Raw genomic sequence first — 48,100 nt, forward strand, 5'->3', positions numbered from 1 at the left:
AGGCGATGCCGTTCCTGGAAGCGATACGCCAGCTCGGCAACGACCTGCCGCGCAACAACGCCGTCTACGTGCATCTGACGCTGATGCCCTACATCCCGACGGCCGGCGAGCTGAAGACCAAGCCGACCCAGCATTCGGTCAAGGAACTGCGCGGCATCGGCATCGCGCCCGACATCCTGCTGGTCCGTGCCGACCGCGCCATTCCCAAGGAAGAGCGCAGAAAACTGTCGCTGTTTTGCAATGTGCGCGAAAGTGCCGTGATCCAGGCGCTCGACGTGCCGCATATCTACGATGTGCCGATGGCATACCATAGGGAAGGGCTCGACTCGGAAGTGCTGGCCGCCTTCGGCATCGATCCGGCGCCGAAGCCGCGCATGGAGCCCTGGCAGGCGGTGTCCAACCGCATCCACAACCCGGAAGGCGAAGTGACCATCGCCGTGGTCGGCAAATATACCGGCCTCAAGGATGCCTACAAATCGCTGATCGAGGCGCTCTCGCATGGCGGCCTGGCCAACCACGTCAAGGTCAAGCTCGACTGGATCGAATCGGAGATCTTCGAAAAGGAGGATCCGACGCCATGGCTGGAAAAGGTGCATGGCATCCTGGTTCCCGGCGGCTTTGGCGAGCGCGGTGCCGAAGGCAAGATCCTGGCGGCGAAGTTCGCGCGCGAGCGCAAGGTGCCGTATTTCGGCATCTGCTTCGGCATGCAGATGGCTTGCATCGAGGCCGCGCGGTCGCTGGCCGGCGTCGAGCATGCGTCTTCGACCGAGTTTGGTCCGACCGAGGAACCGGTCGTCGGCCTGATGACCGAATGGCTGAAAGGCAACATGCTGGAGAAGCGCCGCGAAACCGGCGATCTCGGCGGCACGATGCGGCTCGGCGCCTATCAAGCCGAACTCGCCAAGGGCTCCAAGATCGCCGAGATTTACGGCGACACACAGATTTTCGAGCGCCATCGCCACCGCTACGAGGTCAATGTCGACTACAAGGAGCGGCTCGAAGATTGCGGCCTGGTGTTTGCCGGCATGTCGCCCGACGGCGTGCTGCCGGAGACGGTCGAGTATCCAGACCACCCCTGGTTCATCGGCGTGCAATATCATCCGGAACTGAAAAGCCGGCCGCTCGACCCGCATCCGCTGTTCGCCAGTTTCATCGAGGCGGCGGTGGAGCAGAGCCGGTTGGTGTAGCGATCAGGTCGGGCGGCAATGCAGACCTATGTCGCGCTGCTTTACAGCATCATCCTGGGCGAGGGCCGCCGGGTCGTCATGGCCGACCTCAAGGCTATGGCCGAAGAGCTCGGGCTGAACAACCCGCGCACGCTGGTGTCGACGGGCAATCTGGTCTTCGAGGCACCGGCAACTGATATCGCCGACCTCGAACGGTGGTTGGAGGCAGCCTTTGAAAAAACCTTCGGCCGCCATGTCGATATCCTCGTGCGCGGTGCCCAGGACTGGCTGAAGCTTGCCGCCGGCAATCCGTTCCCGGCCGATTCGGCTAAAGCAGGCGATCAGGTGGCCGTACGGGTGATGCGCAAGCCTGCGCCCGTGGAGGCCGTGAAGGGGCTCCAAGCCTATGCCGGCGAGGATGAAAAAGTGACTTCGGTCGGCGGCGACATCTGGGTCGTATTTTCACGCGAGAGGACAAGCTCGCGGCTGCTCGCGGCAATGAATCACAAGCGCATGGGCACGGGCACGTCGCGCAACTGGAACACAGTGCGCAGATTGGCCGAGATGCTCGGGTAGTTCGGGGCGGCTTTGCGCCGCCCCGAATGACGCCCGTCAGGCTTTCGCGGTCCTGGCGCCGGCGCCTAAAGCGGCGGTGCGTAGCACGTAGTAGATGATGCCGGCGATCGCCACGCCGAAGAACCAGCCATAGACGCCCCACCAGGACGGCAGCCAGTTGGTGAAGTTGGGCAGGATCGACGAGAAGATGGCGCCGATGCCGGCGGCGATGAATGCATTGACGTGCCAGCCGCCCTGGAAACGGAACTCGCCGTCTTCGCGGTAAAGCGCCTCAACGTCGATCTCACCCTTCCGGATCAGGTAGTAGTCGACCATCATCACCCCGAAGATCGGCCCCATCGTCGCGCCGATGATGTTGACGAAGGAAGCGGCACTGCCTTCCCATGGCGCGAAGGGATAGAGCAGCAGGGCAATGACGGCCGCGATATAGCCGCCCTTCTTGAAGTCGATCTGCCTGGGGAAGACGTTGGAGAAGTCGAAGGCCGGCGAGACGAAATTGGCGACCACGTTGATGCCCAGGGTCGCAACCGCAAAGGTCAGGGCTGCGAGCGCCGCCAGGAACCAGCTGTCGAATTTCGCCGAGATCTGGTCGGGATGCAGCAGCACCTCGCCATAGACGTCAAAGGCGGCAATGGTGGTGACGCCGGCGACCAGCGAGAACAGGATGAGGTTGATCGGCAGGCCCCAGATGTTGCCCTTGCGCAGCGATGCCTTGTCCGGCGCGTAACGGGCGAAATCGCAGAAGTTGAGATAGAGCGCCGAGAAATAGGTGACCCAGATTGCTGCCACCGCAAACAGCGAAGTCCACGAGCCGGGCGTGCCGGGCACGCCCGCGTCCTTCGTCTTGTCCAGCAACACGTCCATCGGGATGTCGCTGGTGAAGGCAAATCTCCCGGATTTGACGCAGAGATAGATCGCCAGGATCAGCATCATCACCCACACTGCGGGGCCGGCCCAGTCCTGGAAGCGGCGCACCGTTTCCATGCCGTTCTGGATGATCAGCAGTTGCAGCCCCCAGATGACCACGAAGCAGATCACCTCCAGGCCGGTATGGCCGAGGAAATGCGTGCTGGCGTTGAAATCGGCGAACCACTGCGTGCGGATCAGCAGCGCCACGATCGCGCCCGAGGCGGCGGCCGTCTGCGCGCCGTACCAGAAGCAGGCGACGATGGCGCGCACCAGTGCCGGTATGTTGGCGCCCCAGATGCCGAAAGAGGCGCGGGCAAGCACGGGGTAGGGCACGCCCGTCTTCACGCCGGCATAGCCGACCATGTTCATCAGCACATAGATGATCAGCGATCCGATGCCTATGGCGATGATGAAATTGACGAAGCCGCCGCAAAACAGGAACAGACTGGCGGCAAGATAGTAGCCCCAAAGGCTGTGGACGTCCGATGTCCAGACGTTGAAGATCGAGAATGGTCCCCAGTTTCGCACTTTGGCCGGAGCCAGATCCTCGTTGTACAGATCAGGTGAAGCACCCTGTATCGTCATGGCAATGTTCCCCTTTTGCAGCACGCGCCCTCACGCGTTGGCCGCGTGCAGGTTAAGCCTGCCGCAGGGGAACCGACAAGCAACCTATTTGCCGGCTTTGGCCTTAAAGATATTCAATGAGAACTGCGATTATCGATGCAAGGCGATGGTGGGTCATCGCTGAACCCGGCACGGATGATTCGAAGTTCGACACCAGGATTTCAATCTGAAGCGGTGGCTGCCGACACCTTCGGTAGGGGGCCATCTAAGCGATGGCCATCACCTGCTTGTGGTCCGCGACTTCGGCGAGCAGCCAATCCTGAAACAGGCCGGTGCCTGGTTTGTTGCCGATGCTGCGACGCTGATGCAGGTAAATGCCGGCCGGATAGGTGTGACGGACATGGAACGGCGCGACCAGTTTGCCTTGCTGTAGAAAATCTTGCGCCATGATCGTGTCCGCAAGCGCTATTCCGGCGCCATTGATCGCTTCGCGCATGATCAGGGTGCAATCATCCAGTGTCGTGCTGGATTTTGGCGTCGTTTCCAGAACGCCTTCCTGCTCCAGCCAACGCTTCCATCTCATGGTTTCGCATTCATGGATCAGATGATGATTGACCAGATCGGCCGGCGATCGCAGCGGCACAGGCCCCTCCAAAAGCGAAGGCGCACAGACGGGGGTCAAAAGCAGCGGGATCAGCAGCGTCAAAGCCGGGCCGGCCTTGTAGACGAACTCGTCGATAATGGCCAAATCGAAGTTGGCGCGCTTGCCTGAAGTGGAGATCTCCAGATCCACCGACGGATGCAATCGGCGAAAGTTCGGCAACCGGTCCGCCAGCCAAAGGTTCAGAACGGTGGGCACGCACAAGACCCGGACCCGTTGGATCTTGCCGTGGCGCGACCCCTCGGACAGGCTGACGTCATCGGTGGCGCGCCAGATGGCTTCGAACGCCTCCGAGAGGCTGCGCGCATAGTAGGAGCCCCTGATGGTTGGCGTTATCTGGCGAAAACCGCGTTCGAACAGGTCCTGGCCAAGATTTCGTTCAAGCGCGCGGATGTGGCGGCTGACAGCCGAGGGTGTCAGATGCAGTTCTTCCGCCGCGTCCTTTACGCTGCCGAGGCGAGCGGCGGCCTCGAAAGCGCGCATGCCATTGAGTGAGGGAAGGGCCATTGGCCGATCATGAATTGTCAGTTGAGTTTTTGTCAATCGACATGGGCAGAATTCGCGTTTGATCGCCTGCCCCGTTAGGGGATACCCAGAAGACAAGAGCAATTAAGTCGTCTCAAGAAAGCGACTGTTTGGGGACCGGCATTATACCACGAACGGCGGAGACCGGCTTGACCAGTCTCCACCGGGGCGAGCGAAGCGTTGCTCGCTACCGGCTGGTGTTGCCGCAATTGGAGAGAGCGCCAGCCTATGCCTCAATCGCCAGCGCCGGTTTTCGAGACCGCGCACGAGATTTCCGCCGAAGCCTCTGTCGTCGTGATTTTGCAAACTGCCCACACGGGCTTTGGCCCGCGGGCAGTCGCCATGGATGCCGAGATGAGCGGGATTCTCTCTCGCGCCTGCTCCGACCCGGCCGCCTTGGCCGAATCCGGCACCTGCATCGATCTTATTGCTCCTCAGGCCGTATCGACCAAGCGCGTGGTCGTCCTGGCCTTGGGCAAAGCTGAAACGGTAACCGCCCTGTCGTTGGCACGCGCCGGCGGTCTGCTTGCCGCGCATCTGGAGGGCAAGGGAGAATGCGCGGCCACGCTGGTCCTGGACCCCATCGCCGGCGTTGACCTGCCCGGAGCCGAAATCCTGGCGCGTGTCGCGCTCGGCATGCGGCTACGCCGCTATCGTTTCGACATGCGCAACCGGCGGCAAGGAGCAGGAGCGGATCGAACCTTGCGGGTGAAATTGGTCGGGGCCGGCGGCCCGGATCTGACCGCGGCGCTGGCGCGGATCAATGCCATCGCCGACGGCGTGGAATATGCACGCACCCTGGTCAACCTGCCGCCGAACCATCTCCATCCCGACAATTTCCACGATCATCTGGAGCCGCTGCGTGAAGCCGGCATCGACATCGAAATGCTCGATGCCGCGCAACTGAAGGAGCTCGGCATGAACGCGCTTCTTGCTGTTGGATCGGGCTCGGCGCGCCCGCCCCGGGTCGCTGTCCTGCGTTACCGGGGCAAGGGTGCGCCCGCTCAACCACTCGCTTTCGTCGGCAAGGGCGTCTGCTTCGATTCGGGAGGCCTCTGCATCAAGGGCGGAGCGCAAATGTTCGACATGAAAGCCGACATGGGCGGAGCGGCCGCTGTGGTCGGCCTGCTGATCGCGCTCGCCCGGCAAGGCAGCCCGGTACATGTTGTCGGTGTTCTCGGCATCGCCGAGAACATGCCATCCGGCACCGCGCTCAAACCGCGCGACATCATCACGACGGCGTCCGGACAGACCGTGGAAGTGTTCGACACGGATGCGGAAGGACGCCTGCTTCTGGCCGACTGCCTCCACTATGCAGCCACGCGCTTCAACCCTTCGGTGATCGTCGATCTGGCGACGCTGACCTATTCGGTGACGCGTGGCCTGGGGTCGATATTCGCCGGCCTGTTCAGCACCGACGATGCCATCGCGTCACAGATGATCGCGGCCGGAGAAGCGGTCGGCGAACGGTTCTGGCGGCTGCCGCTCGACCGGGCCTATGATGAGGGTCTGCAATCGCCGTTCGCGGACCTGCGGCATCATGCCAAGGACATGGAAGACGGCGACGCTCCCTATGCGGCGGCCTTCCTGCGTCACTTCACTGAAGACCGCCCCTGGGTGCATCTCGACATCGCCAGCAAGGAACTGACCGACACCGATCGGCCTCTGGGCAGGCAAGGCGCCACGGCATTTGGCGTGCAGATGCTGGAAGAGTGGGTGCAGGTCAGCCGAAACATGAGTTAGGCGCCCGCAGTCACGGACAAATACAAGATGCCTTCAACCGCACTGGGAACTGGGATGTCATCTGAGATCATCGGCATGGAAGGACGGGCCGCTTTCGGGGCCCACGAGACCTGGTATCGGGTCAGTGGCGAACTCGGTGGCGAAAAGGCGCCGGTGGTGATCCTGCATGGCGGCCCGGGCGTCGCCCACAATTATGTCGATGCCTACAAGCTTCTTGCGCGCAGGGATCGCGCCATCATTCATTATGACCAGTTGGGCTGCGGCAATTCCACCTTACTGCCTGAGAAGGGCGCCGATTTCTGGACACCTGGGCTGTTCATCGACGAGCTTGAAAACCTGGTCGACCATCTCGGCATTCGGGCGGGCTTCCACGTGCTCGGCCAGAGCTGGGGCGGCATGCTGGGCGCCGAATATGCCGTGACGCGGCCGAAGGGTCTGAAATCGCTGACCATTGCCAACTCACCGGCGTCCATGAAACTGTGGGTCGAAGAGGCCAACCGGTTGCGTGCGGATCTGCCCGCCGATGTGCAGGAGACTCTGACCCGGCACGAGCAGGCCGGCACGACGGACGATGCGGCGTACCAGGCGGCGACGATGGTGTTCTACGAGCGGCATGTCTGCCGGGTCGTGCCTTTCCCGCCCGAAGTCACGGAAAGTTTCGCCCAGGTCGTGCGCAATCCGACCGTCTATAATCTGATGAATGGGCCGAACGAGTTCCATGTCATCGGAACGCTGAAGAACTGGAGCATCGTCGAGCGCCTGCCGGCCATCGATGTTCCCACACTGATCATCTCCGGACGTCACGACGAGGCCACGCCCGCGACCGTGCAGCCCTACAAGGACGGCATCAAGGGGTCTCGCTGGGAGATATTCGAGCATTCCAGCCACATGCCGCATGTCGAAGAGCAAGATGCGTGCATGCGGGTGGTGGGAGACTTCCTGGACCACAACGATAACTGAAAAAAAGGGGAATGAAGACATGAAGAAACTGCTTCTGGCGGCAACAGCCGCGGCATTGCTGGCCGGTACATGGCTGGCCCCGGCACAGGCCGAATATCTCAAGGAGCACCGAGGCGGCACCATCCGCCTGCTGGCCCGCTCCGCGGCCGGAACGCTCGATCCGCACATCAATTACACGGACCAGGGCTGGCAGATGTACCAGCCGATCTATGACGGCCTGGTGGCCTTCCGCAAGGCCGAGGGCATGGACGGCTTCACCATCGTTCCCGATCTGGCCGAGGCCCTGCCGCAGGTCAGCAATGACGGTAAGACCTTCACCTTCAAGCTGCGCAAGGGCATCAAGTTCTCCAGCGGCCAGGATCTTGGCGTGAAGGACGTCGTCGCTTCCTTCCAGCGCATCTTCAAGGTTTCCGGACCCACCTCCGGCACGTTCTATGCTGGCATCGTCGGCGCGGACAAATGCCTGGCCGACACCAAGAGCTGCACGCTGGAAGGCGGCGTTGTCGGCGACGAAGCGGCCGGCACCATCACCATCAACATCACCAAGCCGGATGCCGAGCTGCTCTACAAGCTTGCCTTGCCGCATGCCGTGGTCCTGCCGGCGGACACGCCCGCCGAAGACATGGGTTCCAAGCCCATTCCCAGCACCGGCGCGTACATGATCTCCGCCTTCGACCCCAATAAGGGCATGACGGTTTCCCGCAACCCCAATTTCAAGCAGTGGAGCGAAGAAGCCCAGCCGGACGGCTATCCGGATGTCGTCCAATATGATTTCGGCCTGTCCGAAGAGGCAGCCGTCACCGCGATCCAGAACGGCGAAGCGGACTGGATGTTCGACGCTCTGCCGAGCGACCGCCTCGGCGAACTCGGCAGCAAATCCATGGACCAGTTGCACATCTCGCCGCTTTCGGCGTGGTGGTACGCGCCGCTGAACAACCGTCTCGCGCCCTTCGACAATGAAAAAGCGCGCCAGGCCGTTGCCTATGCGATCGACCGCAACACGCTGGTCAAGCTGTTCGGTGGCAAGGTGTTGGCCTCGCCGGTCTGCCAGGTCCTGCCGCCGGACTTCCCCGGCCATGAAGACTATTGCCCCTTCACCAAGAATCCGGGCGCCAAATGGTCGGCCGGAGACCTCGACAAGGCAAAGCAGCTCGTCGAGGACTCCGGCACCAAGGGCCAGAAGGTGACGATCATCGTCGAGGACACCGCCATTTCGCGGTCCATCGGCGTCTATCTGCAGAGCGTGCTGACCAGCATCGGCTATGTCGCCGACGTCAAGCCGATCTCGTCGAACATCCAGTTTACCTACATCCAGAACACCAACAACAAGGTGCAGATGTCCGTCACCCAGTGGTACAAGGACTATCCTGCGGCCTCGGATTTCCTGAACATCCTGTTCAGCTGCGCCTCCTTCCGTGAAGGCTCGGACGCCTCGATCAACATCGCCGGCTTCTGCGACAAGGAAATCGACGCCAAGATGCAAAAAGCATTGGACCTCGGCGTCACCGACCAGAAAGCCGCCGAGAAAATGTGGGCTGAAATCGACAGGCAAGTCACCGACAAGGCACCCGCCGTTGGCCTCTTCACGCCGAAGCGGCTTGACTTTGTCAGCAAACGTCTCGGCAATTTCAAGTTCAACCGGCAGTTCAACTGGATGATCACCCAATCCTGGGTACAGTAATGGCCTGGGTGCAGTAACGAACCGCGGAGGGGCACGTCCGTGTCGAACGTAGCTGTCGCCGCGCCGCGCAAGACGCGAGGGCCCTGGGCCGTCGCGTTTGCGAAGCTGGCAAGGGACAGGGCTGCCATGGCGTCGCTGGCCGTGTTCCTCCTCATCGTGCTTGCCTGCCTCAGTGCGCCTCTTTATGCAAAATGGGCAGGCGTGGACCCCTTCGCCTCGACGCTCGACGCCGTCATCCAGATCGACGGTGCCGACGTTCCAGTGATGGAACAATCGACGGAAGGGCTCGGGCTTGGCTACACACCGCTCGGCCCGACCTGGCGGCTGGGCAATTATTTCCTCGGCGCCGACAGCCAGGGGCGCGATGTCATGGCCAGGATGCTCTATGGCGGGCTGAGCTCGTTGCTGATCTCCGGAGCAGCCACCATCTTCACCCTGATCCTGGGCACGGCGGCGGGATTGATCGCCGGCTATTTCGGCGGCGTCACCGACACGGTGCTATCGCGGTTCCTCGACATACTGTGGGCGTTCCCGATCTATCTGCTGGCGATTTCGCTCTCCATCGTCACCATCGCGCATGGCATCACGATCGGACCGATCCAGATCGAGTCCGGCAGTCTGTGGCTGCCTGTCATCATCATCGGCATCGTCTACGTGCCCTATGTGGCCCGCCCAATCCGCGGGCAGGTTCTGGCACTGCGTAAAAGCGAGTTCGTGCTGGCCGCGATCAATCTGGGCGTGCCGGGATGGCGCATCCTGTGGCGCGACATCCTGCCCAACGTTACCACCACGCTCATCGTCTTCGTGCCGCTGATGATGGCGCTGAACATGCTTACGGAATCGGCGCTTTCCTTCCTTTCGATCGGCGTGCAGCCGCCGGCCGCGAGCTGGGGCACCATCATCCAGGACGGACAGGCGCTGCTTTACACCAGGCCATTGGTGGCGCTGGTGCCGGGGCTGGCGATCGCGGTTTCCGTCATGGCGCTCAATGTCTTCGGCGACGGCCTGCGCGACGCGCTCGATCCGCGCTCCAAGGTTCGGCTGGGGCGCGACTGATGATCTACGCCATCCTGCGCCGTTTCGGCCAGATGCTGTTCGTGATGTTCGGCATCTCGGTCATCGTCTTCCTGATTTTCTTCGCAACGCCGGGCGCCGACCCGGCGGCGCGCATCGCCGGCCGCAATGCATCGCCCGAAGTGCTGGAGGCGGTACGCCACAGCTTCGGCTTCGACCGGCCGCTCTACGTGCAATATGTGACGATGATGGAGAAGATCTTCGTCACCGGCGACCTGACCTCCTTCGTCAATCGTGGCTGGAAGGTGGTGCCGGCGGTCATGGATTCCATCCCGGTCACACTCTCGCTGGTGTTCGGAGCGGCGATCCTGTGGGTGGTCGTCTCCATCATCATCGGCATCGCCGCCGCCGCCACGCGCGGCAGCTGGCTGGACAAGCTGCTGATGGCGCTGGGGCTGCTCGGTATTTCGATGCCGGTGTACTGGCTGGGCGAAGTGATGAACCTGATCACCCAGAGCCGCTACCACGACAGCTGGGCGTTCTCCTGGGTGCCACCGCTCGGCTACAAGAATTTCTCCGACGATCCGAAGGGCTGGTTTCTGACCCTGGTCATTCCCTGGATCACACTGTCCATTCTCTATATCGGCATTTACGGGCGCGTGCTGCGCGCGGCAATCATCGAATCGCTGCAGGAAGACTATATCCGCACGGCCCGGGCCAAGGGGCTGTCGGAAACCCGCATCCTGCTGCGCCATGCCTTGCGCACGTCGCTCATCGCCTTCGTCACTCTGTTCGGCCTGGATTTCGGCGCGCTGGTGGGAGGCTCGGCCTTGCTGACAGAGGTGGTGTTCGGGCTGCACGGCATCGGCAAGCTCACTTATGACGCTCTGCAGAATCTCGATCTGCCGATGATCATGGCGACGGTGATGTATGCGTCCATGTTCGTGGTTATCGCCAATGCGGTCGTAGATTTCGTCTACATCCTTCTCGATCCGCGCCTGAGGACATCATGATACTGTCGGTGCGCGACCTCAGAGTTTCCTTCCGCACAAATGATGGCCTGGTGCGGGCCATCGATGGCGTTTCCTTCGACCTCGAGGAGAGCGAGATCCTCGGTGTCGTCGGTGAGTCCGGTTCCGGCAAGACCGTGTCGCTGCTGGCCGTCATGGGTCTCATCACCGATCCCAACGCCACCATCGAAGGGTCGATCCGCTACAAGGGCCGCGAACTCGTGGGACTGCCCGCACGCGAACTCAGGCGGCTGCGCGGCAACGAGATCGCGATGATCTTCCAGGATCCGATGACCGCATTGACGCCTGTCTACACGATCGGCTGGCAGATCGCCGAACAGATCCGCGCGCATCGCAACATCAGCAAGTCCAAGGCGATGGAGCGCGTCGAGGAACTGCTGGCCGAGGTGAATTTTCCGAACCCGCACGAGGCGATGTCGCGCTACCCGCACCAACTGTCCGGAGGCATGCGTCAACGGGCGGTGATCGCAATGGCTTTGTCCTGCAATCCGGCGCTGCTGGTGGCTGACGAACCGACCACGGCGCTCGACGTCACCGTACAGGCCGGTATTCTCGATCTGGTGCGCAAGCTGCGCGCGACGCACAAGTCGGCGGTCGTCTTCATCACGCATGACATGGGCGTGGTCTCCGAACTCGCCGACCGGGTCATGGTCATGTATGCCGGCCGCGTGGTGGAGCGCGGCAGTCGCGCGGAGCTGTTTTCCGATCCGCGACACCCCTATACGCGCGCGCTGCTGGGTTCGATCCCGCCGCTGACCGGCGAAAAACCACGGCGCCTGCCGGCCATTCCCGGTTCGCCGCCATCATTGCTGCGACTGCCGCAGGGCTGTGCGTTCGGTCCGCGGTGTCCAGTTCACTACGAACCCTGCGAGGCCGGCAAGCCCGATCTCGGGAGCGGCACCCATGCCGCGGCATGCTTCAGGGTGGCACAGGCATGAGCGGACCGATGATCGACAAGAACCGCCCAATCCTCGAGACGCGTTCGCTGGGCAGGCGCTTTTCCATCGGCAGCCGCTTTTCTGCCGAGGGCAAGCGAACCGTCCATGCGGTCGACAATGTTTCCCTGACCGTGTGGCGCGGCGAGACGGTTGGGCTGGTCGGCGAATCCGGATGCGGCAAGTCCACGCTGGCGCGCTGTCTGGTGAGGCTCTACGACATATCGGACGGCGAGCTTCTGTTCGAAGGCAACGACATCACCTCGAAGTCGCTGTCTGAACTCAGGCCGCTGCGGCGGCGCCTGCAAATGGTTTTCCAGGATCCGTCGGCATCGCTCAATCCGCGCCGGCGCGTCGGCGACCTGGTGGCCGAGCCGCTGCGCATCCATGGCAGGCTCTCGTCGAGCGAGATCACCAAACGCGTGGCGGAACTGTTCGACCTTGTCGGCTTGCTGCCGGATCACGTCATGCGGTTTCCGCACGAATTTTCCGGCGGACAACGCCAGCGCGTCGGCATCGCGCGGGCTATTGCATTGAATCCGGACCTTGTGGTCCTGGACGAACCCGTCTCTGCGCTCGACGTGTCGGTGCAGGCGCAAATCGTCAACCTGCTCGCCGATCTGCAGGAGAAGCTCAACCTCACTTACATCTTCATCGCCCACGACCTGTCTGTGGTACGTCAGGTTTCAACCCGCATCGCGGTCATGTATCTCGGCTCGATCGTCGAAGAAGGGCCGGCGGAAGAAGTGTTTGCAGCACCAGCCCATCCCTATAGCCAGGCGCTGATCTCGGCGGTTCCCGTCGTGGAGACGACGCCCGGTGGGACGCGCAAGCGCATCATCCTCACCGGCGACGTACCGAGCCCGCTGAACCCTCCAACCGGCTGCCGTTTCCATCCCCGATGCCCGATCGCGGCGGAGCGCTGCCGTTCGGAGCGGCCGCAGTTACGGGAATACCGGCCCGGTCGCAAAGTCGCCTGCCACTTCCCCACGATGTAGGCGACACTCACCACCGCACGGGTGATCGCCTTCGCCTGACAGATTTCTAAAAAATTCCATTTTTGCCTGGAACCAACCGGCTATTGGCGCGTTTGGTGGGGTTCGATCGAGCGCATTGCGGTCGACCGGGAGGAAACGATGGATCAATTGCATTTCTTTTCGCCCGTGCGGATTTCGCGCGGGCAGGGACACCCTTTGGAAGAAATCGATAGTGTTGCCGAAGCCATGATGTTCTTGCGGAAATGGCCGACGGGACGGCGCGGTCCGGTTTATCAGTGCGCGCTGAATTGTTGCTCGGCCGCCTTGTCGGGCCAGATGTCGGCCGAGGAAGCAAGGAAAGCGTTCACCGGCTTTGCCCGCATCACGCGTCTTCTCGATGACGACATGGCGTTGCCGGTGCCCGGCGAAAGCAAGGCAAGCATACACGCGTTGCGGCGATAGGCTGTTGTCCTGACGGTCCCCACAAGGTCCCGCGCTGCAGCGGGCCGGGCTCTCGTTGTGCAATGCGCTCGGATGGCGCGTCGAAAGTTCGTCCTGTATGGCACACTTCACAGCGGACGGTCGTCGATCATGCTTACTTCAGTCACGAGCTTGCGGCGAAGCGCCATCGTGTAGTCGTCTGGCCCCTTCGGCGTCATGACGAAGGCCTGGGAACCGCCAATGACCGATTCTGCAAAATAGGATGCCAGAGGTTCGTCGGGACTCTCATCCTCCGTCGGGATGGCGATGGCATTGATCGTATATCCCTTGGCTATGGCGTTCGACCTGCTCGGTTGGACGGGAAGCCCGTCGTTGTTCTCGCCGTTGGAGGAGATATCGATGACTTTCTTGGCTGCCTTTCCCGGAAACTGGTCGAGCAGGAGACTGCCGATGTCGATAGCCGAGGAAACGGATGTTCCGCCTCGCCCTCTGCGGATGAAGCCGGTATCGCCTTTCCTGCTGATCACCGCAGCCGCCGCTTTGGCATCTTCCAGTCCGCAGATGCTTGTCCACGGCAGCACGATGCGCGCGTGTCCGGGGCTCGACCATTCAAAGTAGGCAATGCCGATGCAGCCAACGTAATTCCGGCTGATGGCGGCGATGATCTCTGGCGAGGTGAGTGCCGCGGCATGTCCCTCGCGTTGCATATCGGCGATCTTTGGATCGATTGACGACGAGAAATCGACCGCGAACACGATAGCGACGTCAACGTTCGCGGCATGGGCAGAGATCGCCCAAAACATCGAAGCTGCGACTATTCCTGTCACTCTCGAGATTGAACTGACCGGCGTCAGAATGCCCCAACCTTTCGTCCGTACCCGTTCACGAAAGGATAGGGGGCCGGCGTCCTGATGATATACACTGCCAAACATGTCATTCTCCATCTCGACATCCGGTCGTTTCAAAAAGCGAGCTCAACATGTGGAAATTTGGCGGGGCGCCTTGGCACCCACCCCGAACAGCAGCAGATCGGCCTTGGTCCACAAAAGATAACAGCCGAGCAAGGTCAGTGGCATGGCGAGTGCCGCGAAGGACCCGCCCGACCAGACCTCCGGCAGAGCTCGGCCGAGGGCGACGGTCGTCGCCAGCATTGCCGGCAACCGGCTGGCGAGCACCGCACTGCGGAACGGATCGGGCCAAGCGGCCGGCCACATCGGAATTGGCGTGCCGGGCCTGTGGAAGGTGCTGCCGAATTTGCCCAGGGCATGGAGCAGGCCAGAGGTCGCCGCAAGCAATGGATCGCCGAGCAGCAACAGGGCAATACCGAGTCCGATCGCACCCAGACCCGACAGGAAGTCGCCCAGACGGTTGAGGGTGGGATCGGGAGCATCCGGCCTTGCCCAGGCCCGGTGATAGGCCTCGCCGCCCCAGAAGAAGACCAGGGTGGTCAAGGTCAGCGCAACAGTGCCATGGCTGCCGGCGAAATATTCGATCACCGCCATGGTGACGCTGCTTCCCTCATGCAAGCCGACCGGCGCGGTAGCAATCTGGATCGCGAGACCGACAATGAGGCCGAGCGCGTTACCGCTGTTGTAATAGCCGCCCGGTCCCTTCATGCGGGCGCGAAGCGCCGAAACCAAATGTGCGATAGGAAGAAGGATCGTCCGCGCGTCCATCACTGCGCCCCCACGACAAGTCCTGCCGCCATCGGCAAGGCCACCGCCGCCTGGCTGATCGACGCCACTGGCCCCGTGTCGGGCGGCAGCCGGGGCCGGAATAGGTTTCGCATCACCGGCAAGGGTCATCACATTCCTCCACTGGACCTGAATTGTTGGGGTGACGATCGCCTGCCCAATTTGCGGCGGCAGCTGCAAAGGCAGGGGCCCCGTCGGAGGGTTGAACCGAAGCGGTTCGCAAGGACGTGCGTGCCTGCGGCGCTCGGTTCGACAGTGCCACGGACAGGATCGCACCCAGAATGATGGCGGCACCCAATGCGCTCGCGGACGAGCTCCGCTCGCCGAGAAAGATCGCCGCGCCCAGCGCCCCGAAAACGCTTTCTGCGCTGACGATCACGGCGGCGTGGCTGGCCGGCGTAAAGCGGAGGGCAACCGTCTGTATGCCGAAGGCAATCGCAGTGGAGAACACGCCGAGGATCGCCAGTTCCGGGCCGGCTGCGAATGCGGCGGCCAACGACAGATTGCCTTGCATTGCGCCGAGCGGCAGGGCGAAGGCTGCGGCGCCGAAGAACTGTGTCGCGGCTGCGGTGAACGGCCGCGCATGCACCTGCATGTGCCGGCCCAGCTCGACTGCCCAGAGCGCATAGCAGGCAGCCGAGAGGACAGCGGTGAGATCGCCACTGCTGAACCCGGCAATCCCATCCGACAACAGCAGTGCGCCAACAACGGTCAGCCCGGCGGCGACCGTGAGACTCGCTGTCGGACGCTCGCCTGCGAGAAACCAGGCGGCTAGCGGTGTCATTACCGTTGCCGTGCTGACCAGGAAGCTGGCATTGGTGACGGAGGCACTGATATAGCAAAGCTGCTGGAGCGTGATGGAGATGGCAAACAGCGCGCCCACCTTGGCCAAGCTGGAAAAATAGTCCGGCCCGAGCGAAAGCCGCCTCTCCATCAAGACAAAGGGCAGCACAAGCAGCCCGCCGATCAGGCAGCGCAGACCCACCGCACTCAGCGCGTCGAGATGCACAAGCACCATCTTTTGCGAGACATTGCCGAAGCCCCACAAAGCGGCTGCGAATAGCAGCAGCAAATTGGCTCTTGTCCTGGACACGCGTCCCCCTCGAACCAAGCCTTTCGTTGACTTGGTCACTTTAATTTAGCAAAGCCTAAACAGCCTGCCGTTACGGCAGCGCTTGAGCGCGAAGGCCGACTGTTGCGAAGCGTTAGTTTTGAGTTAGGATTTCGTCAGGCTGGGATAGCAAATGCAAAGTGAGGACAGGGGCGCTGCAAATAGAATCTCACTCTTCGGCGGTTTCCGGATTGAAAATGAAACGGCCGGTCCGCTTCGGCTGACCGGGAAACGAGGGCCGGCAATCATCGCCTATCTGGCCCGGTGTCCGGGCATGGCGGCGACGCGGGAGAGGCTGGCTGACCTCCTATGGGGCGACAGTGACGGCGAACATTCGCGCAACAGCCTTCGGCAAGCCCTCAGTGTCCTGCGCCAGGATCTGGCGCGAGAAGGGGTGGATCTCATCCATTCCAGCGGTGAGCTGATCGCCCTGAGGCCAGAGGCCTTTCAAATCGACGTGGAGAAGTTCGAAACGGGTCTCTCGGCCCGTTCCGCTCAGGACCTCGCGAAGGCCTTGGCGAACTACACCGGGCCCTTCCTCGACGGGCTTTATCTGGGAAGCAATGCGTTCGATGACTGGATCACATCGGAACGCGACAGGCTGCTTAGCCGTGCGCTTGAGTCCTTCGAAAAGCTGGCCCGTCTCGTCGACCCCGATGCAGGGCTGATCCTAGCCGATCGTATTTTGGCCATGGAACCGACACGGGAAGAATCCTATCGGCTCAAGATGGAATTGCTCCTTGCATGTGGCCAACGCGACAGGGCAATCAGGACATACGAAGCTTGCAGAAGCATGCTGAAGAAGGAGTTCGGCGTCGAAGCAGGCCCTGAAACGCGGGCGCTTTGGCAATCTCTGTTGCTTGCCGCCGACGACGCCTCAAATGTGCAGTCGACAAGTGGTGTTCCGGCCAGCCAGCGCCTTGGGCGCCCGTCCATCAGCGTTGCCGACTTCGTCAATCTGACCGGAAAGCAAGGCGACGACTTTTTCGCCAAGGGACTTGTCCAGGACATCACGACGGCCCTCTCCGAAGTGGCCGACTATGTCGTGCTCGCCGCGCTTCCGCCCGAGAAGAGCGGCCCGGGCGAAGAAGCCAAGACGCCAGGGATACTCCGGGCGCGATATATGCTCAGCGGCAGCGTCCAGAGATCCGGCAATGGGTTGAGGGTGAATATCCAGCTCGTCGACGCCGCCGGCGGCCACCACGTCTGGGCCCAGAAATTCGACGGCCACTCCGAAAACGCGCTCGAATTCCAGGACAGGATCGCACAGTCTGTTGTTCTTGCCGTGATCCTCGAACTTCAACTGACCAACTGGAAGGTTCGAGACAAAAGCCCGCCGGGTACCCCTGAAGTGCGCAGGCTGGTCAACGAAGCCCTCATGAAATATTTTGAGATGACTCGGGACTCGCTTTTGGTGGGGGTAGAGCTTGCCGAGAAGGCTTTCTCGATAGGTCCCGACAACGCCCGTGCAAAGCGGACGCTCTCGATCGTAATATCCATGGGCGTGGCGTTTGGCGCGCTGCCTCGGGAGCGTGGGGTGATCGAGCGTGCGGTCGAACTCGCGGAAGCCGCGGTGCGGGCGGTACCGGACGATGAAATTGCCCGATGTATCTTGTCGTTCGCTCTCGAAAGTTGCGGTCGTATCGACGAGGCGATCGCCGAATGCCGCCACGCGATCAGCCTCAACCCAAGCTACCCGACTGGCCACGGCGATATTTCGATGCTCTTTGCGTTGCGCGGGCAGGTCGACGAAGCGGTGCGCGAGGCCAACGAAGCAATCCGGCTCGGAACGCACGATGTGATCGACTTCTGGCGCCACCACGGCCTGGTTGTGGCGCTCTTCGCTGGCGGAGACAACCAGCGGGCGCTCGAAGCCGCCCGCAAAGTGGTCAGGACAAAGCCGGGCTTCGTTCGCGGTGCCCTTTATTGGGCCGCGACCGCGTCGGCCACCGGGAACAACGAAGAAGCGTCCCGAGCCATCCACCATTGCCTGTCACAACTTCCGCATCTCAATCTGAGCAATGTCTGCCCTGGCTTTGTGCCGCGCTATGTGAAGGATCATCACCATTCCCGGTTCCTTGAGATGCTGTCGAGGGCTGGCCTTCCCAGTTCCTAGCCACATCTTTGGCGCAGACACCATCATACGAAACTGGAGGGTTCCATCCTCCGCCCAGGCATCGAAAGCAGATGACGCGTTGGCAATTCCGGCCAGGTCGACCTATAAGCTACCCCTGCGATTGAGCTAGTCGCGCCGCACGCCGTCGCGCCAGCCAGTCATCCGCCGAATTTGCGGCTTGGCCTATCATGGCACGTGATAGAGTTCATACGATACGATTTAACCTATTGAAGTTACTAAATATGCAAGAGTATCAAAGGTTTAGGATAGCCATAGCCCCGATGATGGACTGGACGGACCGGCATTGCCGGTTCTTCCACCGCCAGTTGACGAGCCATGCACTGCTTTACACCGAGATGGTGGTGGCCGACGCGGTCATTCACGGCGCGCGCGAGCGGCTGCTCGGCTTCGATGCGACGGAACATCCGGTCGCGCTGCAGCTCGGCGGCTCTGATCGTGAAAAGCTCGCCGAGGCTGCCCGCATCGGCGAGGCTTTTGGCTATGACGAGATCAACCTCAATGTCGGCTGTCCGTCGGACCGCGTTCAGTCGGGCACGTTCGGCGCCTGCCTGATGAAGGTGCCGGACCTCGTCGCCGGCTGCGTCGCAGCGATGAAGGCGGCGGTGACAATTCCCGTCACCGTCAAATGCCGCATCGGCGTCGACGAGCAGGACCCGGAACCAGCCCTCGATGCGCTGGCGGATGGGGTTTTCGATGCCGGCGCCGACGCGTTGTGGGTGCATGCACGCAAGGCGTGGCTGGAAGGGCTGAGTCCCAAGGAAAACCGAGACATCCCGCCGCTCGATTACAGCAGAGTCTATCGACTGAAGGCAAAAAAGAACAACAAATTCATAGGCATAAATGGTGGAATTCAGTCGATTGAAGAGGCCCAGGCGCATCTCGGTCACGTCGACGGCGCCATGCTTGGCCGCGCCGCCTACCACACGCCCGGCATTCTGGCCGGCGTCGATGCCGCTTTCTACGGCGTCCAGTCCGAGCCGTTCGATTTTGCCGCGCTGATCGATACCATGGCGGACTATGCGGCACGCCATATCGAGCAGGGTGGCCGGCTTGGCCATGTCACCCGCCATATGGTCGGACTGTTCCATGGCCTGCCCGGTGCGCGCCGCTACCGGCAGATCCTGTCCACCGACGCGACAAAACCCGGCGCCGGCCCGGACGTGCTGAAGACGGCTTTCGCGGCCGTCGAGTTCGGTGGAGCAGCAGCCGAAGCGGCTTGAGTTTTGGGGATCAATCCCTGAGGATCATGCGGTCGCCGCGCACGTCAAAACCCGACAATGAACCGATGAAGTTCATGCCGAGCAGGCTCTGGCTGAGCATGCCGGGTGCGGCGATCATCACCGACATATCCCTGCGCATGATGCCGCCGATCGCAATCTGATCGGTTTTCACGGCCGCGGCGCGTGCCATGCCGTTAGCGGTCGAAACCGGTATGGTGTAGTTGAGCGCGGCCGGATTGAATCCGGCGGCCTGCGCATCCTGTGACGTCAGCACGGTGCTGGTTGCACCCGTATCCACCACGGCCCGGACCGGGTTGCCGTTGACCAGGATGCGCGCTTCGAAATGGCCGTTGTCGGCCTTGTCGAGCGTCACCGTGGCGTGACCGTCTTCGACGCCGAGCGCAAGCGGGCTGCCGGGAACAAGGCCCGCGGTCACCCGGCTGGCGACATCCTGCAACTCATAGCGATATTGGTAGCCAGCGATCAGCGCGAGTGCGATCGCCGCCCAGGCGCCGAGGTTGCGGGCCATGGCGCCCAGGGGCCGGCCCGAGCGAAGCAGGCCGGCGCCGACAAGGGCGCCAAAGGCGCCGAGCCAGATCAGTCGGCTGAAATCGTTGTTCTCGACGCCGAGCGTGCTGCCGGCGGAATCGTTGAGCATGAGCAGGACTGCTCCCACCCCGATCGCGGCCATCAAGATCCAGAACAACCGGCTCATCCGCACCTCACGATAGCGCGTCGCGTTCGCGCGTCATGCGGGTGCGGCGCGTTTCCCGGCGCGGCCGGCGCTCGACCGTTTCCAGCCGGGCCGGCAATTGCGCCATGACGCTGCGGCGCGTTTCCGTCGTCATCCCGATCCAGGCGCCGATTTCCTCGCGCGTGCGGCCGCAACCGAAACAGAAGCCGGTTTTCATGTCGATCGAACAGACCAGGATGCACGGGGATTCGATGACCGTCATGACTTTCTCTTGGGCTTCCATCCGGAATCCCTTGTTCCACCTCCACATGGTGCAACGGCAAAGCCAATGCAAGCCCTCGCGATTGCGCCCTTCGGGGCCGGCTTTGCGTCAAATGCAGGCCCATCATCCCGGAGGTTGTGCCAACCTCGCAAGGCGGCTATGCCGCTCACCAACTCCAGGGAATGATCGACAACAAGATGACCAGCGCACTGCCTTTCGACGATTTTCGCAACCTGTTGGCCAATCTGCCGACGGCCGACACGGCAGCCGAGACCCGCGTGCGCATGCTGTTTGCCAAGGCCGACAAACCAGGCAATTCGCTTGGCCGTATCGAGGACATCGCCGCCTGGCTGGCAGCCTGGAGCGGGCGGGCCCCGCCCGCGGTGACAAGACCGCTGATGGCGGTCTTTGCCGGCAATCACGGCGTCACGCGCCACGGCATTTCGCCACGGCCGGTGGCGGCGACCGCCAATGCGGTCGAGCTTTGCGCCGCCGGAGGTGCCGCGATCAACCAGATCTGCATCGCCAACGACCTCGGACTGAAGGTCTTCGATCTCGCCCTGCACATCCCGACCGCCGACATCACCGAGGATGCCGCGCTCGACGAGCGCGGCTGTGCCGCCACCATGGCCTTCGGCATGGAAGCGATCGCCGGCGGGACCGATCTTTTGTGCCTGGGCGATCTCGGCGTCGGCAACTCCACCGTCGCCGCCGCCCTGTTTACGGCGCTGTTCGGGGGCAGGGGCTTCGACTGGGTCGGCGCGGGGTCGGGCGCCGATGCGGCGATGCAGGCACGCAAGGCCGACGTGGTCGATGCGGCGCTGGCTTTTCATGGCGGCCATCTCGGCGACCCGCTCGAGGCGCTGCGCCGGGTCGGCGGCCGTGAATTCGCGGCGATCGCCGGCGCCATCCTTGCCGCGCGCATGCAGAAGATCCCGCTGCTGCTCGACGGATTGGCCGCCACGGCAGCCGCAGCGGTACTGCATGGCGTCAATCCCGCCGCGCTCGATCATTGCCTTCTGGCCAGCCTGTCGCCAGAGACCGCGCATGCACGCGCCGCCCAAAGGCTCGGCCTGCGCCCGTTGCTTGATCTGGGCATCAGCCATGGCGAAGGGGCAGGGGCCGCCCTTGCCGCGGGTCTGGTCAAGGCCGCCGCGCTGACCAGTTCGGGCATGGCAGCTGCGGTACGCGGCTAGAGTCTTGCCGGATTACCGTCGTCGAGCCGCCACCGCCGCCGTCGGCAGCGCGGGCAGTTCCTCCATCACCCGGCTCAGCGGGAAGATGGCGATCGCCTCGGTGCCTTCGCGCAGCTTGGAATGAAGCTCGAACTCGCCGCCATGCATGGCGAGCAGCCCTTGCACGATCGGCAGGCCAAGCCCGGTGCCTTGCTCGGCGCTCTTGATCGCGATCGAGCCCTGGCCGAAGGCGGAAAGCACGATCGGGATCTCGTCTTCCGGTATGCCCGGACCGTTGTCCTTGATCGAAATGTATTGTCCGCCGCCCGCCGTCCAACCAACGCGGACACGGATTTCACCGCCGGTGGCGGTGAACTTGATCGCATTCGACAGAAGGTTGAGCGTGATCTGTCGCACCGCACGTTCATCAGCGAAAAGGCGCGGCAGTTCGTGCTCGAAATCCTGGACGACCCGGATATCCTTGTTGCGCGCCCTCAACTCCATCATGTGACAGCAGTCCTCGACGATACCAAGCAGCATCACCGGTTCTTCGTTGAGCTGGTAGCGGCCGGCCTCGATGCGCGACAGGTCGAGGATCTCGTTGATCAGATCGAGCAGATGCTGGCCGGATTCGTGCACGTCATGGGCGTAGTCGCGATAGGTGGGATTGCTCATCGGCCCCAGCACCTCGTTCGACATCACCTCGGAAAAACCGAGAATGGCGTTGAGCGGCGTGCGCAATTCGTGGCTCATCGAAGCGAGGAACCGCGATTTCGCCAGATTGGCGTCCTCGGCCCGCCGCCGCGCCTCGTCCGACATCGATTTCGCCGTCTCCAGTTCGGCGATCAGCGCATCCTTTTCGGAGCGGAACGACAACATCATCAGGGACGAATGGTTGAGATGCCGGGCCACATAGGCGAAGAACGGCAGCGACATGACCAGCAGCGCGGCCATGATCGCCTCGACCGGCATCCATAGCTTGGCGCCGGCATAAGCGTAGAGCGCCACGGGAACGGCAAAGGTGGCCAACAGCGCCCCGCGCAGAGACGAGGTCATCACCGCGGTCGCCGCCATGGCGAACAACAGCACCACGGCCTTGACGATGTGGAACGGATCGACCTCGCAGACGCTGCAGCCAAGCCACACAAACCATGCCCAGCCGAGACCGCAAAGGAAATGGCCGATCAGGAATTCCCGTCGTGCTTGCGAAGGGTTGAGGTCGGAAGCTTCCGTGCGCTCGATGCGCCGCGCCATGAAGGCAACGATGGTGTAGCAGGTCAGGGCGAACAGCGCCCAGAGCCCGATCTCGTTGCCGATTCCGGCCAGCCGGCCGGCCGCCGCGATCGACAGGACAAGAAGCGGGATGGCGATGGCGCCGCTGGTCATCGCGCGGGCATGCAGCTTCAACAGTTCGCGATCGAAATCGGGATTGCCGGCCTGCTGCGAAAGACGGTCACGCGTCTTGCGCACCGCGCGCGCCACATCGCTGTTGCGATGAGGTTTCCTGCGGTCCACAATGAACTTGTCCGCTGTGTTCGAGCGTTGCAAGGGCATCAAAACTTCAATTTATGCGAGCAGCGGTTTCCAAGTGTTAAGCTACGTTCGAATGATTAACCAACCGTTTGCCATATGAGCCGCCCGTGGTCGCCAAGACCGCGCCGGCGATACGTTGCGCGCCCCAGAAGCCTGTGGCGCCGGCTGGTGGATTACGGGCTTGCCGTCATCATCCTCGGACTGCTGATCCTGCTGGCGGCCCGCCTCGACCGGGTCGAGACACGCAAAACGCAAGGCGTGGCAATCATCAACGACGGCGATTCGATCACGCTTGGCACCGAGCGTATCCGCATGCGCGGCATCGATGCTCCAGAATATACGCAGACCTGCCGCAAGAACGGCGCGGACTATTCCTGCGGCACGCTTGCGCGTCAGTCGCTCGTTCGCCTGATCGCCGGCAAGCCCGTCTCTTGTACCGGCTGGCAGCGTGATCGTTATGGCCGGCTGCTCGGCGACTGCACCGCCGGCGGCAAGAATCTCAACCGCGCGCAGGTCGAGGCCGGCTGGGCGGTTGCCTATGGCGACTTCGAGAGCGAGGAGGCCGTCGCCCGGGCGGGAAAGGCCGGCATCTGGGCGGGAACGTTCGATCAGCCGCAGAACTGGCGAGACAGCCATCACGGGGAAGTCGTCGAGAAGAAGCACGGCACACTGGCCTCGATCGGCGATGCCGTGCGCGAGATTTTTCGCTTCTGGTGATACGCGTCCTGGAACTGGAACCGAGAACGAACAGGAGGATGGAATGAAACTCTTCGACGGGGGCCGGGCGCCCAATCCACGGCGGGTCCGCGTTTTCCTGGCCGAGAAAGGCATCGAGGTTCCGCAGGTGCCCATCGACATGGGGGCGCTCGAACACAGGCAACAGGCGGTCAGCTCGCGCAATCCCTTGCAACGCCTGCCGGTGCTGGAACTCGACGACGGCACCGTCATCACGGAATCCGTCGCCATCTGCCGTTATTTCGAGGAACTGCATCCCGAACCGGCCCTGTTCGGGCGCGGCGCACTCGGCAAGGCGCAGGTCGAGATGTGGCAGCGACGGATGGAATTCAATTTGCTCAGTTGCGTCACGCAGGCTTTCCGGCACATCCATCCGGCCATGAAGGAATGGGAAATCCCGCAGGTCCCCGAATGGGGTGAGGCCAATAAGCCGAAGGCCGTGGCGTTCCTCAGGCTTCTGGACGGCGAACTGGGCAGCCGAAAGTTCATCGCCGGTGACAGCTATTCGATCGCCGACATCACCGGCCTGATCGCCGTCGACTTCATGAAGCCGGCACGCATCAAGGTGCCGGATGACTGCGCGAATGTGTTGCGCTGGCATCAGGCCGTCTCCAGCCGGCCGAGCGCATCAGCCTGAGAATGACTGTTGAACTCGAAAACCTCGTCGCCAGGGTCCGCGCCTGCCGTATCTGCGTGGAAAATCCGGCCGGCAAGCCGTTGCCGCATGAGCCACGACCAGTACTGCGCCCTTCGTCCAGCGCCCGTATCCTGATCGCCAGCCAGGCGCCCGGCACCAAGGTACATCTGTCTGGCATGCCGTTCACCGACGCCTCCGGCGACCGCCTGCGCAGTTGGCTTGGCGTGACGAGCGACGAATTCTACGACATCGAAAAATTCGCCATCGTCCCGATGGGCTTCTGCTTTCCCGGCCAGGATGCCAAGGGGGGAGATCTGCCGCCGAGGCGCGAATGCGCGGCGGCCTGGCGCGCGCCTTTGATGGCCTCGATGCCACGGATCGATCTGGTGCTGACGATCGGGATCTATGCGCAGTCCTGGCACATGGGTGCGGCGCGCCGGCCCTCCCTGACCGAAACGGTCATGGATTGGCGCTCCATCTGGGAGAATTCCGTCGGTCCGAAAGTGCTGCCGCTGCCGCATCCCTCGTGGCGCAACACCGGCTGGCTGAAGAAGAATCCATGGTTTGAAATGGATTTGCTGCCTTTTCTGCGTTCGGAAATCCGATATCGCCTCGGCTGACCTTACAGCAAGAAATCACTCGCTTTTCCGTCAATTGGCAGAATTTCTTTCTTGTGAAAGGTCGGAATAAGGGGGAGTATAGCCAATCTATTCCCCTGGGGAGCAAAATATGGACCGCCTCGATAGAAAAATTCTCCGTCTTTTGCAGGAGGACGCGACACTCGCGGTCGCCGACGTCGCCAAGAAAGTCGGGCTGTCGACAACACCTTGCTGGCGGCGCATCCAGAAGCTCGAGGAGGAAGGCGTCATCAAGCGGCGCGTTGCCATTCTCGACCATGAAAAGGTCAATGTGCGCGTCACCGTCTTCGTGTCGATCCGCACCAATTCGCACAGCCATGAATGGCTGCGGCGTTTCTCGGAAGTCATCCAGGAGTTTCCCGAGGTGGTCGAGTTCTACCGCATGAGCGGTGACGTCGATTATCTGCTGCGGGTCGTGGTTCCAGACATCGCCGCCTATGACGCCTTCTACAAGCGGCTGATCGCCAAGATCGAAATCCGTGACGTGTCGTCGTCCTTCGCCATGGAGCAGATCAAGTACACGACCGAAATCCCGCTCGACTACATGGTGCTGGACAAGGAATCGGGTGCCAACGCCGCCTGAGCTGCAGCAGGTTGTCCTGCTTAGTTCTTCTTTTTGTTGAGGAAACTCCAGGGCGAATTGACCGGCAGGGTGACGGTGTCCGGTACGCTGCCGACGGCGACCACGTCTGCCTTGCGGACGCTGTAGCCAGACTGGATGACGCTGACGCCGTCGAGGATGAACAGCTGGCTCTTCTCCATGTCCGGCTTCAGCGCGCCGGTGACCGCGACCGGCTGATAGGCCTCGGAGATTTTGTAGGGACGTGCCGGCGTGACCAGCACGATCTGGTTGGGGGGCGGCGTTGGCATGTGGCTGCACGCACCCGTCCACGGCACCAGCAGGAACTGATAGACAAGATCGCCGTCGCGATCGACCGGCAATGCGTAGCCGGCTAGCTGAATGCTTTTGTCCTGCAGGTTGAGGGACAGCGTCTCGCCATGGTCGGGCAATTTTGCCGCGATCATCGGCAGCCCGACGTTTTCGGCGGCGGATTGCGTAGCCGGACGCAGATCCTTCCAGAATATGTGCGCGGTCTCGGCCGAGGCATCGGTGGCCGCGGACACAAACAATACCGCTGCGAAGGCCAGGATTGATTTGGGAGGATTGCTCATTGGCCGCGTCCCTTTGAAGCTCAAGTAAAGACGCCGCTGTCAACGACGTCAACGCTCCCGCCGCATCACATGTCGGCAGCCGCATCACATGTCGGCAGCCACTTCACATGTCGGCGAGATCCAGACATGCCGGAAAGCGGATTTCCGCGCCGTCAGCCTTTCCTGGCGACGATCCGCGCGAGCGTCTTGGCATTGGACAGCTCCCTTACGGCGTCCTTGCCGATCCAGCGCGCCGTCTTGTCTGCCGACTGCGCCAATCGTTCGGCGACAGCCAGGGCAGCGCCGTGCATGTCCATTGATCGTTTGCCGATCGACCGAAGCGCCCAGTTCACGGCTTTCTTCACGAAATTGCGGCTGTCGTTGGCATGCGTTTCGATGATCGGCAGGAAGGCGAGGAAGGTCGTCTCCGGCTCCTTCTTCCGGTGGACGACAGACCAGGCCATCATGGCAAAGGCCGTGCGCCGAACGAATTCCCGCTCGTCCGCCGCGAACTCGGCGATCAGTTCTTTCCAGGCGTCCGTGTCGACAAAGAGGTCGGAGACGCCGTCGACGATGTCCCAGGAGTCGAAGCTGGCCGCCCATCGTCTTGCATCTTCAGCAGAAAACCGTTTCGGGTCAGCCGTGACGGAGGCGATGAACTGCGCCTCCATGATGCCGGTGTCCCATAGCTCGAAGGCGCGCTCGTGGTTGCGTCTGATCTTCCTGGCGATCTGCCGCTGCATGCCGTGCGAGATACCAAGCGCACGGTCGATCTTGATGCCGTAGCGCAACATGCCGAGGCGGTTCTCCTCCGACCCGATAGCGCGAAGATGGGCGACGATTTCCGCGGCTGTGGATTGAGGTGAGAGCTCTGCCACGGCGGAAACCTACTTCTCCAGGCGCGCTAGCAGCGAGGACGTGTCCCAGCGCTTGCCGCCCATCGCCTGCACATCCTTGTAGAACTGGTCGACAAGTGCTGTCACCGGCAGTCTGGCGCCATTGCGATCGGCCTCGGCCAGACAGATGCCGAGATCCTTGCGCATCCAGTCGACGGCGAAGCCGAAATCATATTTGCCGGCGTTCATCGTCTTATGGCGGTTCTCCATCTGCCAGGAGCCGGCGGCACCCTTGGAAATCACCTCGATCACCTTCTCGATGTCGAGTCCGGCCTTCTTGCCGAAATGGATTCCTTCGGCCAGGCCTTGGACGAGGCCGGCTATGGTGATCTGGTTGATCATCTTGGTGAGCTGGCCGGCACCGGCCGACCCCATCAAACCGACCATGCGGGCAAAAGCGTCGATAACAGGCTTCGCTCTGTCGAAAGCGTCCTGCTCGCCGCCGACCATGACGGTCAGTACGCCATTCTCGGCGCCGGCCTGGCCGCCCGAGACAGGCGCATCGAGAAACGAAAACCCGCCGGCTTCCGCCGCCGCCGCCAGCTCGCGAGCGACCTCGGCCGAGGCCGTGGTGTTGTCGATGAAGACCGAACCCTTCTTCATCGATTTGAAGGCGCCTTCCGGACCGGTCGTCACCGAACGCAGATCGTCGTCATTGCCGACACAGGAGAAGACAAAATCCTTGCCCTCGGCGGCCTGTGCCGGCGTCGCCGCAAGGCTACCGCGATGCTGGCCAACCCATTGCTCGGCCTTGGCCTTGGTGCGGTTGTAGACGGTGACATCATGGCCACCCTTGTTCTTCAAGTGCCCGGCCATCGGATAGCCCATCACGCCAAGACCGAGAAATGCAACAGATGCCATGAGCTTGCCCTTCAGAAACGGAATTTGCTGGGAAAGCTCTAGGCTCTGCGCTCAATTCGTCAAGACGCGTAGGGCAGGATCGGCTGGTGCAGCTGAATTGAAATAGTCAGCGTTTCAGGTGAACGGTGATCCGGCGCTCGATCCATTCGACGCCATGGCGCAATATCTCGACCATCACCAGATAGACGAGCGCGACCCAGATATAGGCCTGGATGTCGAACGAGTTGGCGAAGGCGAGCTTTGCATTGCCCATCAGATCATAGACCGTGATGATGGCGACGATGGCGGACGCCTTGACCATCAGGATCAGTTCGTTGCCATAGGGCCGCAAGGCGACGATCAGTGCCTGCGGCAGGATGATCTTGCGCAACGTCTGCAATTTGTGCAGGCCAAGCGAGGCAGCGCCTTCCCACTGCCCACGAGGCACGCTCTCGATGGCGCCGCGCAGAATCTCGGCCTGATAGGCGGCGGTGTTGAGCGCAAAGGCAAAGACGCCGCAATTGAACGCGTCCTTGAAAAAGTCCCAGAGGCCGATCGACTGGAGCTCGACCCTGAATGAGCCCAATCCGTAATAGACGAGATAAGTCTGGACCAGCAGCGGCGTGCCGCGGAAGAAATAGACGTAGCAATAGGCGAGGCCGGACAGGATCCGGTTCTTGGACATGCGCCCGTAAGCGACGGGCACCGACAGGATCGCGCCGAGCACCATCGATATGGAAACCAGCGAGAGCGTTACCCCAAGCCCTCGCAAATAGGCTGGCGCATATTTGGCGAAGAACTCAGGGTTCCAGGCAAGGAAGAGATAGCTGATGATGCCAATGCCGAACAAAATCCATAGGCAGACCAGCGCGTAACCGGCGATACGCCTGCGCGGCCAGCCGCGCGCCCGGGGCGGGGGCCGTTCGACCATTGTGGCCGTGGCGCTCATCGCTGCGCCTCCTGCCGACCAAGCGAGCGCAGAATAGCGCTGGTGGCGAAGGACGACAGGACGGCCAGGGCAAGAAAGACCAGGGAGGCGACGCCGAAGAACAGGAAAGCGTGCTTGGTGACACGGGCGGCAATGCTGGCATTGCGGAGCGTCTCGGCCAGGCCGACGACCGACACCAGCGACGTGTCCTTGAGCAGGCTGAGCCAGCAGTTCTCCAGGCCGGGGAACGCGATGCGCAGCAGCTGCGGCACGATCACCTTGCGCATGGTCAGCCAGTTCGAAAGACCGATGGCATAGCCACCCTCATACTGGCCTTTGGGAATGGCGCGGAAGGCGGAAAGAAAAACCTCGCTGGCATAGGACGAGAAGATCAGCGCAAGCACGATCATGCCGGCGACGAAGCTGTTGACGTCGATGGTGGTGTCCGGCCGGAAATACCTGACGAGATGCTGCAGCAGGATCGGCATGCCGAAGAAGAACAGGAAAAGCGTCACCAACTCCGGCAGGCCGCGAAAGACGGTGGTGTAGATGTTGGCGGCAAGGCGCAACGAGGGTTCTTCGGACTGCTTGGCGAGTGCAATGAAAAAGCCGATCGCCAGGCCGATGGGCAGCGTGGCAAGCGCAAGCGCAATGGTGATCAGTGCACCATAGGCAATATCGTCAAGCCAGCCTTCGGGTCCCCAACTGAGAAGTGTCCATATGCTCTGGGCTGGCATCGATCGGTCTTATCCCCACGGCATTCCCAAGATGAACAGAAGACGGCGGGGGAATTCCCCGCCGTCTTGACCGTATTTATCAGGACTCGGCGCCGTAGACGTCGAACTTGAAGTACTTGTCGTTGATTTCCTTGTATTTTCCATTGGCGCGAATGGCGTCGATGGCCGAGTTGAGCTTGTTGACCAGGTCGGTTTCGCCCTTGCGCACGGCAATACCGGCGCCAGGCCCGAAGATCTCGACCGGCTGCGGCGAAGGTTGGCCGAGGATCTTGCAGCAGGCGCCGTCAGGCGAATCCAGAAACTGCTGCAGCACGACAATATCGTCCTCGATGGCGTCGAGACGGCCATTGGCAAGATCTGCCTGCTCCTCGGGGCTGCTCGGATAGCCCTTCACGGTGCTGTCGGTGTAGGTCTTCGAGGCATAGTTGAAATGCGTCGTGGTGGTGGCGACGCCGATGGTCTTGCCGGCGAGATCTTCCTTGGTCACGCCTTTCAGCGTGCTGTCCTTCGGCACGGCGAGCGCCGACGGCGTGTTGTAGTATTTGTGCGAGAAGTCGACCTTTTCCATCCGCTCCGGCGTGATCGACATCGAGGCGACGATGGCGTCGAACTTGCCGGCCTGAAGGGCGGGAATGATGCCGTCCCAATCCTGGGCGACGAAGGTGCACTTGACCTTCATCTCATCACAAAGCGCCTTGGCGATGTCGATGTCGAAACCCACGAGCTGGCCATCGGCGGTAAGGTTGTTGAAGGGTGGGTAGGCGCCTTCGGTGCCGATCCTCAGGGTCTTTTCCTGGGCCTGGGCGACGCCGAGCGTCAGCAGCGCGGCCGATGCGGCAAGCGCGATACGCAGTGAAATACGCATTATGGTCCTCTCTTTATGGTCCCGGCCGTCGTTCCGAACGGCTCTGTGGGGCGGTGCTTTTGACCGCCCGCTGGCGCGATACTCCCACTCTTTCCAAGAAAAAAGCAACTGCAAAACCGTAAAAATGGGCAAGGCTATTCTGCCGTTGCGTCAGCGCTCAAGCAACGAGCCCAGTGGTGCGCTCGATGAAGTCGGCTATCGATTTTGCATCGTCGAGATCGAATACCGGCAGCAGCTCGCCTTCAATCGCAAAATCGGCGGCGACAGCGACGATGTTGGGATCCTCCGCCGAAAGCGGCGTACGGTCCTTCGCATCCAGCCGGCGGGTTTCGATCTTGCTGTGGGCTTCGCGCTTGTAGCCTTCGACCAGCACCAGGTCGCAAGGGGCAAGCCGCGACAGTACAGTCTCCAATGTCGGCTCATCCTCGCCGCGCAGCTCGTGCATCAGTGCCCAGCGAACGCCGGAGACGATCGCGACTTCGGTGGCGCCGGCCTGCCGGTGGCGGAAACTGTCGGCACCCGGTTTGTCGATGTCGAAATCATGATGGGCGTGTTTCACCGTCGACACCTTCCAGCCGCGCCGGACAAGTTCGGTGACCAGCCTTTCGGTCAAAGTCGTCTTGCCGGAATTCTTCCAGCCGGTGATGCCGAAGACGCGTCTGTTCATGGCTTGATGCTCTGCAACAGACGCTCGGCAGACACAAGATCGTCCGGTTCGTTGATGTTGAAGAAAGGGTCGATCCCCGCCGATTGCGGAACCGGGAATTCCACCTCGACAAAACCGTGCCGGTCGATGAAAGCCGAAACCCGCCTGTTGTCCTCATCGACCAGAAAGTGCCGCAAGGCATCGCGGCAGCCGAGCGGCCAGAGCGCGAAGGTCGGGTGCCGCTTGCCGGCCGAGCGGGCAACGGCAATCGAACCGTGACTTTGGTCGGCGGCCGCTGCCAGACGCTCGACAAGGTCCAACGGCAGGAAGGGCGTGTCGCCGGCAGCGCTGACGATCGCCTTGCAGCCCGGGTTGGCCGCGGCCCATTCGAGGCCGGTCAGGATTCCGGCGAGCGGCCCGGCAAAGCCGGGCACGCTGTCGGCAAGCACCGGCAGTCCAAAGCGCAGGAATCGTGCAGGATCGCCATTGGCGCTGAGCGCCAGCGATTCTATTTGCGGGGTGAAGCGCGACACGACCTGGTCAAGCAGGCAGCCATCGCCAAGCGGCAACAGGCTCTTGTCGCCGCCGCCCATCCGTCTCGACTGGCCACCGGCCAGGATGATCCCCGCAATGTCTCGCTTCATGCCACGAAGCCTGTACGCCAGCCGTCGGAAATCACAAGAACCTTCAATGATCTGGCTAGATTCCGTCCGGAACCATGCTCGGCCCCGTGCTTTCGGCGACGATCTTGCGCCGGCCGGCGACCCGCTCGCGGTAGAGCGCATAGAGGCCCGAGCCGATGATGATGGTGGCGCCGACGATCATCGGCGGATCGGGGATATCGGCGAAGATGAACAGGCCAAGCAGGATCGACCAGATCAGGGCCGTATAGCGGAACGGCGCGATGAAGGAGATGTCGCCCGCCCGCATCGCCATGATGATGAACTGGTAGCCGATCAGCACCAGCACCGCCGCCAGGGCCAGCAGGGCTGTGCTGTCCCCCGTCATCGGCGTCCAGCCGCCCATTGCCGGCAACAGCGCCGCACCGACGATGGTCATGGCAAGCGCGGTTGCCGTCGACACCAGCAATGTCGGAATGGCCTTGGGAATTTGCTTGGTGGCGAGATCGCGCACCGCACAACAGGCAACGCTGGCCAGCGCCGCCAGCGAGTAGATGCTGAACCCTTCGAAGCCAGGCCGCACGATGATCAGCACGCCGGCAAATCCGATGGCGATGGCCAGCCAGCGCCGCCAGCCGACAGCCTCGCCAAAGACGAGCGCGGCCCCCATCGTCACCGCCAGTGGCAGCGCCTGCAGCACCGCCGAAACATTGGCGATCGGCAAATGGGCGAGGGCGACGAGAAAACTCACCGTGGCACCGGCCTCGCTGATCACGCGCAGGGCCACCAGAGGCTGCAGCATCGAGCCCGGGCGGGCGAGCGCGCCGCGCTGCCAGGCGAGCAAGCCAACGAAAAGCGAAGCGAAAGCCCCACGGATCAACATGACCTGCGCCATGTTCATCGATTGTGACGAGTATTTGGTGATGGCGTCGTTGAGGCAGAAGCCGGCCATCGCCACCATCATGAACAACGCGCCGCGAATATTTGGTGACAGGGGCAAGACGGCTACCGGTTCTGCTAATGCATGTCGCCCAAAAGTGACCTCGATTTTTGGGAAACGGCATGCATAAGAAACAAAGACCTAAAGCGCGTCACCTGAATCCGTTCAAACGCGACGCGCTTTAGGCAGCAAGCCTGTAACAGCCGGGCATGAAACAGCAATAGCAAAGGGCTGGGCCACAGCCTTGTTTGTGGCCCAGAAGATCACCTGCAATGGCGGCAGAACTTACTTCTTCGGCGTCAGCACCTCGGTGCCATTGCCTTCCTTGCCGGCGATGGTCCACAGACCATGCAGCGAGCCGTCATCCGTCATCTTGTAGACGACGAGGCCGATATCCTTGCCCATGACATAGCCGGCGGAGAAGGCGTCATCGTTGCGCATGCAGATGCCGTCGGAAGATGAGCCACCGGTTTCCCAATGGATCGCGCAGGTCGTCCCGCTGGTCAGCGTGATGGTGGCTTCGCCGCCATAGGCCGAACCGTCGAAGTTGGTGCCGGCGACCGTATAGGTGCCGCCGATCGACTGCGCCGCGGCGGGCGCGGCCGCGAGACCGAGCAAGGCGAGAGAAAGAATGAGTTTGCGCATGATGTATTCCCCCTGTGAGCGAAGAGCCGCTTCCAGAGAAAGGCTAGGCTGGAACAGACTGGCCGTAAATCCGGCTGCGGTTCGCGAACAAGACTTTTTCTGGGGTGTGGTCCGAAACGTTCATGGTCCCTTGAGACTGCCGGCAATGGCGCCGACCAGCGGGTCGTATTTCGACTTCAGGGCCGGAGGGTAGTCGACCCAGACCGTGCGGATGACGCCATCTCCACCAAACAGGCGCCGCTCGTAAAAGATCTTTCCTTCCTTCAAGCCCGACAGCACTGCCCAGTCCTTTCCGGCCCTGCTGTAGGTCACCTTGTAGCCCGGCTCGTTGCTCGCCTTCTGCGCCGCGACAAAGCCTTTCGGCGTATCGTCGTCGATGTTGAGGATGCCCGAGCAGATCAGGCTGGCACCATCGGCACTCAGCCATTGCTGCCCGTCGCCATTGTCGGGCTCGGGCTGGTGCTCGGTGAAGATTTCCTCGGGAAAGGTGCAGACGGTGCCGAAGCGCTCGTTCACATAGGTGAACGGCGCGGCAATTGCCGTGCTCGCCGCGATCGCAGCGAAAAACGTCCCGAATGAAAAGAACCGCCGCATGTCTTGCCCCGAAGTCGATGACCGCACGGCAATTCTTGCACAGATCGGCGGGAAGATCAGCCGCCGGTGACGCTCATATGGCGCGATACCGATGGGCGGCTGGTGCGGCGGTCGATGATGAAGTCATGGCCTTTCGGCTTGCGGCCGATCGCTTCGTCTATCGCTTCGGCGACCAGCTCGTTGCCTTCGGAGGCGCGCAAGGGCGCGCGCAGGTCAGCGGCATCTTCCTGGCCCAGGCACATATAGAGGGTGCCGGTGCAGGTCAGCCGGACGCGGTTGCAGCTTTCGCAGAAATTATGCGTCATCGGCGTGATGAAGCCGAGCCGTCCGCCGGTCTCGGCGACCTGGACGTAGCGGGCCGGGCCGCCGGTCTTGAAGGGAATGTCGGTCAGCGTGAACTGGCGTTCCAGCGACGCGCGCAGCAGCGACAGCGGCAAATACTGGTCGGTGCGGTCGGCATCGATCTCGCCCATCGGCATGGTTTCGATGACCGTCAGGTCCATGCCGCGGCCATGCGCCCAGCGCATCATCTCGGGTAGCTCGGCGTCGTTGAAATCCTTCAGCGCCACCGCGTTGAGCTTGACCTTCAGCCCCGCCGCCTGCGCGGCATCGATGCCTTGCATGACCTTGTCGAGATGGCCCCAGCGGGTGATCTTGTGGAACTTGTCGGCATCGAGCGTATCGAGCGACACGTTGATGCGCTTCACGCCGCAATCGGCGAGTTCGGCGGCAAAGCGCGACAGCTGCGAGCCGTTGGTGGTCAGCGTCAGTTCTTCCAGCGCGCCGCTGGCGAGATGCCGCGACAGCTGGCGCACCAGATGCATGATGTTCTTGCGCACCAGCGGCTCGCCGCCGGTCAGGCGCAACCGCCTGACGCCCTTTTCGATGAAAACCGTGCACAGCCGATCAAGCTCTTCCAGCGACAGCAGGTCCTTCTTCGGCAGGAAGGCCATGTCCTCGGCCATGCAATAGGTGCAGCGGAAATCGCAGCGGTCGGTGACCGACACGCGGAGATAGCTGATCGTGCGGCCGAAAGGATCAATCATGTCCATGCAAGCGCTTCCCGTGGCCGTGAACGGCTTCGTTATATACCGCTATGTGATACGATCCGGCCATTCATTCAAGATACCGCCTCTCGATCTTTGGTAACATCCCTCAGCCGACATCGCATGTCGGTCGGTCTCATCAGGTCTTTTCCCGTTTGGCGAAGCGGCGTAGGGAAGGGCGGATGAGACGGGATCGAACAGCATGACCGCACCGAAAGAGCTCAGGGTCTCCAAGGACCGCAAACTTTTGTCCGTCACCTTTCCCGACCATCGGCCGTTCGAACTGCCGGCGGAACTGCTGCGCGTCGCCTCGCCATCGGCCGAAGTGCAGGGCCATTCGCCGGATCAGCGGGTGACGGTCCCCGGCAAGCGCAATGTCGCAATCCTCAAGATCGAGCCAGTCGGCAACTACGCCGTGCGCATCACCTTCGACGATTTCCACGACACCGGCATCTTCACCTGGAATTACCTGCATACGCTCGGCCACGAGAAGGATGCGCGCTGGGAAGCCTATCTCGCGGAGCTTGCGGAAAAGGGCCTGAGCCGGGACCGCTAAAATTGATTCCCCTCGCTGTCGTCAAAACGTCATCGATATGGCGTAGCGCCGGCAAAAGTTTGGAGGCGAAAACATGTCCGTCATCACCACGGTCGAGCAGCTCGAGGCGCTCTATGGCGTTCCAGGCGAGGCCTCGCTGGTCAAGGAACTCGACCACGTCATTCCCGAATATGCCGCCTTCATCGAAGCCTCGCCGTTCGTCGCGCTGGCGACCAGTGGCCCGGAGGGGCTGGACTGTTCGCCGCGCGGCGATCTCGCCGGCTTTGTGCGCATCCATGATCCGAAAACCCTGATGATGCCGGATCGTCGCGGCAACAACCGCGCCGATTCGCTGAAAAACATCATCCGCGACCCACGCGTCGGCCTGCTGTTCCTGGTACCGGGCTCCGGCACGACGCTGCGTGTCAACGGCCGCGCTCATATCACCACGGATACGGCGCTGTGCGCATCATTCACGGTGGACGGCAAGGCGGCGCGATCGGTAACCGTCGTCGACATCGATTCGGTCTATTTCCAATGCGCCCGGGCCATCGTCCGTTCCGAGCTCTGGAACGCGGCAAGGCACGTCGACCCGAAGTCGCTGCCGACGCCCGGACAAATCCTGGAAATCACCAGCCGCAGCAACATCGACGGCGAAACCTACGACAAGGAATGGCCGGAGCGGGCGAAGAAGACGATGTGGTAGGTCCAGGCTGAAAGGTCGTCACGCCTCTTTTAGCACATCATAGATCTTGCGCATCTGCTCGCCGATCATGTCGCATTGTTCCGGCGTCGACTGGCTCATCGCCTTCTCGATCAGCGCCATATGCACTTTCAGCGCCTGCATCAGCAGCGCCTCGCCGGCCTCGGTGAGCGCGAGCCGCAGGATGCGCTTGTCCTTCTCGTCGCCTTCGCGGCGCAGCAGGCCACGCGCTTCCAACTGCGGCAAAAGCATGGTGATGTTGGAGCGGCCGACGAGCAGCTTGCGGGCAAGATCGTGCTGCGACATGCCGGGGTGGCGATAGAGGTTCATCAGCACGTCGAGCTGCGCCGGTTTCAAATCGAGCGGTGCAAGCTTCACCGCGAGCGTGCGCTCCAGCACATGGCAAGCGCGCGCCACCGCGACCCAGTTGCGGAAACGCGGGTTGTCCCAAGGCAGCTCTTGATTATTGTTCATCTTTGAACTATTATGTTCATGCTTGAACGTATGGATGGATTTTCACTATGGCATCATTCGGGCTGAAGGTCATCCGGGGCGTGTTCGGTGCGGCAGAGCGTGTCGCGCCGCGGCTTAGCGGACGCGCGGCGTTCGAATTGTTCTGCCGCACCCCGAATGTCAAGGCGCTCAGCGATGGCGAGCGCCGCGCTGTCGAGCGTGCGGCCGGGTTCATGACCGAGGCGCGACATCACCGACTGAAGACCGCGACCGGCTGCGTCATGGTGCACGAATTCCGGCCCGAGCCGGGCAGGGCGGCCGCCGGCACGGTGCTCGTCGTCCATGGCTGGCGCTCGCGCACCGAATATATGCGCGCCTTGATCGAAGGCTATCGCGCCGCCGGCTACAGGGTCGTTTCGCTTGACCTGCCCGGCCACGGCCAGTCGCAGGGCCGGCGCCTGAACATGGTCAATGCCGTGGATGCGGTGCGAATTGCCGGCGAATGGTTCGGCCCCTTCGTGGCGGCGGTCGGCCATTCCTTCGGCGGCGCCGTCGCCGCCAATGCCATCGCCGGTTCGGTCAAGAACATTCCGCCGCTGGCGGCCGGACGCCTGGTGCTGATCGCGGCGCCAAGTTCCCTGCCGGCGATCTTTGCCGACTTCAGTCATATGTTGAATGTCGGCCCGCGCTCGCAAGCCGCCATGGCGGACCGGGTCGAGCATCTTTCCGGCCGGCCGCTGCACGAATTCACCGGCGACCGTCAGCTCGCCCAGGCGCCGGTGCCGACCCTGGTCATCCATGCGCAGGACGATCGCGAAGTGTCGGCCGATCATGCAAGGCGCTATGCCGGCGCCGGCGGCCATGTGCGGCTCTACTGGGCCGACGGGCTCGGCCACCGCCGTATTCTCGCCGACAAGGGCGTGGTCGAACGCGCCGTCGGCTTCGTGACGCATCGCGAGCCATTGCTGCTGCACTGAGCGGCGGTCGAGATTATTTCTTCTTCTCGCCGGGTTCGACCGGCAGTCCGGCGGCCTTCCAGGCGGTGTAGCCGCCAAGGATGTGCTTGACCGGCGAAAGCCCCATGTCCTGCGCCGTCTTTGTGGCCAGCGCCGAGCGCCAGCCGCCGGCGCAGAAGAACACGAAGCTCTTTCCCGAGGCGAAGAACGGCTTGTGGTAAGGGCTTTCGGGGTCGATCCAGAACTCCAGCATGCCGCGCGTGACATGCTTGGCGCCGGGAATCTTGCCGTCGCGTTCCACTTCGCGTGGATCGCGCAGATCGACGAAGATCGTGTCTTCATCGTCGAGCAGCCCGGCCGCTTCCTCCGGCGAAACCACCTCGATCACGGCGTTCGCCTCGTCCAGCAGCTCGCGATAACCCTTTTTCACACTCTCATCCCTCCCGGCCTTGCCGGCCCTAGCATTGCTGGCCTCCCGGCCTTGCCGGCCCTAGCATTGCTGGCAAGTCAGAATTTCGAGCACACCAGCCGGCGTTTGTCACGCCGCGTTGCCGCCGGCCAGCGTCCTCCAGGCCGCCATGGCCCCGGCAACCGTCGCCAGCAGGGCATCGTGCGAGGCGCCGTCGCGTGCCTGGATCGACATGCCGTGCTGGACCGTGGCGAAGAAAGTCGCGGCGGCGCTCGCATCGAAATTCGCCGGCAATTCGCCTTCGGCAACGCCGCGCTCGAGACGCTTCCGCAGGGCGGTGTGGTTTTCGGCACGACGACGGCGCAGATCGTCGCAGATGGCGCCTCGGCTCGAATCCTGATGCAGCGCGCCGAGCGTGATCAGGCAGCCCTGCGGACGATCGCTCTGCGCATAGGCCTTCGCCGTCAGGCTCAGGAATTGTTCGATCGCCTGCCGCGCGGTCGGAGCCTCGTCCAATGCCAGCCAGATGTCGGCACCCTCGGTGTGCGAGTAAAAATCCGTCGCCTCCAGGAACAGCGCCTCCTTGCTGCCGAAGGCGGCGTAGAGGCTGGGCGAGTTGATGCCCATGGCGGCGGTCAGCTCGCTCATCGATGCGCCTTCGTAGCCACGCGCCCAGAACACCTGCATCGCACGTCGCAGGGCTGCGGTTCGATCGAAGGTGCGGGGACGGCCTCGTTCCGGCATGATGCTCTTTTCTGTGTTGATCGATACATAATTAAGTTGACGCCGGTGGGCAAGGCTGACAGATATTTATGTATCGATCGTTACAAAAGGAGAAATCGATGTCATTCAACCAACTGGGCGGCAAGGCCGCGCTCGTCACCGGCGGCAGTCGCGGCATCGGTGCGGCGATTGCGCGACGGCTCGCGGCCGACGGCGCCAGTGTCGCGCTGACTTATGTGCATGGCGAGGAGCAGGCTCGCTCGGTTGTCGCCGAAATCGAGGCCAAGGGCGGCCGCGCCATCGCGATCAGGGCCGACAACCGCGATGCGGTCGCCATAGACAAGGCCGTCGACGACGCAGTGACCGCCTTCGGCCGGCTCGACATCCTGGTCAACAGCGCCGGCATCTGGCGGGCCGCCCCCATCGACACGCTGTCGCTCGCAGATTTCGACGAGACCATGGAGGTCAATCTCCGGGCTCCATTCATCGCCTCGAAGGCGGCGGCCGTGCATATGGGTGAGGGCGGCAGGATCATCTCGATTGGCAGCAACCTTGCCGAGAGGGCGACCGACGGCAGCCTCACGGCCTATTCAGCCAGCAAGGCGGCGCTGGTCGGCCTGACCAAGGCGCTGGCGCGCGACCTCGGCGCGCGCGGCATCACCGCCAACGTCGTCCACCCCGGTTCGACCGACACCGACATGAACCCGGCCGACGGCCCGCACGCCGAGCATCAGCGCCGGAAGATGGCAACACCGCGTTTCGGCAAGGCCGATGACATTGCCGGTATGGTCGTCTGGCTTGCAGGCCCTGAAGGCCGCTTCGTCACCGGCGCTGCCCTGACCATCGATGGCGGCGCCAACGCCTGATCCCGAGAGATTTCCGGCTGGGGCGGAACAACCCTCCGCTCCAGCCGTCACGATCTTGTGAAACCGTTCTGCAACAGGCTTTCCAAAATTTATGAAAGCTTAACGAAATCGGTATGAATCAGTATAGTCGCGCCTTACATCCGCCATGCGGTGAGCGGGACGATCTAGCGTGCGGAACGGGAACCGGTTGCGGCCGGAGCGGGTGATTCATGAAATTCCTCGGAAACAAAGCAACCGTGATGCCGCTGATGGCGATCACGGCAACGCTGGCTTTCGGTGTACCCCAGGCAGGCGCGCAGGGGCTCTTCGACATGCTTTTCGGCGGCGGCGTCAAGCATGCGCCGAAAGGCGAGTTTCCGCCCCCGCCGCCGAAGAACAAGCCAAAGCCGAAAGTGTCCGGTGGTGGCGGCGGCAATGTGAAGATCAGCAGCCCATCCTACTACACCTACAAGGCCGACCGGCTGGTTCGCGTCGACTTCTCGGCATTGGCCGCGACGCCGCAGCCGGCGACACCGCAGGACGCCGCCTTCGTGCCGTCGGCAACGGGCGCTGCGTTCCGTGATGCGGTTGCCAGCTTGGGTGACTACGAACTCTTAGCCGAGCCCGACATCGCCAAGGCGCTGATCGCGTATTACTCGGCCAATCCGGATTTCATCTGGATAAGCGGAACCAGCCTCAACAGCCGCGCGCAGGATGCGGTGCGGGTGCTTGGCGAGGCTTCAAGCTATGGCCTCACGCCCGCCGACTATACGGTCGAAGTGCCCGCTGCCGGCGCATCGTCGGCCGATGCCAATGCGCAACTGAAAGAGCTCGTCCGTTTCGAGATGGCGCTTTCCGCGCGTGTGCTGCGCTATGCCCACGACGCCCAGAACGGCCGCGTCGATCCCAACCGCATGACCGGCTACTATGATTTCCCGGCCAAGCCGCTCGACTTGCAAGGCGTGCTGAGGACGCTGGCGCATACCCAGCAAGTGCGCACCTATCTCGAATCGCGGCATCCGCAGAATGCGGAATACCAGGCACTGCGCGTCGAGCTGGAATCGCTGCAGGCCAGTGCGGAAAACGAAATCGTCGTCGACCCCAAACTGTTGCTGAAGCCGGGCGAAACCAGTCCCGAACTGCCGAAGCTCCTGACCTTGATCGCGCGCAATCTCGATGACGAGATGGGCGGCGCCTATGGCGAGATCCTGTCCAGGCTGGCCACCAGCGACGTCTACGTTCCGGAACTGGTCCCGGTCATCAAGGCCGTGCAGCAGAAGGCAGGCATGAAGGGCGACGGCGTCATCGGCCCGCGCACTGTGGCGACGCTGGCCGGAACATCCAAGGCCGACAAGCTGCTGAAGGTGGAAGTGGCGCTGGAGGAACTGCGCTGGCTGCCCTCCGATCTTGGCAGTCCGCGCGTCTTCATCAACCAGCCGGCCTTTACCGCAAGCTACATCGACAATGGCGAGGAAAAGCTCAAGACGCGTGTCGTCGTTGGCCGGACCACCAACCAGACCTCTTTCTTCTACGACCAGATCAAGCAGGTCGATTTCCATCCCTATTGGGGCGTGCCGCAGTCGATCATCGTCAACGAGATGCTGCCGAGATTGCGCAACGATCCGGGCTATCTCGACCGGGCCGGCTACGAGGTGACGGATTCGCGCGGCAAGCGCATTCCTTCGTCGGCGGTCAATTGGGGCGCCTATGGCTCCAACATCCCCTACAGCGTTCGCCAGCAGCCGAGCGAGGCCAACGCGCTGGGCGAGTTGAAGATCCTGTTCCCCAACAAGCACGCGATCTACATGCACGACACCCCGCAGAAATCATTCTTCCAGCGGGATATGCGCGCGCTCAGCCATGGCTGCGTGCGGCTGCAGGACCCGCGCGGCATGGCAGCGGCGGTGCTTGGCACCTCCGTGGACTATATCGCCGAGAAGCTGAAGCACGGCCATGCGACCGAGAATGTGACGCGCACGATCCCGGTCTATGTCGCCTATTTCACCGCCTGGCCTGATCTGTCCGGCAAGGTCGAGTATTTCGGCGACGTCTACGACCGCGACTCGCGCCTCAAGCAGGCTCTGGACGCTACGGAGGCGGTTCGCTCGCCTTCGAGTTGATCCAGGACTTTCGGTAGGCCGTTAACTCATAAATACGGAATGACCGAAAGCGGAAAGGCGGCTGAGAGGGAACGAGGAGCGGCGGCTACCGTTATCGAACAAGCTCAAAACGCAACTGTGATCCTGTTTCGGTAGGGACGAACGATGTTGAGCGCTCGAAGCGATTCTGCGACGGTGTTTTGCCATCGTCGGCATTCTGCCGATGGCTGACGAAGGTGGACCAAGCTACGGAAGTGGGCACGTTTCGCGTTCAGATGGAAGACGCGCAACCGTTGGCACGACACCATACGATGCCAACGACTTCGGGCCTTCATTCGCGATCACACGGCCACAAAACAGAGGCCCTGACCTACTCCGCGAAATGGTCACTAACGGAGGCGCCGATGTCGAGCCATTATGCGATTCTCGAAGCCCCCTCCACGCTGGGCCTGGCGACCGACGGTGTGGAGCGCTTGCCTGACCGGCTCCTGGACCTTGCCTTGCGGAGCGCATCCAGGCGCGCCGGGCCGGGCGGCTGGCTGTGCCTGCGAAGGACCCGACGCCCGATCCCGAGACCGGCACCCTGAACGCCAGGGCAATTGCGCAGTGGTCGCCCAAGCTCGCCGACGCCGTGGAAGCGGTGCTTGACGCAGGCGGGTTTCCAGTGGTGCTGGGCGGCGATTGCACGATCGTGCTGGGCTCGGCGCTCGCGTTTCGACGACGCGGCCGCTACGGCTTGCTCTTCATTGACGGCAACGCCGATTTCTTCCAGCCAGAGGCGGAACCCAATGGTGAGGGCGCCTCGATGGACCTCGCCTTCGTCACCGGCTACGGTCCATCGCTCCTGACCGACATCGAAGGTCGCGGTCCTCTGGTCCGCCCTGAAGACGCTGTCGCCTTCGCGTATCGCGATCACAAGGATCAGGAGGAGTACGGAAGCCAGCCGCTCCCCGAAGAGCTCAAGGTGCTTGACCTTCCCGCTGTGCGCGCCACGGGCATCGAGGCCGCCGCACGCGAAGCGATCGATCACCTGACGAGAGCTGAATTGGACGGCTTCTTCATCCATCTCGACGCCGACTGTCTCGACGACGTCATCATGCCAGCTGTCGATTTTCGCGTGCTAGGCGGGTTGTCGTGGGACGAGCTGACGGCTGCGCTCCGGCTTGCCTCGGCGAGCGGCAAGGCAGTCGGCCTCGAGATCACCATCTACAATCCGCGCCTTGATGAGGACGGCAGCGCCGGACGCGGCCTCGCCGACGTACTGGCCGCTGCGCTCGGAACAGCAGCGCCATGACGACGAGCTATGGCTGCTCTCAGGCAGCAAGGCGCACTGAGCGACCGATTTGAGATCGTTTTCCGACTGGCGGCTTTCATAATGCGGCGGAATCTGTTTCTTTCAGGCTCGGCATGAGCCGATATGCCGGGCTCGCGATTGTGAGCCTGCAAGCTAGTAGCGCTGGAACAATGGCCGCCGGAAGCCGGCGTCGCGCCCGGCGATCAGCCAATAGAGCAACCCGGCGACAAGTCCGGCAGCGGCAATGATGCCGATGTCGACCCAACGCTCCGGGTCCATATCCTCCGGTGCACTCGGCCAGATCAGGGCGAAACCGCCGACCGCGGCGCCGGCGCCGAAAACCATGTGCAGCAGGACATTGCGCAACGAGAAGAACTCGGCGATCAGCGCGAAGATCAGCGTCTGCAGCGCGGTCACCACGATGGTCAGGAAATAGACGAACATGCCGAGCGGCGGCACCAGCAGCACCGCGATCGGCGAAACGCCCATGACGTCGAAATAGCTGGGCGCGTTGGGCAAGGAGCTGAGCACGCCATAGATCACCGCGATGGCGATCAGGCCGACCAGCACCGACACGAAGTAGCCGGCCAACATCATCAATATGCGCTTCATCACGTGCTTTGCCGTCGCCATCCCCATCCCCCAATGCGGCGCCCAGAGCAATTCCAGGAAAAGTGTGAAACGGTTTCCGTCCGGAATTGCGCCAAAACAAAGAGTTAGAGCGGTTCACCGTTTCCATGAAGCGGTGAACTGCTCTGGCGCACAGTCAGCCATCAAAGCGACGCTGACGCAAGGGGAGGCGCCCGCGCCGGGAATGGCCGCTGACACGGCCGGGAACGAAATGTCTGCCGGCGAACCCTATTTCGGCTCCGCCGTCACAGGATCGTAGGTGATTTCGACCTTCGCCTTGTCCGCCGTGTAATAGGTGACGGTGTAGGCGCCGCTGTCCCAGTCGACCTCGTCCACATAGCGAAAGCCGTCGCGCTGCTCGACCTTGGCGATGATCTCGGACAGCTTCTTGGCATTGGGCGGCGGCAGCGGCTTGTCGTCCGCGGCCAAGGCCGGCGCGCCGGCGAGAAGAACGGCGACGCTGGTCGCCGGCAGAAATCTGGACATGGCTTTCCCTCAAGTTTTCGTCGGAGAGAAACTCGCTGGCGTGCCGGTTTGTTCCGCAGCCGGAATGCGTGCCGATTCAGTCCACAGGTTTGCAGCTGCCCGAATAATGGGCCGCCGCCCGCTTGACTTACGCAGCGCGTCGTTGAGCGGGGTGGAGACCTGAACGGGTTCGACGAGGGTCGACGGCGGTCACGATGCTGTGGTGGTGATCGCAATAGACGCGATCCGCCGAAGTTGGCCCAGCACAGAAACGATAACCGCCGGGCACTGACCGGTCTTCGCTCACCGGGAAGCGGCACTGATAGACGCCTAGCTGAATGAGGGGGACGTCTTTCGAAATCGGTCTGATATTTTCAGGCATGGTTTTTCAGGTTCCTGGTTCATAGCCATTGCCGGCCGATGGCCGCAAAGCGACCGTGTCAAGGCGAGCTTCTCTCGTTTTGGAGGGCTGTGGATCACCATATGGTGTTGGTCGCAGCGTCAATGAAGCCCGAAACCCTGCATTTCGGAAGTCAATCATTGCGACTTAAGGCCACACCAGCTGCTGGGCGGGCGGGCTACGGAAGCGAATACATCTGTCAGCAGAAGTGTGGTCGCGTCCCCGAGCATCTCTGCGAACCGCTTCGCCGGTGCTATGGTGTGCCTGCATGATCAGGCAGCAGGGATATGAGCCATGCCCGAAGTCACCCGCCGTACACTTCTTGCGTTCACCGCCGTGGCCTCAGTCATTGAACCGACATTTGCTGAAGGGGAAGGGGCCTCACCCGGATTGCGGGCGCTGATCGGAGCCCATGAAGCCACCTATGTCGGGCTTCACAGGGTTGTTCATCAAGCGGGCAGTAGCAGCCACGAACGCAAGAGGGCAGACCGGATTGAACAGGAAGCACTGCTGGCCATCTGCTCCTATCCTGCGATCAGCCGAGGCGATCGCCGGGCCAAGGCCGATTACCTGTTGACCGCCGAGGCTCGGGGTGAACTCGACCTGGAAGAGCACATGCAGGCCATCCTGCACTCGATGAAGCGCTGATCGCGGCTGGTGCATCTCCACCAGACATCGCCAACTGCCGTAAGGATTTTGGTGGGCGATGCAGGGATTGAACCTGCGACCCCACCCGTGTGAAGGGTGTGCTCTCCCGCTGAGCTAATCGCCCGCTCGTTGCCCAAAGGCCAAGCGAGCCGCGATATAAGGGAGGCGGGTGCGGGAAGTCAAGGCGGTGTTCGGCGTTCCGACAGGATCGGATTGTCGGCCTATCCGGCCTTGTCTCGACGAGACGTGGCCGCTTCCAAAGGCAATCGAATATAGGTTCTTGCGAAGAGGACCCCCACCCTAGCCCTCCCCACAAGGGGAGGGAAGCTGCCGCGCTCTCGCCTTTTGCGTCGAGAACGTTGGAAATCTGCTGATATCAGCGCCGACGGAATCTCCTCCCCCTTTGTGGGGAGGGGTTAGGAGTGGGGGTATTCGTAGGGCGCAAGCCTTTGCCCATATGCGATTTCCTGCGCCGCTCCCCGTCAGTTTCTGGCGGCGGCAATCAGCTTTTGCGCCAGATCGAGCGTCAGGGCGTCGAAATGCGAGATGACCGCCGAGGGTTCGAATTCGCGGACATGGCGGTCGGTGTAGCCGAAATCGACCGCCACCACCGGGATGCCGGCGGCCTTCGCCGTGTCGATATCGGTTTGCGAATCGCCAACCATCAGCGCGCGGTGCGGGTCGCCGCCGGCCAGCTTGATGGTCTCGATCAGATGGCGCGGGTCGGGCTTGCGGAAGGCGAACGTGTCCTGGCCGGCGATGGCCGCGAAATGCTGGGTCAGGCCGAGCGCCTCGATCAGCGCCAGCGAGTTGGCTTCGTATTTGTTGGTGCAGATGGCGAGGATATAGCCGGCCTCCTCGAAGCGCGCGATCGCCTCGACGACACCGGGGTAGGGGCGCGATTTGCCGGGGATGTTGAGCGTGTAGTGGTCGAGGAAAAGTTTCAGCAGCCGGTCGTGCTCCTCGACGGCAAGCGATCGCTGATGGGCGGCGTGCGCCCGCTCGATCATCACCCGGCCGCCGTGACCGACAAAACGCCTGAAGCCGGCTTCGTCGACCGCCGCGATCTCGCTGGCGGCCAGGCTGTGGTTCAGGCTGTCGAGCAGGTCCGGCGCTGTGTCGATCAGCGTACCGTCGAGGTCGAACACGATGATCGGTCGGGTCATGGTCTGTCCTGGGCAGGTGTGCAATGGGCAGGCGATAGCGGCTGTGGCGCGTCAAGGCAAGCGCGGGGCCAGTTCGTTCAGGCGGGGCCTGCCCATCAGGCCGGACATTCGCGGCGGGCCATCCTATATGAAAAAACCCGCCTCGACGGCGGGTTGTGGCGCAAACCAGCACCATGGACGAAAATGTAGCATAGCTGCTGTCACCGATCAAGGAAATAATTCCTATACACATCACCTGGAGAAGCGCCGTCCAGGGCTTTGACCGGACCGGCAAAAATGCTACGAGCCCGGCAGCAAGTTTCCGGGGCAACAATCGACATGGATGCAAGGCAGTTGAAGGTCGAAGCCGCGCGCGCCGCACTTGCCCATGTGGGCGACGGCATGCGGCTCGGCATCGGCACCGGCACCACGGCCGAAGAGTTCGTGCGGCTGCTTGCCGAAAAGGTTGCCACCGGCATGACCGTCATCGGCGTGCCGACCTCGGAGCGCACCGCTTCGCTGTGCCGCGAGCTTGGCGTGCCGCTGTCGACGCTGGAGGAAACGCCAGAGCTCGATCTCACCGTCGACGGCGCCGACGAAGTCGACCCGGAACTGACCTTGGTCAAGGGCGGCGGCGGCGCGCTGCTGCGCGAGAAGATCGTCGCCGCGGCGTCCCAGCGCATGATCGTCATCGCCGACCGCTCCAAGATGGTCGAGACGCTCGGCCGTTTTCCGCTGCCGATCGAGGTCAATCCGTTCGGCCTGCGCGCCACTGAAATCGCGGTTGCCGCAGCGGCTGAAAAGCTCGGTCTTTCCGGGCCGGTCACATTGAGGATGACGGGAGGGCAGGCTTTTGTTACAGACGGCGGCCATTTTATCCTCGATGCATCTTTTGGCCGCATTCCGGATACAAGAGCGCTTTCGAATGCTCTCCACGCCATTCCGGGCGTGGTCGAGCATGGTCTTTTCATCGGGCTGGCTTCAGCGGCCATCATCGCCGGCGGCGACGGTATCCAAACCGTCCATGCCGCCCGAAAACCAGGGAGTTTTACCGATCATGACGTTGCATAACCGGGTTCGCAGCCTTTCCGTCCTTTTGGCGGCCTCGGCCGTTTTCGCCTTCTCTTCGCCGGCGTTTTCGCAGGATGTCACGGATTCGCACCTGAAGGCCGCCCGCGCGGCGGTGTCTGCGATCCACGCGACCGACCCGTTCGACAACATTCTGCCGCAGGCAGCCGCGGCGCTCGAATCGCAGCTGATCCAGAAGAACCCGGACATGCAGGAACTGATCGGCAAGACGATCAGCGAGAAGGCGCTGGCGCTGGCCTCGCGCCGCGCCGACCTCGAGAAGGAAGCCGCACTCGCCTACGCGAAAGTGTTCTCCGAAAAGGAACTGGCCGACATCGCCGCCTTCTACAATTCCGATTCGGGCAAGAAGCTGCTCGATAGCGGCCCGACGGTGACCCGCGAACTGGTCAAGGCAGCCGACATCTGGCAGAACGGCCTCGGCCGCGATCTCGCCCAGCAGGTCGGCGAAACGCTGGCCGCAGCCGCCAAGGCAAAGGCGCAGGCAGCACCTGCCGCGCCCGCCGACGGAGCCGCCGCTCCGGCCGATGGCGCAGCGCCCGCCGATGGCGCGGCCCCCGCGGACAACAACTGACCCGCATTTCAAATGGCCTTGCGGCCTCCCGCGAAAGCCCGGCCTGTCCGTAATGCAGTTCACTTAGGCACCTTCAGTGTTCTGACAGGATATTTGGCTGGTAGCTTTTTGACGACACGGGGGCATGATCGCCCCCGTGTTTTTGGGAGGATGAGGTCTCCCAGCCGTTGTCTTAATCGGATGAGGTGTGCGGGTAGTTTTGCTGGC

At 62.4% G+C, this 48,100-nt stretch carries 51 protein-coding genes, 1 tRNA gene and 1 pseudogene (1 of these 53 cut by a window edge); 26 read left to right on the forward strand and 27 right to left on the reverse strand.

The genetic code is table 11. From position 1 onward, the window contains the following. Both pyrG and NKJ37_RS15600 read left to right on the forward strand, forming a co-directional pair. Nucleotides 1-1,187, forward strand: partial view of a CTP synthase gene (gene pyrG / locus NKJ37_RS15595; protein WP_127810447.1) — the 3' portion only. 451 nt of this gene lie to the left of the window's left edge; the window shows 1,187 of its 1,638 coding nt (coding positions 452-1,638); its start codon lies beyond the left edge, outside the window; its stop codon occupies nucleotides 1,185-1,187. 18 nt (nucleotides 1,188-1,205) lie between these two features. Continuing rightward, nucleotides 1,206-1,742: a DUF1697 domain-containing protein gene (locus tag NKJ37_RS15600; protein ID WP_352442408.1), complete on the forward strand. Its 537-nt coding sequence runs from the start codon at nucleotides 1,206-1,208 to the stop codon at nucleotides 1,740-1,742. A gap of 36 nt (nucleotides 1,743-1,778) precedes the next feature. Here NKJ37_RS15600 and NKJ37_RS15605 read toward each other — a convergent pair whose 3' ends face one another. Together NKJ37_RS15605 and NKJ37_RS15610 are read right to left on the reverse strand one after the other, a co-directional pair. Next, nucleotides 1,779-3,236, reverse strand: coding sequence for an NCS1 family nucleobase:cation symporter-1 (locus NKJ37_RS15605; RefSeq protein ID WP_352442409.1), 1,458 nt, complete (start codon nucleotides 3,234-3,236; stop codon nucleotides 1,779-1,781). Between the two features lie 244 nt (nucleotides 3,237-3,480). After that, nucleotides 3,481-4,383: a LysR family transcriptional regulator gene (locus NKJ37_RS15610; RefSeq protein ID WP_352774271.1), complete on the reverse strand. Its 903-nt coding sequence runs from the start codon at nucleotides 4,381-4,383 to the stop codon at nucleotides 3,481-3,483. Between the two features lie 246 nt (nucleotides 4,384-4,629). On the opposite strand from NKJ37_RS15610, the gene NKJ37_RS15615 reads away from it, so the two are divergent. The 8 genes from NKJ37_RS15615 to NKJ37_RS15650 all read left to right on the forward strand — a co-directional run bounded on the left by NKJ37_RS15615 (nucleotide 4,630) and on the right by NKJ37_RS15650 (nucleotide 13,204). Then, entirely contained in the window at nucleotides 4,630-6,144 is a 1,515-nt protein-coding gene (locus NKJ37_RS15615) for a leucyl aminopeptidase (RefSeq protein ID WP_352774273.1), read from the forward strand. Nucleotides 6,145-6,198: 54 nt separating this feature from the next. Further along, nucleotides 6,199-7,104, forward strand: coding sequence for a proline iminopeptidase-family hydrolase (locus tag NKJ37_RS15620; RefSeq protein ID WP_352612261.1), 906 nt, complete (start codon nucleotides 6,199-6,201; stop codon nucleotides 7,102-7,104). 19 nt (nucleotides 7,105-7,123) lie between these two features. Further along, complete coding sequence (locus NKJ37_RS15625) at nucleotides 7,124-8,785, forward strand: ABC transporter substrate-binding protein (protein ID WP_352774274.1); 1,662 nt, start codon at nucleotides 7,124-7,126, stop codon at nucleotides 8,783-8,785. 39 nt (nucleotides 8,786-8,824) lie between these two features. Beyond that, on the forward strand, nucleotides 8,825-9,841 hold the full coding sequence (locus tag NKJ37_RS15630; RefSeq protein ID WP_063167981.1) for an ABC transporter permease: 1,017 nt from the start codon (nucleotides 8,825-8,827) through the stop codon (nucleotides 9,839-9,841). Beyond that, complete coding sequence (locus tag NKJ37_RS15635) at nucleotides 9,841-10,812, forward strand: ABC transporter permease (protein ID WP_023813929.1); 972 nt, start codon at nucleotides 9,841-9,843, stop codon at nucleotides 10,810-10,812. Before NKJ37_RS15630 ends, NKJ37_RS15635 begins: the two co-directional genes overlap by 1 nt. Next, nucleotides 10,809-11,768, forward strand: coding sequence for an ABC transporter ATP-binding protein (locus tag NKJ37_RS15640; RefSeq protein ID WP_013531724.1), 960 nt, complete (start codon nucleotides 10,809-10,811; stop codon nucleotides 11,766-11,768). Before NKJ37_RS15635 ends, NKJ37_RS15640 begins: the two co-directional genes overlap by 4 nt. Before the next feature lie 8 nt (nucleotides 11,769-11,776). Continuing rightward, the gene (locus NKJ37_RS15645; RefSeq protein WP_023813930.1) at nucleotides 11,777-12,763 is read left to right on the forward strand and encodes an ABC transporter ATP-binding protein; all 987 of its coding nucleotides are present in this window, start codon (nucleotides 11,777-11,779) and stop codon (nucleotides 12,761-12,763) included. A 138-nt stretch (nucleotides 12,764-12,901) separates the two neighbouring features. Then, a complete protein-coding gene (locus tag NKJ37_RS15650; protein ID WP_023813931.1) occupies nucleotides 12,902-13,204 on the forward strand; it encodes a DUF982 domain-containing protein in 303 nt (100 codons plus the stop codon). Between the two features lie 107 nt (nucleotides 13,205-13,311). Here the strand turns inward: NKJ37_RS15650 and NKJ37_RS15655 are convergent, their stop codons facing one another. Genes NKJ37_RS15655 through NKJ37_RS15665 form a run of 3 tightly spaced genes read right to left on the reverse strand, consistent with a single transcriptional unit; the run spans nucleotide 13,312 to nucleotide 15,970 of the window. After that, nucleotides 13,312-14,127, reverse strand: coding sequence for a DUF1194 domain-containing protein (locus tag NKJ37_RS15655; RefSeq protein ID WP_502900177.1), 816 nt, complete (start codon nucleotides 14,125-14,127; stop codon nucleotides 13,312-13,314). Between the two features lie 30 nt (nucleotides 14,128-14,157). Next, nucleotides 14,158-14,988 carry a hypothetical protein gene (locus tag NKJ37_RS15660; RefSeq protein ID WP_245273307.1) on the reverse strand — a complete coding sequence of 277 codons (831 nt, stop codon included), beginning with the start codon at nucleotides 14,986-14,988 and terminating at the stop codon, nucleotides 14,158-14,160. After that, nucleotides 14,972-15,970, reverse strand: coding sequence for a DMT family transporter (locus tag NKJ37_RS15665; protein WP_023813935.1), 999 nt, complete (start codon nucleotides 15,968-15,970; stop codon nucleotides 14,972-14,974). The genes NKJ37_RS15660 and NKJ37_RS15665 overlap by 17 nt, the downstream gene beginning before the upstream one ends. Nucleotides 15,971-16,121: 151 nt before the next feature. Between NKJ37_RS15665 and NKJ37_RS15670 the strand changes: the two genes are divergently transcribed. Both NKJ37_RS15670 and dusA read left to right on the forward strand, forming a co-directional pair. Continuing rightward, nucleotides 16,122-18,104 carry a BTAD domain-containing putative transcriptional regulator gene (locus NKJ37_RS15670; RefSeq protein WP_352612257.1) on the forward strand — a complete coding sequence of 661 codons (1,983 nt, stop codon included), beginning with the start codon at nucleotides 16,122-16,124 and terminating at the stop codon, nucleotides 18,102-18,104. A gap of 242 nt (nucleotides 18,105-18,346) precedes the next feature. Then, on the forward strand, nucleotides 18,347-19,345 hold the full coding sequence (dusA, locus tag NKJ37_RS15675; RefSeq protein ID WP_023813937.1) for a tRNA dihydrouridine(20/20a) synthase DusA: 999 nt from the start codon (nucleotides 18,347-18,349) through the stop codon (nucleotides 19,343-19,345). A 10-nt stretch (nucleotides 19,346-19,355) separates the two neighbouring features. Here the strand turns inward: dusA and NKJ37_RS15680 are convergent, their stop codons facing one another. Next, nucleotides 19,356-20,060, reverse strand: coding sequence for a TIGR02281 family clan AA aspartic protease (locus tag NKJ37_RS15680; protein ID WP_023813938.1), 705 nt, complete (start codon nucleotides 20,058-20,060; stop codon nucleotides 19,356-19,358). Between the two features lie 7 nt (nucleotides 20,061-20,067). Further along, entirely contained in the window at nucleotides 20,068-20,301 is a 234-nt protein-coding gene (locus tag NKJ37_RS15685) for a DUF1289 domain-containing protein (protein ID WP_352442418.1), read from the reverse strand. Between the two features lie 197 nt (nucleotides 20,302-20,498). Between NKJ37_RS15685 and NKJ37_RS15690 the strand changes: the two genes are divergently transcribed. Further along, on the forward strand, nucleotides 20,499-21,497 hold the full coding sequence (locus NKJ37_RS15690; protein ID WP_352774300.1) for a nicotinate-nucleotide--dimethylbenzimidazole phosphoribosyltransferase: 999 nt from the start codon (nucleotides 20,499-20,501) through the stop codon (nucleotides 21,495-21,497). Between the two features lie 12 nt (nucleotides 21,498-21,509). Here the strand turns inward: NKJ37_RS15690 and NKJ37_RS15695 are convergent, their stop codons facing one another. Continuing rightward, nucleotides 21,510-23,030: a sensor histidine kinase gene (locus tag NKJ37_RS15695; RefSeq protein ID WP_352442420.1), complete on the reverse strand. Its 1,521-nt coding sequence runs from the start codon at nucleotides 23,028-23,030 to the stop codon at nucleotides 21,510-21,512. 75 nt (nucleotides 23,031-23,105) lie between these two features. Here NKJ37_RS15695 and NKJ37_RS15700 point away from each other — a divergent pair, with 75 nt between their 5' ends. From NKJ37_RS15700 to NKJ37_RS15715, 4 genes are all read left to right on the forward strand, one after another. Further along, nucleotides 23,106-23,726: a thermonuclease family protein gene (locus NKJ37_RS15700; protein ID WP_352552225.1), complete on the forward strand. Its 621-nt coding sequence runs from the start codon at nucleotides 23,106-23,108 to the stop codon at nucleotides 23,724-23,726. A gap of 43 nt (nucleotides 23,727-23,769) precedes the next feature. Next, nucleotides 23,770-24,381 (forward strand): glutathione S-transferase, encoded by a 612-nt coding sequence (locus NKJ37_RS15705; protein WP_352774277.1) that lies wholly within the window; start codon nucleotides 23,770-23,772, stop codon nucleotides 24,379-24,381. Further along, entirely contained in the window at nucleotides 24,321-25,001 is a 681-nt protein-coding gene (locus NKJ37_RS15710; protein WP_128303649.1) for a uracil-DNA glycosylase family protein, read from the forward strand. Before NKJ37_RS15705 ends, NKJ37_RS15710 begins: the two co-directional genes overlap by 61 nt. A 109-nt stretch (nucleotides 25,002-25,110) precedes the next feature. After that, nucleotides 25,111-25,602, forward strand: a complete 492-nt coding sequence (locus NKJ37_RS15715) for an Lrp/AsnC family transcriptional regulator (RefSeq protein WP_006205209.1) — start codon at nucleotides 25,111-25,113, stop codon at nucleotides 25,600-25,602. Between the two features lie 20 nt (nucleotides 25,603-25,622). Here NKJ37_RS15715 and NKJ37_RS15720 read toward each other — a convergent pair whose 3' ends face one another. From NKJ37_RS15720 to moaA, 12 genes are all read right to left on the reverse strand, one after another. After that, entirely contained in the window at nucleotides 25,623-26,192 is a 570-nt protein-coding gene (locus tag NKJ37_RS15720; RefSeq protein WP_352774278.1) for a DUF3299 domain-containing protein, read from the reverse strand. A 152-nt stretch (nucleotides 26,193-26,344) separates the two neighbouring features. Continuing rightward, a complete protein-coding gene (locus tag NKJ37_RS15725; RefSeq protein WP_352442422.1) occupies nucleotides 26,345-27,049 on the reverse strand; it encodes a DNA alkylation repair protein in 705 nt (234 codons plus the stop codon). A 9-nt stretch (nucleotides 27,050-27,058) separates the two neighbouring features. Next, nucleotides 27,059-27,928: an NAD(P)-dependent oxidoreductase gene (locus NKJ37_RS15730; RefSeq protein WP_352774280.1), complete on the reverse strand. Its 870-nt coding sequence runs from the start codon at nucleotides 27,926-27,928 to the stop codon at nucleotides 27,059-27,061. A gap of 106 nt (nucleotides 27,929-28,034) precedes the next feature. Beyond that, the gene (locus NKJ37_RS15735) at nucleotides 28,035-28,856 is read right to left on the reverse strand and encodes an ABC transporter permease (RefSeq protein WP_352774282.1); all 822 of its coding nucleotides are present in this window, start codon (nucleotides 28,854-28,856) and stop codon (nucleotides 28,035-28,037) included. Further along, on the reverse strand, nucleotides 28,853-29,572 hold the full coding sequence (locus NKJ37_RS15740; protein WP_352774284.1) for an ABC transporter permease: 720 nt from the start codon (nucleotides 29,570-29,572) through the stop codon (nucleotides 28,853-28,855). Before NKJ37_RS15740 ends, NKJ37_RS15735 begins: the two co-directional genes overlap by 4 nt. Nucleotides 29,573-29,651: 79 nt before the next feature. Further along, entirely contained in the window at nucleotides 29,652-30,437 is a 786-nt protein-coding gene (locus NKJ37_RS15745) for an ABC transporter substrate-binding protein (RefSeq protein WP_027036615.1), read from the reverse strand. A 157-nt stretch (nucleotides 30,438-30,594) separates the two neighbouring features. Continuing rightward, a complete protein-coding gene (mobB, locus tag NKJ37_RS15750; RefSeq protein WP_352728580.1) occupies nucleotides 30,595-31,104 on the reverse strand; it encodes a molybdopterin-guanine dinucleotide biosynthesis protein B in 510 nt (169 codons plus the stop codon). After that, a complete protein-coding gene (gene mobA, locus NKJ37_RS15755) occupies nucleotides 31,101-31,727 on the reverse strand; it encodes a molybdenum cofactor guanylyltransferase MobA (protein ID WP_352774286.1) in 627 nt (208 codons plus the stop codon). Before mobA ends, mobB begins: the two co-directional genes overlap by 4 nt. Before the next feature lie 55 nt (nucleotides 31,728-31,782). After that, nucleotides 31,783-32,703 (reverse strand): DMT family transporter, encoded by a 921-nt coding sequence (locus NKJ37_RS15760; protein ID WP_023813954.1) that lies wholly within the window; start codon nucleotides 32,701-32,703, stop codon nucleotides 31,783-31,785. Nucleotides 32,704-32,928: 225 nt separating this feature from the next. Continuing rightward, nucleotides 32,929-33,288 carry a hypothetical protein gene (locus NKJ37_RS15765; RefSeq protein WP_023813955.1) on the reverse strand — a complete coding sequence of 120 codons (360 nt, stop codon included), beginning with the start codon at nucleotides 33,286-33,288 and terminating at the stop codon, nucleotides 32,929-32,931. A gap of 120 nt (nucleotides 33,289-33,408) precedes the next feature. Beyond that, nucleotides 33,409-33,882: a hypothetical protein gene (locus NKJ37_RS15770; protein ID WP_023813956.1), complete on the reverse strand. Its 474-nt coding sequence runs from the start codon at nucleotides 33,880-33,882 to the stop codon at nucleotides 33,409-33,411. Nucleotides 33,883-33,938: 56 nt separating this feature from the next. Beyond that, nucleotides 33,939-34,934, reverse strand: coding sequence for a GTP 3',8-cyclase MoaA (moaA, locus tag NKJ37_RS15775; RefSeq protein WP_031213805.1), 996 nt, complete (start codon nucleotides 34,932-34,934; stop codon nucleotides 33,939-33,941). A gap of 196 nt (nucleotides 34,935-35,130) precedes the next feature. Here moaA and NKJ37_RS15780 point away from each other — a divergent pair, with 196 nt between their 5' ends. Together NKJ37_RS15780 and NKJ37_RS15785 are read left to right on the forward strand one after the other, a co-directional pair. After that, a complete protein-coding gene (locus NKJ37_RS15780; protein ID WP_023813958.1) occupies nucleotides 35,131-35,484 on the forward strand; it encodes a gamma-butyrobetaine hydroxylase family protein in 354 nt (117 codons plus the stop codon). 73 nt (nucleotides 35,485-35,557) lie between these two features. Continuing rightward, the gene (locus NKJ37_RS15785) at nucleotides 35,558-36,169 is read left to right on the forward strand and encodes a pyridoxamine 5'-phosphate oxidase family protein (protein ID WP_023813959.1); all 612 of its coding nucleotides are present in this window, start codon (nucleotides 35,558-35,560) and stop codon (nucleotides 36,167-36,169) included. Between the two features lie 18 nt (nucleotides 36,170-36,187). Here NKJ37_RS15785 and NKJ37_RS15790 read toward each other — a convergent pair whose 3' ends face one another. After that, nucleotides 36,188-36,640 carry a MarR family winged helix-turn-helix transcriptional regulator gene (locus NKJ37_RS15790; protein ID WP_352774288.1) on the reverse strand — a complete coding sequence of 151 codons (453 nt, stop codon included), beginning with the start codon at nucleotides 36,638-36,640 and terminating at the stop codon, nucleotides 36,188-36,190. Between the two features lie 47 nt (nucleotides 36,641-36,687). Here NKJ37_RS15790 and NKJ37_RS15795 point away from each other — a divergent pair, with 47 nt between their 5' ends. After that, a complete protein-coding gene (locus NKJ37_RS15795) occupies nucleotides 36,688-37,596 on the forward strand; it encodes an alpha/beta hydrolase (RefSeq protein WP_128303656.1) in 909 nt (302 codons plus the stop codon). Between the two features lie 13 nt (nucleotides 37,597-37,609). Here NKJ37_RS15795 and NKJ37_RS15800 read toward each other — a convergent pair whose 3' ends face one another. Together NKJ37_RS15800 and NKJ37_RS15805 are read right to left on the reverse strand one after the other, a co-directional pair. After that, on the reverse strand, nucleotides 37,610-38,005 hold the full coding sequence (locus NKJ37_RS15800) for a rhodanese-like domain-containing protein (protein WP_023813962.1): 396 nt from the start codon (nucleotides 38,003-38,005) through the stop codon (nucleotides 37,610-37,612). A 108-nt stretch (nucleotides 38,006-38,113) separates the two neighbouring features. Beyond that, nucleotides 38,114-38,728: a TetR/AcrR family transcriptional regulator gene (locus NKJ37_RS15805; RefSeq protein WP_352774290.1), complete on the reverse strand. Its 615-nt coding sequence runs from the start codon at nucleotides 38,726-38,728 to the stop codon at nucleotides 38,114-38,116. A gap of 98 nt (nucleotides 38,729-38,826) precedes the next feature. Between NKJ37_RS15805 and NKJ37_RS15810 the strand changes: the two genes are divergently transcribed. The 3 genes and pseudogenes from NKJ37_RS15810 to NKJ37_RS15820 all read left to right on the forward strand — a co-directional run bounded on the left by NKJ37_RS15810 (nucleotide 38,827) and on the right by NKJ37_RS15820 (nucleotide 42,945). Then, a complete protein-coding gene (locus NKJ37_RS15810) occupies nucleotides 38,827-39,573 on the forward strand; it encodes a 3-oxoacyl-ACP reductase family protein (RefSeq protein WP_352774292.1) in 747 nt (248 codons plus the stop codon). 209 nt (nucleotides 39,574-39,782) lie between these two features. Beyond that, nucleotides 39,783-41,672 carry a L,D-transpeptidase family protein gene (locus NKJ37_RS15815; protein WP_352612235.1) on the forward strand — a complete coding sequence of 630 codons (1,890 nt, stop codon included), beginning with the start codon at nucleotides 39,783-39,785 and terminating at the stop codon, nucleotides 41,670-41,672. A 383-nt stretch (nucleotides 41,673-42,055) separates the two neighbouring features. Next, a pseudogene (locus tag NKJ37_RS15820) lies at nucleotides 42,056-42,945 on the forward strand (arginase family protein). A 153-nt stretch (nucleotides 42,946-43,098) separates the two neighbouring features. Here the strand turns inward: NKJ37_RS15820 and NKJ37_RS15825 are convergent. Further along, the gene (locus tag NKJ37_RS15825; RefSeq protein WP_032909546.1) at nucleotides 43,099-43,584 is read right to left on the reverse strand and encodes a hypothetical protein; all 486 of its coding nucleotides are present in this window, start codon (nucleotides 43,582-43,584) and stop codon (nucleotides 43,099-43,101) included. Nucleotides 43,585-43,803: 219 nt separating this feature from the next. Continuing rightward, entirely contained in the window at nucleotides 43,804-44,061 is a 258-nt protein-coding gene (locus NKJ37_RS15830) for a PepSY domain-containing protein (RefSeq protein WP_023813967.1), read from the reverse strand. Nucleotides 44,062-44,734: 673 nt separating this feature from the next. Here NKJ37_RS15830 and NKJ37_RS15840 point away from each other — a divergent pair. Beyond that, nucleotides 44,735-45,088: a hypothetical protein gene (locus NKJ37_RS15840; protein WP_031213807.1), complete on the forward strand. Its 354-nt coding sequence runs from the start codon at nucleotides 44,735-44,737 to the stop codon at nucleotides 45,086-45,088. Nucleotides 45,089-45,137: 49 nt separating this feature from the next. Here the strand turns inward: NKJ37_RS15840 and NKJ37_RS15845 are convergent. Further along, nucleotides 45,138-45,212, reverse strand: a tRNA-Val gene (locus NKJ37_RS15845). Nucleotides 45,213-45,570: 358 nt separating this feature from the next. Further along, nucleotides 45,571-46,254, reverse strand: coding sequence for a phosphoglycolate phosphatase (locus NKJ37_RS15850; RefSeq protein WP_352774294.1), 684 nt, complete (start codon nucleotides 46,252-46,254; stop codon nucleotides 45,571-45,573). 318 nt (nucleotides 46,255-46,572) lie between these two features. On the opposite strand from NKJ37_RS15850, the gene rpiA reads away from it, so the two are divergent. Both rpiA and NKJ37_RS15860 read left to right on the forward strand, forming a co-directional pair. Next, nucleotides 46,573-47,304, forward strand: a complete 732-nt coding sequence (gene rpiA, locus NKJ37_RS15855; RefSeq protein ID WP_128306111.1) for a ribose-5-phosphate isomerase RpiA — start codon at nucleotides 46,573-46,575, stop codon at nucleotides 47,302-47,304. Continuing rightward, nucleotides 47,291-47,893, forward strand: a complete 603-nt coding sequence (locus NKJ37_RS15860; RefSeq protein ID WP_352774296.1) for a DUF2059 domain-containing protein — start codon at nucleotides 47,291-47,293, stop codon at nucleotides 47,891-47,893. The genes rpiA and NKJ37_RS15860 overlap by 14 nt, the downstream gene beginning before the upstream one ends. The last annotated feature ends 207 nt before the right edge of the window (nucleotides 47,894-48,100 follow it).

The sequence above is a fragment of the Mesorhizobium sp. M0140 genome (assembly GCF_040322475.1).
Lineage (GTDB): Bacteria > Pseudomonadota > Alphaproteobacteria > Rhizobiales > Rhizobiaceae > Mesorhizobium.

Bases quoted from the DNA above. Each gene is read 5' to 3' on its own strand.
- NKJ37_RS15810 (WP_352774292.1), top strand. From the start codon at position 38,827: ATGTCATTCAACCAACTGGGCGGCAAGGCCGCGCTCGTCACCGGCGGC.
- NKJ37_RS15625 (WP_352774274.1), top strand. From the start codon at position 7,124: ATGAAGAAACTGCTTCTGGCGGCAACAGCCGCGGCATTGCTGGCCGGT.
- NKJ37_RS15620 (WP_352612261.1), top strand. From the start codon at position 6,199: ATGTCATCTGAGATCATCGGCATGGAAGGACGGGCCGCTTTCGGGGCC.
- NKJ37_RS15765 (WP_023813955.1), bottom strand. From the start codon at position 33,288: ATGCGCAAACTCATTCTTTCTCTCGCCTTGCTCGGTCTCGCGGCCGCG.
- NKJ37_RS15685 (WP_352442418.1), bottom strand. From the start codon at position 20,301: ATGACGGTCATCGAATCCCCGTGCATCCTGGTCTGTTCGATCGACATG.
- NKJ37_RS15610 (WP_352774271.1), bottom strand. From the start codon at position 4,383: ATGGCCCTTCCCTCACTCAATGGCATGCGCGCTTTCGAGGCCGCCGCT.
- NKJ37_RS15635 (WP_023813929.1), top strand. From the start codon at position 9,841: ATGATCTACGCCATCCTGCGCCGTTTCGGCCAGATGCTGTTCGTGATG.
- NKJ37_RS15860 (WP_352774296.1), top strand. From the start codon at position 47,291: ATGACGTTGCATAACCGGGTTCGCAGCCTTTCCGTCCTTTTGGCGGCC.
- NKJ37_RS15850 (WP_352774294.1), bottom strand. From the start codon at position 46,254: ATGACCCGACCGATCATCGTGTTCGACCTCGACGGTACGCTGATCGAC.
- NKJ37_RS15745 (WP_027036615.1), bottom strand. From the start codon at position 30,437: ATGCGTATTTCACTGCGTATCGCGCTTGCCGCATCGGCCGCGCTGCTG.
- NKJ37_RS15720 (WP_352774278.1), bottom strand. From the start codon at position 26,192: ATGAGCAATCCTCCCAAATCAATCCTGGCCTTCGCAGCGGTATTGTTT.
- NKJ37_RS15785 (WP_023813959.1), top strand. From the start codon at position 35,558: ATGTCCGTCATCACCACGGTCGAGCAGCTCGAGGCGCTCTATGGCGTT.
- NKJ37_RS15645 (WP_023813930.1), top strand. From the start codon at position 11,777: ATGATCGACAAGAACCGCCCAATCCTCGAGACGCGTTCGCTGGGCAGG.
- NKJ37_RS15805 (WP_352774290.1), bottom strand. From the start codon at position 38,728: ATGCCGGAACGAGGCCGTCCCCGCACCTTCGATCGAACCGCAGCCCTG.
- NKJ37_RS15655 (WP_502900177.1), bottom strand. From the start codon at position 14,127: ATGGAGAATGACATGTTTGGCAGTGTATATCATCAGGACGCCGGCCCC.
- NKJ37_RS15680 (WP_023813938.1), bottom strand. From the start codon at position 20,060: ATGAGCCGGTTGTTCTGGATCTTGATGGCCGCGATCGGGGTGGGAGCA.
- NKJ37_RS15830 (WP_023813967.1), bottom strand. From the start codon at position 44,061: ATGTCCAGATTTCTGCCGGCGACCAGCGTCGCCGTTCTTCTCGCCGGC.
- moaA (WP_031213805.1), bottom strand. From the start codon at position 34,934: ATGGACATGATTGATCCTTTCGGCCGCACGATCAGCTATCTCCGCGTG.
- NKJ37_RS15740 (WP_352774284.1), bottom strand. From the start codon at position 29,572: ATGCCAGCCCAGAGCATATGGACACTTCTCAGTTGGGGACCCGAAGGC.
- NKJ37_RS15735 (WP_352774282.1), bottom strand. From the start codon at position 28,856: ATGAGCGCCACGGCCACAATGGTCGAACGGCCCCCGCCCCGGGCGCGC.
- NKJ37_RS15600 (WP_352442408.1), top strand. From the start codon at position 1,206: ATGCAGACCTATGTCGCGCTGCTTTACAGCATCATCCTGGGCGAGGGC.
- NKJ37_RS15780 (WP_023813958.1), top strand. From the start codon at position 35,131: ATGACCGCACCGAAAGAGCTCAGGGTCTCCAAGGACCGCAAACTTTTG.
- NKJ37_RS15605 (WP_352442409.1), bottom strand. From the start codon at position 3,236: ATGACGATACAGGGTGCTTCACCTGATCTGTACAACGAGGATCTGGCT.
- rpiA (WP_128306111.1), top strand. From the start codon at position 46,573: ATGGATGCAAGGCAGTTGAAGGTCGAAGCCGCGCGCGCCGCACTTGCC.
- NKJ37_RS15650 (WP_023813931.1), top strand. From the start codon at position 12,902: ATGGATCAATTGCATTTCTTTTCGCCCGTGCGGATTTCGCGCGGGCAG.
- NKJ37_RS15670 (WP_352612257.1), top strand. From the start codon at position 16,122: ATGCAAAGTGAGGACAGGGGCGCTGCAAATAGAATCTCACTCTTCGGC.
- NKJ37_RS15715 (WP_006205209.1), top strand. From the start codon at position 25,111: ATGGACCGCCTCGATAGAAAAATTCTCCGTCTTTTGCAGGAGGACGCG.
- NKJ37_RS15825 (WP_032909546.1), bottom strand. From the start codon at position 43,584: ATGGGGATGGCGACGGCAAAGCACGTGATGAAGCGCATATTGATGATG.
- NKJ37_RS15790 (WP_352774288.1), bottom strand. From the start codon at position 36,640: ATGAACAATAATCAAGAGCTGCCTTGGGACAACCCGCGTTTCCGCAAC.
- NKJ37_RS15840 (WP_031213807.1), top strand. From the start codon at position 44,735: ATGCCCGAAGTCACCCGCCGTACACTTCTTGCGTTCACCGCCGTGGCC.
- NKJ37_RS15690 (WP_352774300.1), top strand. From the start codon at position 20,499: ATGACCAGCGCACTGCCTTTCGACGATTTTCGCAACCTGTTGGCCAAT.
- NKJ37_RS15700 (WP_352552225.1), top strand. From the start codon at position 23,106: ATGAGCCGCCCGTGGTCGCCAAGACCGCGCCGGCGATACGTTGCGCGC.
- mobA (WP_352774286.1), bottom strand. From the start codon at position 31,727: ATGAAGCGAGACATTGCGGGGATCATCCTGGCCGGTGGCCAGTCGAGA.
- NKJ37_RS15730 (WP_352774280.1), bottom strand. From the start codon at position 27,928: ATGGCATCTGTTGCATTTCTCGGTCTTGGCGTGATGGGCTATCCGATG.
- NKJ37_RS15705 (WP_352774277.1), top strand. From the start codon at position 23,770: ATGAAACTCTTCGACGGGGGCCGGGCGCCCAATCCACGGCGGGTCCGC.
- NKJ37_RS15615 (WP_352774273.1), top strand. From the start codon at position 4,630: ATGCCTCAATCGCCAGCGCCGGTTTTCGAGACCGCGCACGAGATTTCC.
- mobB (WP_352728580.1), bottom strand. From the start codon at position 31,104: ATGAACAGACGCGTCTTCGGCATCACCGGCTGGAAGAATTCCGGCAAG.
- NKJ37_RS15640 (WP_013531724.1), top strand. From the start codon at position 10,809: ATGATACTGTCGGTGCGCGACCTCAGAGTTTCCTTCCGCACAAATGAT.
- NKJ37_RS15795 (WP_128303656.1), top strand. From the start codon at position 36,688: ATGGCATCATTCGGGCTGAAGGTCATCCGGGGCGTGTTCGGTGCGGCA.
- dusA (WP_023813937.1), top strand. From the start codon at position 18,347: ATGCAAGAGTATCAAAGGTTTAGGATAGCCATAGCCCCGATGATGGAC.
- NKJ37_RS15815 (WP_352612235.1), top strand. From the start codon at position 39,783: ATGAAATTCCTCGGAAACAAAGCAACCGTGATGCCGCTGATGGCGATC.
- NKJ37_RS15695 (WP_352442420.1), bottom strand. From the start codon at position 23,030: ATGCCCTTGCAACGCTCGAACACAGCGGACAAGTTCATTGTGGACCGC.
- NKJ37_RS15770 (WP_023813956.1), bottom strand. From the start codon at position 33,882: ATGCGGCGGTTCTTTTCATTCGGGACGTTTTTCGCTGCGATCGCGGCG.
- NKJ37_RS15660 (WP_245273307.1), bottom strand. From the start codon at position 14,988: ATGACCCTTGCCGGTGATGCGAAACCTATTCCGGCCCCGGCTGCCGCC.